The following is a 57,671-nucleotide window of genomic DNA, read 5'->3' as shown; positions in this document are numbered from 1 at the left end:
CAGTTTCCCCTTGCCATTGCTGAATGAAGGCTAACTGCTTAGTGACCTCTTGCTTAGAGATATCTCCCACAACCACAACCTGTGCGCCCTGTGGAGTATAGTGTTGACGGTAAAACTGCTTCACATCATCCAACGTTAGTGATTCTAGAGACGAAAGAGAGCCCTCACCGGAGCGCTGATAAATCGTATTACCAAACAACACCTGACGGGTAGCTTGTGACGCCAACCAACTTGGCTTTTGATGTTGATACATCATGCCTTCAAGCATCTGCTTTTTAATACGGTCGAAATCATCTTGCTTGAAGGCTGGTGCAAATAGTACTTCTTCAACAATGGCTAGCGTTTGAGGTAAGTTTTTCTCTAAGCTAGAAACCATAACCGACGTCGTGTAGTTACCGGCATTCACCGATACTTTACTACCTAGCTGATCCATCCTTGCATGCAGCTCTTCTAAGGTTGAATGCTCTGAACCTTCTTGTAACAACGCCGCGGTAAGGTTGGCTAAGCCTTCTTTCCCTGATTGCACATAACGCTCACCCGCAGGGAATCGAATATCAAGCTGCACCGTTGGTGTTTCGCTGCTCACCGTACCTAGCAACTCGACGCCATTATCGAAGAACATACGATACAACTCAGGCATATGAGCTTGAACGCCCTGAGCAATTTCAGGCATAACGGAACGGTCAAAACTGTCTACTGGGCGTCGGTATTCTAGATCTTGATCTGAGACTTTGCTGTAAACAGGCAGACGACGCGCTGGCGTAACAAAATCAGCGGTTGCCGCCGCTAATTGCGTTTGCCCGGTAGGCACAACGCTCAACGTCACTTTATGGTGTCCGTTAACATATTGCTTATAAGCTTGCATCACGGATTGCGGTGTTACAGCCTTAAGACGATCCAACTGTGATTGAAGACGATCTGGCTGAGCAAAAAAAGTTTCATTTGACGCCAATTGCGTCACTTTACCTTCAACACTTTGCAGTGCGAATACTGAATCCGCCTCGGCTACGCCGATGATTTGATCTAGACGCTGTTGGCTAATGCCATGTTGTTCAAACTCAGCCAGCGTCTTCATGATGTCATCATAGAGAGCCTTCAGACCGGCCTTGTCACCGGATGGTGCCATCGCATAAACGTAGAAAGCACAAGCCAGTTCTGAACAATCTTGAAATGCACCAACATCTAACGCTTTTTCAGTTTTCACTAGATTTTGATACAGCATTGAGTTTGCGCCGTCACCAAGCTGAGTGGCGAGCGCATTCAACGCAAGCTGCGACTCATGGCCGCGATATTCTGTTGGCCAGCCCAAAACCACCATAGGTTGGCGAATTCGGTCTTCAAGGGTGACAAATTTATCACGTTCAAGCGTGACAGGTTGTTTAGCTGCGCGTTCCACTTCCGGCCCACGCGGAATTGGAGCGAAGTATTTACTGATCCACTCCAAGGTTTGATCAACATCGATGTCACCACCAATGGTAAGCACAGCATTGTTTGGTCCGTACCAACGAAGGAAAAAGGCTTTTAGATCGTTCACGTCAACTCGATCAAGATCTTCTACATAACCGATGGTTTGCCACGAATAAGGGTGACCTTCTGGGTACATGGCTTCGCCCATTTTCTCCCAAATCAAACCATACGGACGGTTATCGTAATTTTGCGCACGTTCGTTCTTGACCGTGTCGCGCTGCACTTCGAATTTTCTCTGTGATACCGCATCAAGCAGATACCCCATACGATCTGACTCTAGCCACAACATTTTTTCTAGCTGATTAGCCGGCACAGTTTCAAAGTAGTTTGTGCGATCGCGGTTAGTCGTACCATTGAGTCGACCACCCGCTTCAGTGATCAAACGGAAGTGTTCTTGATCACCCACATGTTCACTGCCTTGGAACATCATATGTTCAAAGAAATGCGCAAAACCTGATTTACCAATTTCCTCTCGAGCCGAGCCTACGTGATAAGTGACATCAAGATGCACCAATGGATCAGAATGATCCGGTGATAATATGACGGTGAGTCCATTTTCTAATTGGTATTTACTGTAAGGAATCGTGGCCTTACCTGGCTGAGCTTCTACCTCCTCTACCAAGGTAACCCCTTGTGGTAGAGAAGAAAAAAACGGTACGTCGTAGTCGATATAGGCAGAACATCCACCCAAAATGGCAAGAGATAGTGCGCCAAACCAGATTTTTCTCATCACAATTCCTTAGAAAAAACCGTAAAACAGTGCAGTAAGTAGCAAGTAGCGAGCCAGTTTTCCTAGCAAAATTAGCCAAAAAGATGGCCAAAATGTCATCCTTAACCAGCCCGCTGCTAAACAAAGAGGGTCACCAATCACAGGTAACCAGCTCAATAACAGTGACCAATAACCGTATCGTTTTAACCACTGTATGGCTCTATGACCCTGTTTTTTATCATGAGTTCGATTTGGTAGCCAAAGTCCAATGGCATAGTTAGTCAAGCCACCGAGGGTATTTCCGATGGTGGCGGCAAGTATGATAGATGTGACAGAATATTGACTAAGGCTCAGAGTAGCAAGTAAACCCGCCTCTGAACCTCCGGGTAATAAGGTTGCACTGAGGAAACCACTAAGAAATAACACCCATAAAGCAGAATCAGAAAACCATAACGCGATAGATTGAAACGCAGTGTTAAACGTTTCTAGCATTGCATATCCAACAAAATCTTTCCTCTTGTGTGACCTGTTTCAATTTGAATATGTGCATCAACAACTTGCTCAAAAGGATACACTTTAAATATTTCAGTCTTTAGTAAGCCAATACTGACCATATACAGCAAGGCATCCATTTGCTCTTTGTTTGGATCGACCAGCATACCTGTCGCTTCAAACCCTAACAGTTTGGCTTTCTCACATATCAATTCAGCTGACAACGTCGGCACTGTCACCACTTTAGCGCCATCTTTTAAACATTTGAGGGCATCGAGAGCAACATCACCACCGACTAAATCAATAAGCACGTCCACCTCTTCAACCCTTTCTGAAGCAGGAGCAAAGTGGTAGTTAATTGCGTGAGCGCCTAGTGTCGCCATATAGTCCAAGTTGTCTTCACCGCAGGTAGTAAACACCTCAGCTTTAGCAGCAACAGCTAACTGAACGGCGATATGGCCTACACCGCCAGCCCCTGCAAGTATAAGCACACGCTGACCTTCGGCAATGAACACTTTATCTAGTGCTTGAATGGCCGTTTGCCCAGCTAAAGGAAGCGCAGCAGCGGCTTCTAGAGTAATTGAAGAGGGTACTAAGCTTAGCGCAGATTCAGGTACCGAGATATATTGACTGTAACCCCCACCAACAAGGGGGAACCCTACAAAGCCTGCCACTTTATCACCAGCTTCAAGTTTCTCTACACCAGCCCCAGTTGTCAGTACTTCACCAGCAATGTCATAACCGAGTGCCCAAGGTAGGTTATCTTTATTTTGAGCGGCGGCCCAGCCAAGGCCTGCTCGTGTTTTTACATCAATCGGGTTCACACCTGCAAACGCCACTTTTACCACGACTTCACCCTCTTTCGGCTCCGGTACGTGACTCGATTGAATGGCTAGCACATCTGGCTGACCAAATTGAGTGATGACGATTTGTTTGTTTTCCATGGCAATGATCCTTATTGATGAAAAAAGGGATGCCGAAGCATCCCTTTGAATATATACCATTTCTTTAACTCAAGTTAACCATTTGATCGCAATTTAACCATGTGAAAGGCTTAAGTTGTTACCGCCCGTTAACCAAATAAAGAAACCATATTGTTTAGCCAACCAGTGCCAGCAAGATACCCGCAGCAACCGCAGAGCCAAGCACACCAGCAACGTTTGGTCCCATGGCATGCATCAATAAGAAGTTTTGCGGGTTAGCCTCTAAGCCAACCTTATTCACGACACGTGCCGCCATAGGAACAGCAGAAACCCCTGCAGCGCCAATCAATGGGTTAATGTCTTCTTTAGAGAACTTATTAAGAAGCTTCGCCATTAATAGACCACCAGCAGTACCGATACTAAACGCTACAGCACCGAGTGATAGAATACCAAGCGTCTCAATATTTAAGAACTCTGCCGCTTGTAGCTTTGAACCGACACTCAGACCAAGGAAGATGGTCACAATGTTGATTAGCTCATTCTGCGCTGTCTTAGATAAACGATCCACAACGCCCGCTTCTCGCATTAAGTTACCTAAGCAGAACATCCCAACTAAAGGCGTTGCCGATGGTAAGAACAGAATCGCCATCATTAGTACCGCGAGTGGGAATAGGATCTTTTCAACTTTACCCACATGACGCAGCTGAGCCATTTTAATTTTGCGCTCTTCTGGCGTGGTTAACGCTTTCATAATTGGCGGCTGAATAATTGGTACCAATGCCATGTAGCTGTATGCTGCCACGGCGATAGCACCAAGCAAATCAGGTGATAACTTACTGGCTAAGAAAATTGCCGTTGGGCCATCCGCACCACCGATGATCGCAATAGAAGCGGCATCCTGAATGCTGAACTCCATCCCGGGTACAAAGTTGAGTAATATCGCTCCGAATAACGTGGCGAAAATACCAAACTGAGCCGCTGCACCTAACCATAAGGTTTTAGGGTTAGCGATAAGCGCACCGAAGTCCGTCATTGCACCTACACCCATGAAGATAAGTAGTGGAGCAACGCCCGAAGCAACAGCCACGTTATAGAAGGTATACAAAGTGCCATCAGTAAATTTCGCGTTGCTCGCTAATTGCTCAAGCATCACTAGCTGATCCGGCTCAGCGGCTTTGTATGCGACTTTGATGGCGTCAGCTGAGATATCAGTGACACCAAGAATCGAAGCAAACTCAGTTAGCAGGTTAATATCACCAGCATAAATGGCATTCAGTACTGCACTGTTCGCCAAACCAACCACAGGAATGTTCGCTAAAATAGCACCAAAGCCTATCGGTAAGAGCAGCAGCGGTTCAAACCCTTTTCGAATCGCCAGATAAAGCAGTGTACAACCGACAAGGATCATACAAATCTGACCAAACTCGAAATTGGCTAACCCGGTCTCTGACCATAGAGTTAATAGTCCGTCCATGGTACTCCCTTACGCCAAGCTCAATAGTGGAGCACCCACTGTAACGCTATCACCTTCTTTCACATGAAGATCTTGAACGATACCACTGCGTGCAGCACGTACTTCCGTTTCCATCTTCATCGCTTCAAGGATCAATAACACATCACCTTCCGCGACTTGCGAACCACTTTGTACATTCACTTTAAAGATGTTACCTGCAAGAGGTGCTGGCACGGCTTCGGAGTCTGCTGACGGTGCCGCTGGCGCCGCAGCTGCTGGTCGCGCCGCCGCAGATGGTGCTACCGAGGTCAATTGACCTTGGGGACCAACTTCAACATCGTAAACTTGACCATCAACTTTAACGCTGTAAGTTTCAATACCACCTTGCACAGGCTGTGCGACAGGCGCAGGAGCCGCGACTGGCTCTTTACCTGGTGCAGGCTCAAATGCTTCTGGGTTGTGACGGTTTTTAAGGAACTTCAAACCCACTTGTGGGAATAGCGCGTAAGTTAATACGTCATCAACGGTGTCTTCTGCTAACGAGATTCCGTCTTCTTTTGCTTTCGCTAAAAGTTCATCGGTTAATGTATGCAGTTCTGCTTCTAGAAGATCCGCAGGTCGACAAGTAATCGGCTCTGCGCCATCCAGTACTTTAGCTTGTAGTTCTGCATTTACGTCTGCAGGTGCTGCGCCGTATTCACCTTTTAGGACACCAGCCGTCTCCTTAGTGATGGTCTTGTAACGCTCACCAGTTAAAACGTTAATAACTGCCTGAGTACCTACGATTTGCGACGTAGGTGTTACTAATGGGATGTAGCCAAGATCTTGACGAACGCGCGGGATCTCTTCCAACACTTCATCAATGCGATCTGCTGCACCTTGCTCTTTGAGTTGGCCTTCCATGTTCGTCAACATACCACCTGGTACTTGAGCGATAAGGATACGAGAATCTACCCCTTTAAGTTGACCTTCCCATTTAGCGTACTTCTTACGAACTTCGCGGAAGTAAGCCGCAATTGGTTCCAGTTGGTCTAATTTAAGATTCGTGTCACGCTCAGTGCCTTGCAGCATCGCCACTACGGTTTCAGTAGGTGTATGACCGTAAGTACAACTCATTGAAGAAATTGCGGTATCTAGAATATCAATACCTGCTTCGACCGCTTTAACCGCAGTCGCCGTTGAAAGGCCGGTTGTTGCATGACAGTGAAGCGCTAACGGAACATCACAAGTGGCTTTAATACGGGTGATTAGCTCTTCTGCTTCATAAGGCTTAAGCAGACCAGACATGTCTTTAATACATAGTGAGTGACAGCCAAGATCTTCTAAACGTTTAGCCAGATCAACCCAAGTATCAGCATTGTGCACAGGGCTGGTCGTGTATGACAACGTACCTTGAGCGTGCGCGCCAACGTCAACGGCTGCTTTCACAGCTTTTTGGAAGTTACGAACATCGTTCATCGCATCAAAAATACGGAAAACGTCCATACCATTTGCGTGAGCACGTTCTACGAATTTTTCTACAACATCATCTGCATAATGACGGTAACCCAACAAGTTTTGGCCACGAAGTAGCATTTGCATTGGGGTATTTGGCATTGCTTTTTTCAGCTCACGCAGACGCTCCCATGGGTCTTCGCCAAGAAAACGAATACACGAGTCAAACGTAGCACCGCCCCATGTTTCTAGCGACCAATAGCCGATCTTATCCAACTCGGCGGCAATGGGTAACATATCTTCAATACGCATACGCGTAGCGAATAGAGATTGATGGGCGTCGCGAAGTACCACATCAGTTAAAGCTAGTGGTTTAGACATGCTCTTAAACTCCTTTTAATCCTTTAATGCTATTTTACGGCAGGTGTGCGGTATTGGTGCACAGCAGCAGAAATGGCTGCAACTACCTGAGGGCTTACAGCAGAAGATGATTGAACTTTGTTATTTTGTACTGGGCTAGCGATCGGCTCAGGCACCTCTTCAGGCACCAATTTCGACATTAACCGAACGAGGTATACAAGAATAGTTAGGAAAATAAATACCACCGACATCCCAGTTAACATGAGAGTGGCAGCATCTATAAGTTGGCTTCCGATAGTGTCCATTTTGCTTCCTTTCTTTGTCATCCTGACAATAGCAAACTGTTTGAATTGATCGTGCCCATCTATGGACTCACAGTCTGTCTATCTAAAGCACCGCTTGGTACTTCCTATTGTCTGAGATGCGCTCAGTGATCCCGACAAGAGGTCTAGGATTATCTCGATTGGTTAAACTTTGTCAATTTTGTTTAAAGCAGTCTTCACGATAAAGCACATTTCTAGGGGAATATTCGTCACACAAATCACATATCGTTGAAATATTCGCTTATAGAAGAATATTTAACTGCTAATTATCAGACGTTATTAAAAAAAGAAGATATTTGCTGCGATTGGCTTAAAACTTCTGCAATTAAGGCTTATAAAACAGATATTTGTATATGAGTGGTAAACAATTTGATAATAAAGTGTTAATAAAAAAGCCCTGCTATTTCTAGCAGGGCTTTAATGTAGTGGCGCGCTCTGGAGGATTCGAACCTCCGACCGCCTGGTTCGTAGCCAGGTACTCTATCCAGCTGAGCTAAGAGCGCGCGATGTTCGATATTGAATATTCAATATCAGGTCAGTGACCTTTCAAATTGTGGCGCGTCCTGGAGGATTCGAACCTCCGACCGCCTGGTTCGTAGCCAGGTACTCTATCCAGCTGAGCTAAGGACGCACAGGTTTTCGATAATGATAAAATCACCATCAGGCCAGTAGCCTAAATAATGGCGCGCTCTGGAGGATTCGAACCTCCGACCGCCTGGTTCGTAGCCAGGTACTCTATCCAGCTGAGCTAAGAGCGCGCAAGTGCGTGAACTATATCACATTTTCTTAGTTTTGAAACAAAAAAATTGACCATAGGCCAATCAATGGCGGTGAGGGAGGGATTCGAACCCTCGATACGGTATCAAGCCGTATACTCCCTTAGCAGGGGAGCGCCTTCAGCCTCTCGGCCACCTCACCGTTTTATTCCCTGGTAAGGAAATTATGGCGCGCTCGGGAGGATTCGAACCTCCGACCGCCTGGTTCGTAGCCAGGTACTCTATCCAGCTGAGCTACGAGCGCGCAATATGCTTTGTTTCAAAGCTATACTCCGAAGAGCAAATCTTCTAAAAAATAGAAGAAGCAAGAATGGCGGTGAGGGAGGGATTCGAACCCTCGATACGGTATCAAGCCGTATACTCCCTTAGCAGGGGAGCGCCTTCAGCCTCTCGGCCACCTCACCGTCTTGCGGAGGCACATATTACGATTTACCAAAAATATGTCAAACACTTTCTTGGCAAAAATAGTAAAAAGTCATTCAACCGTTGGGTATTTAATCAAAGCGGTGTTTATTCGTGCTTTCCCGCATAATTATTGCTTTTTTATCCACAAAAAAAGCTGACAAATTGCCAGCTTCTTTTCTGTAATTAGTAGTTGCCTGATGCAACGTTACCATTACCTTTTTCTGCCTGAATGCGCATGTAGATTTCTTCGCGGTGAACAGACACTTCTTTCGGAGCATTTACGCCGATACGTACTTGGTTACCTTTAACGCCTAGTACGGTTACAGTGACTTCATCACCAATCATAAGAGTTTCGCCAACGCGACGAGTTAAAATTAGCATTCTGTGCTCCTTGAGTAATCTCTGATTTATCTTGCTATGAAGCTATTATCCATCAAAAGTTATATTTTCGTAAACTATAAATCTAGCCTAGAAAGGCATGTTTTTGTGGGCAATCGAGCGCTTCTCTAGAAGTAACGTAGGCATGATGCAGGATGTTCGCCGCTTTGTCGACACATTCTGGTAACAACACTAAGGTTATTGATTGCCTATCGATCGCAACGGATCGTACCGCAATGCTTTGCTTTGAGAGCAATTCTTGGGAACGTTCCGCTAAATGTTCTGCTTGTATGCCAACAATGGTTAATAGGCTTACCTGTTCACTATTACTAATTTTGTCTTTGAAAACTAGCTCTAGCTTGGTGTAAGCGTCCTGTTTTATCGCAATACCTACCCATTCTGCATGGTCGATCACACTCCAAGTTTCGATTCCCAGCATCTGGCACTGTTTTTCCAAACTTGAATACGCCGTACGCTCCACTTGAATAAGAGACATATCTCGCTGGATCGCTAGACCACAAACATCTTGCTGACACACTTCACCTTTGACTAAGCTGCCCTCATTCAGGTCAAAACTTGATAGCACTCTCAAAGGCACATGATTACGCCATGCATATTGTACCGATGGCAAGTGAAGCACTTTCGCTCCCTTGTGCGCCATCAGTTCCATCGATGGAAAATCGATCACAGCCAATTTTTGTGCATTCTTTACCACGCGCGGGTCACAGGTATAGACCCCATCGACATCGGTAAATATCTGACATTCATTCGCGCTTAATGCGCCCGCTAACGTCACGGCACTGGTATCTGATCCACCACGACCTAACGTTGTGATATCCCCTTTTTCATTCACGCCTTGAAAGCCCGCAACTATCACTATTTGGTCTTGCTCTAAAAGCTCAACAATAGGTGCGGTATCAATGTGTTTAATCGTCGCGTCATTGTGCTGGTTATCCGTCACAATATTCGCTTGTGCTCCGGTCAGTGAACGAGAGGTATAACCCATCTTATTCAATGTCATCGACAATAATGCCATTGAAACTTGTTCACCCGCGGAGAGCAAAACATCAAGTTCACGTGCTGTTGGCACGCTATCAACTTGCTTCGCGAGATCCATCAATCGATTGGTTTCTCCTGACATCGCTGATACAACTACAACCACTTGATTGCCATCATTCTTCGCTCTAATGATGTGCTCAGCTACGTTTTGGATGCGTTCAATTGAACCTACCGACGTCCCGCCAAACTTTTGCACGATAAGGGGCTTTTTCACCAGTCTTCACCTTCCCGAGACCGTGGTCTCTCGTTTTCTCTGCGCTGTAGCAGAGCAGATAATTTTCTTTACCAATAGCAGATTACTAAACCTGTACGGCGTTTTGCTACTTGGAATATACAAAAAAATACGCCCAATCGCAGAAACAATTGAGCGTAATAGTTTTACTCTAGAGCGATTACAGGCGCTCTTCTAACCAAGGTTGAACCGTCTGCATTGCTTCAGGCAGAGCGTCAACATCAGTACCACCAGCTTGAGCCATGTCAGGACGACCGCCGCCTTTACCGCCAACTTGCTCAGCGACCATCTTAACTAGGTCACCCGCTTTCACTTTGCCGATAAGGTCTTTCGTCACACCTGCGATTAGACCAATCTTGTCGCCATTGACGTTTGCGATCATCACAACGCCACTACCCATTTGGTTTTTCGCGTTATCGACCATAGTACGAAGGTTCTTAGGATCCGCCCCTTCCATGCCAGCAATAAGTACTTTAACGCCATTGATTTCTTGAGCTTTGCCCATGATGTTTGCGCTTTCAGCCGCGGCCATTTTCTCTTTAAGCTTTTGAATCTCTTTCTCTAGAGATTTTGCTTTTTGAGCCGATTCCGCTAGCTTCTCTTCAAACTTAGCTTGTTGCTCTTCGATAGCGTCTAGAGCACCTTCACCAGTCACCGCTTCGATACGACGGATACCCGCTGCGATACCACCTTCAGATGTGATCTTAAATAGACCAATATCACCCGTGTTTGATGCGTGGATACCACCACAAAGTTCTGTCGAGAACTCACCCATCGATAGTACACGAACTTCATCATCATACTTCTCACCGAATAGAGCCATTGCGCCCTTCTGCTTCGCAGATTCGATGTCCATGATGTTGGTTTCGATTACGTGGTTACGACGAACTTGAGCGTTCACTAGGCGCTCTACTTCTTTCAGCTCAGCTGGCGTTACCGCCTCTAGGTGAGAGAAGTCAAAACGTAGGTTATCAGGCTTAACTAGCGAGCCCTTCTGAGCTACGTGCTCGCCCAGCACTTTACGTAGCGCTGCGTGTAATAGGTGCGTTGCTGAGTGGTTTAGCGAAATCGCTGCGCGACGCTCTGCATCAACAACGGCTTCGACTGCATCGCCTTTCGCTAGAACGCCTTCAACTAACACGCCGTGGTGCGCAATTGCGTTACCTAATTTCTGAGTGTCTTCTACTTTGAATACGCCCGATTCTGTTTTAAGTACGCCAGCATCACCACACTGACCGCCTGACTCAGCGTAGAATGGCGTTTCACCAAGAATGATGATCGCTTTGTCGCCAGCAGATAGAGAATCCGCGGCTTCACCTTCAACAAAGATTTCAGCTACGTTGCTCTTACCTTCTGTGCCTGTGTAGCCACAGAAGTCAGACTCTACCTCAGACTTGATAGTTGCGTTGTAGTCAGTACCAAATTGGCCTGCTTCACGAGCGCGTTGACGCTGCTCTTCCATAGCTTTCTCAAAACCAGCTTCATCGATGGTAAAGTCACGTTCACGTGCCACGTCATTCGTTAAGTCAGCTGGGAAACCGTATGTGTCGTACAGTTTGAATACTGTTTCACCGTCAAGCTCTTTGCCTTCAAGTGCATCTAGTGCTTCATTTAAGATAACCATGCCGCGCTCTAGTGTGCGACCAAAGTTTTCTTCTTCGATACGAAGTACTTTTTCAACAACAGCTTGTTGCTTCTTAAGCTCGTCTGCAGCTGAGCCCATAACCTCAGCGAGTACACCAACCAGTTTATGGAAGAATACGCCCTTCGCACCTAGCTTGTTACCGTGACGCACTGCACGACGAATAATACGACGTAGAACGTAGCCACGACCTTCGTTTGAAGGCATAACACCATCAGCGATTAGGAATGAACAAGAGCGGATGTGGTCTGCAATAACGCGTAGAGATTGGTTAGATAGATCGTCGTGACCTACTACCTCAGCCGTCGCTTTGATCAGCTTTTGGAATACATCGATTTCGTAATTTGAGTGAACGCCTTGCATGATTGCAGAGATACGCTCGATACCCATACCTGTATCAACAGCAGGCTTAGGTAGAGGCTCCATCGTGCCATCAGCATGACGGTTGAACTGCATGAATACGTTGTTCCAGATCTCGATGAAACGGTCACCGTCTTCTTCAGGAGTACCAGGACGACCACCCCAGATGTGCTCACCGTGATCGTAGAAGATTTCAGTACATGGACCACAAGGACCCGTGTCACCCATTGTCCAGAAGTTATCAGACTCGAACTTCTTACCGCCTTCTTTGTCGCCAATACGGACGATCTTATCAGCAGGCACACCTACTTTCTTATTCCAGATGTCGAATGCTTCGTCATCGGTTTCGTATACTGTAACCAACAGTTTTTCTTCTGGTAAACCCAGAGTCTTCGTCAGAAACTCCCAAGCAAACGCAATCGCGTCTTCTTTGAAGTAATCACCGAAACTGAAGTTACCTAGCATTTCAAAGAATGTGTGGTGACGAGCTGTGAAACCAACGTTTTCAAGATCGTTGTGTTTACCACCCGCACGTACACAACGCTGAGCCGTAGTTGCTCGAGTGTAGGCACGCTTTTCGGCGCCTAAGAAGCAATCTTTAAATTGGTTCATACCTGCGTTTGTGAATAGCAGGGTTGGATCGTTATGTGGAACCAACGATGAACTGTCTACGATTTGGTGTCCTTTGCTTTCAAAGAACTTAAGGAACGCGTTACGAACCTCATCTGTGCTCATGTACATGCAGCTCTTCCTGAAAATAGTCGAGATAGAATTTTGCTGTATTGTACACATAAGCCCGCATTAGATGCTAGCGCGGTTATTAGTCTAATTTGAGGGTTTTGGGTAAGAAGCGAGGGCAAATGGGTAAAAAGCTGACCATTTTTAGTCAAATCATACAATTAGTGTTTAATTAATCTTCGTCACTCGCAGTAAGCGCATAATTAATCTGGTCAAAGTCAAAGCCACGATATTGTAGAAACCGAACTTGCTTGGCGTACTCTTTGTGATCTTGCGCTTTTTGACCTTTAAATTTCTTGTGCGCCGTCTGTTTCGCCAGTTTATACCAATCTTGTGGCTCTTCAGCCAAAGCCGTCTCTATATCGTTTTCTGACACTCGCTTTTGTTGCAGTTCTTGGCGAATTCTTCGTTCTCCATGGCCCTTATATACATGCTGGCGAACTTGGCTTTTGGCATAGCGAACATCATTCAAATAATTATGCGAAGCACAAAAATCGAGCGCTTGCTCGACGTCTTGTTGCTCATATCCTTTTAACGAGAGTTTTTGTGCTAGCTCATATTGACCATGATCACGTCGGCTTAGCAACTGAATAGCCGCTTCTTTAACGGAGAGAGTTGGCGGGTTATTTCGGTAATACATTCAGATATAGATAGGTTAGTAATACGCAAAAAGCCCTGCATCGCAGGGCTTTAATGTTAGGCTTTGAGCAAGATTAGAACTCTTCTTCTTGCGGCATTTCACCCGTTTCTGGTTCTTCTGGTGTTGCTGGAGTAAGTAGCATTTCACGCAACTTAGCATCGATAGTTTTCGCCGCTTCTGGGTTTTCTTTCAGGTATTTACACGCGTTCGCTTTACCTTGACCGATCTTGTCACCATTGTAGCTGTACCAAGCACCTGCTTTTTCAACTAGCTTGTTCTTAACACCTAGATCGATAAGCTCACCTTCACGGTTAAAGCCTAAGCCGTATAGAATTTGAGTTTCAGCTTGTTTGAACGGCGCAGCAATCTTGTTCTTCACAACTTTAATGCGAGTTTCGTTACCAACCACTTCGTCGCCTTCTTTGATAGAACCAGTACGACGGATATCTAGACGAACAGAAGCGTAGAACTTAAGTGCGTTACCACCAGTGGTAGTTTCTGGGTTACCAAACATCACACCAATCTTCATACGAATTTGGTTGATGAAGATACACATACAGTTTGATTGCTTTAGGTTACCTGTAAGCTTGCGCATAGCTTGAGAAAGCATACGAGCTTGAAGACCCATGTGGCTATCGCCCATTTCACCTTCAATTTCTGCTTTAGGCGTTAACGCTGCAACAGAATCGACAACCATAACGTCAATCGCACCTGAACGTGCTAACGCATCACAAATTTCTAGTGCTTGTTCACCCGTATCTGGTTGAGAAACAAGCAGTGCGTCAATATCAACGCCTAGTTTCTTCGCATAGATTGGGTCTAGGGCGTGCTCTGCATCGATGAATGCACAAGTTTTACCTTGCTTCTGCGCAGCAGCGATACATTCTAGAGTTAGCGTTGTTTTACCTGATGATTCTGGACCGTAAATCTCAACGATACGACCCATTGGTAGGCCACCAGCGCCCAGTGCGATATCTAGAGAAAGTGAACCAGTAGAAATTGTCTCAACGTCCATAGTGCGGTTATCACCAAGGCGCATAATTGAGCCTTTACCAAATTGTTTTTCAATCTGACCTAGCGCAGCCGCGAGCGCTTTCTGTTTATTCTCGTCCATTACTTTCTCCAAGATACCCATCTCATCAGGTGAGTAGAAAATCGGTTTCATTCTGTTCAGTCGGTACTGAACATTTAATGACTGACATTATACTGTTGATTCATACAGTGTCTATACCTGTATGAATTTTTTTTAAGATTGCTCGATAAAATACGGATATCAGTACATTTTTAAATTTCGAACCATCAAACTATGATCTTTGGCTCAAATATTGGTGGATTGTGGTTAAAACAAACGCAACCGCCTGTTGACGCACAGATGCTCGATCACCATCAAAATGCTGTGTAGCAACATGTAACCAACCGCTTTTATCCGCAAAGGCAAAACAAACCGTACCCACTGGTTTTTCATCACTACCGCCACCCGGCCCTGCAATACCACTGATTGAAGCTGCAATCGTGGCATTAGAGTTTTCCAAAGCGCCATTCACCATCTCCACTACCGTCGCTTCACTGACTGCACCATGCTCTTCGAGCGTAGTAAATTTTACCCCAAGCATTTCCATCTTGGCTTCGTTGCTATAGGTAACAAAAGCACGGTCAAACCAAGCGGAACTGCCCGCGATGTCGGTCATTGCCGTCGCAACACCACCACCAGTGCAAGACTCAGCGGTAGTTAAGACTTGTCTATTTCTAAGTAACGACTCCCCGACCTGCTGACTTAGCAAATGTTGTGATTCCATGTTCAAAATCCTGATTGGTTCTTTTCGCTGGTAACTGATTCACGTATCCTAAGCCGCAATTGTCACCAACGTAAAGAAGTTAGCCGTGAAAGCCGAACAAAAACACACTCCAATGATGCAACAATACTTAAAATTAAAGGCCGAAAACCCTGAGATTTTATTGTTCTATCGTATGGGCGATTTTTATGAGCTGTTCTATGACGATGCCAAGCGCGCTTCTCAGTTACTCGATATCTCATTGACCAAACGCGGCTCTTCTGCCGGCGAACCAATCCCTATGGCTGGAGTACCATTCCACGCAGTAGAAGGTTACCTAGCAAAATTAGTACAGCTTGGTGAGTCAGTTGCGATTTGTGAACAAATTGGTGATCCAGCGACCAGTAAAGGCCCTGTAGAACGTAAAGTTGTGCGAATTGTGACGCCGGGAACAGTCACCGATGAAGCGCTGCTATCTGAACGCATCGACAACCTCATCGCCGCTATTTACTACCAAGGCGGTAAGTTCGGCTATGCCACACTTGATATTACTTCGGGCCGATTCCAACTGTGTGAACCAGAAACTGAGGAGGCGATGGCGGCAGAGCTGCAACGCACTTCTCCTCGTGAATTACTGTTTGCCGAGGATTTTGAACCGGTTCATTTAATGGCTTCACGCAACGGCAATCGTCGCCGACCTATTTGGGAATTTGAACTCGATACCGCTAAGCAGCAATTGAACCAGCAATTTGGTACACGTGATTTGGTTGGCTTTGGGGTAGAACATGCTGAACTCGGTCTATGCGCAGCTGGCTGTCTGATTCAATATGTAAAAGATACTCAACGTACAGCACTGCCACATATTCGTTCGTTAACTTACGATCGCCAAGATCATTCGGTGATCTTAGATGCCGCAACCCGTCGCAACTTGGAAATTACCCAGAACCTGTCAGGCGGTCATGACAATACTCTGGCAGAGGTGCTGGATCAAACAGCAACGCCTATGGGTAGTCGAATGCTAAAACGCTGGTTACATCAACCAATGCGCTGTGTCGATACACTTAATCAGCGTTTAGATGCGATCGGCAATATTAAAGATCTCGCCCTCTTTACTGAGCTACAACCTGTGCTTAAGCAAATTGGTGATATTGAGCGAATTTTGGCACGCTTAGCGCTTCGTTCCGCTAGACCTCGTGATCTCGCTCGTCTACGCAATGCCATGCAGCAACTGCCAGAATTGGCGAATGTTCTTACTCCTTTATCTCATCCATATTTAGGCAAGCTCACTCAATACGCAGCGCCAATTGACTACGTATCAGAGCTTTTAGAGCGCTCCATCAAAGAGAACCCGCCTGTTGTGATTCGTGATGGGGGCGTCATTGCCGAGGGTTACGATGCAGAGTTAGATGAATGGCGCAAGCTTGCTGATGGCGCAACCGAATACCTAGAACAACTCGAACGTGATGAGCGAGAGCGTCATGACATTGATACTCTTAAAGTAGGTTACAACAATGTTCATGGCTTCTATATCCAAGTGAGTCGTGGCCAAAGTCACCTTGTACCGCCTCACTACATTCGTCGTCAGACATTGAAGAATGCTGAGCGCTACATTATCCCTGAGCTCAAAGAGCATGAAGACAAGGTACTGAATTCTAAGTCCAAAGCCTTGGCACTTGAGAAAAAACTTTGGGATGAACTGTTCGATCTATTGATGCCTTACCTAGAGCAAATGCAAAACCTTGCTTCAGCGGTTTCTCAGCTCGATGTTCTACAAAATTTAGCAGAGCGAGCAGATAGTTTAGATTACTGTCGCCCAACGCTATCGCAAGAGCCAGGTATCACCATTCAAGCAGGGCGCCACCCAGTGGTTGAGCAAGTAATGGATGAACCATTTATTGCCAACCCAATTGATTTAAATGCTCAGCGCAAGATGCTCATCATTACGGGCCCAAATATGGGCGGTAAATCTACTTACATGCGCCAAACCGCTTTGATTGCACTGCTTGCGCACATTGGCTCTTATGTGCCGGCGGAATCCGCGCATATTGGATCCATCGACCGTATCTTTACCCGTATTGGTGCATCTGATGACCTAGCATCTGGCCGTTCTACGTTCATGGTTGAAATGACTGAAACTGCGAACATTTTACATAACGCTACTGAGCGCAGTTTAGTGCTCATGGATGAGATCGGCCGCGGTACAAGTACTTACGATGGTCTATCGCTCGCATGGGCAAGTGCGGAATGGTTAGCCAAACAATTAGGTTCAATGACGCTATTCGCAACCCACTACTTTGAGTTGACCGAGCTACCAAACCAACTGCCTAACTTAGCCAACGTTCACCTAGATGCAGTTGAGCACGGCGATAGCATCGCCTTTATGCACGCTGTTCAAGAAGGCGCAGCAAGCAAATCCTACGGCCTAGCTGTTGCTGGATTAGCTGGCGTACCCAAAGCGGTAATTAAGCAAGCGAGAGCAAAACTCAATCAACTAGAGCAACTCAGCAACAATACTGAAGGTGAAGCTCGCTCATCAAGCTCTGTTGATGTGGCAAACCAGTTGAGCTTAATTCCAGAGCCTAGTGAAGTTGAAGAGGCACTGGCCAATATTGACCCGGATAATCTTAGTCCTCGACAGGCACTAGAAGAGTTATATAGACTTAAATCTATTTTATAAAATATCAACTAACCAACCAAAGTCGCATTAAACTTTAATGCGGCTTTTTCCAGTATTAGTGGATCATCATATTTAGCGATGTGACTCTACTTTCCATTGAAACTAACAGTGGATGCAGTATTTATCTAATATCAACTCCTCGAAATAACTGCTCAGCAAACTTCTTGAGCGATTCGATAATCCCTACTCTGTGATCCAACAAACTTACTAGTGGTTGGAGAACAATATGAAACATCAAACCAATAAACGTCAACGAGGTTTCACCTTAATCGAGTTAATGATCGTAGTGGCTATCATCGGTATTCTTTCCATCTTTGCCGTACCGGCATACCAAAACTACACCCTTCGTGCACATGCAGCAGATATGCTTAATGCGACAGCGGCTATGAAAACTGCAACATCGATTTGTCTGGCCTCTAACACTTCTATAGATTGCGAGTCAAGTAAAAGTGGTATACCAGCTATTCAAACATTTAATGGTTTTTACGTAGAATCAAAAGTTAGTGGCGGTAAAAACAACGTTTGGGCCAAGATATCAGGAACAAAAGGAAGTTTACCTAGTAACACTACAATCAACTTACTAGCCACCTCTAGTGCAAGTGGCTTAACATGGACGCTATCTTGTGCCGGCACAGGAAGTAACGACTGGTGCCCTAACTAAGCATGACATCCGCACTGTCTAGAGCGCTCTCTCAGCATAACTACTTATCGGCTGAGAGCGTTCAGCTCGTTGAAGATAAAATCAATGCTTCTGGTGTTTCTGTACCAGAAGCATTGATCGATCTTAATATTCTCGATTCCAAACAACTTACTTTAGCCGTGTGCGAAATATTCGCGCTTGAATATGCGGCGCTGCTGCGCGAACAGTATCAACCACTCAATGAAACCCTAGGATTAAAAAACCTTGTTACCCGCTTTCAATCCTTGCCGATTAAGCAGAGTTCACAAGTTTTGACATTGGCCGTTAGCGACCCTACCCAAACTGAAGCAGAAGATGAATTTCGATTTGCAACCGGCCTTCAAGTTGAACTTGTCATCGCTGATCACAAAGAACTCAAAAATGCGATTCGCAATCTGTATGGTAAACAGATCAATACTGACTCTAAGCTACGTCGAGACATCAACACCTCTGAGCTAGAATCACTGGTTGATATTAGTGATGAAGAACGTGGTGTGATCGAAGATTTAAGCCAAGATGACGCACCTGTCAGTCGCTATATCCATCAAGTGCTGCTTGAGGCGGTTCGCAAAGAAGCCTCTGATATTCACTTTGAACCTTATGAACACAGTTATCGAATTCGATTTCGCTGCGATGGCATATTGATTGAAAGCCATCAGCCAGCGCAGCAACTTGGTAGACGCTTATCCACCCGAGTAAAAATTCTCGCTAACTTAGATATTTCCGAAAGGCGCTTACCTCAAGATGGCCGAACCAAACTTAAGCTAAACGAAGACATCTCCATCGACATGCGTGTCTCAACGCTCCCGACTCTATGGGGAGAAAAGGTAGTATTGAGGCTACTTGATAGCAGTAGTGCTCAACTCGATATTGATAAATTGGGTTACAGTGACACTCAAAAAAAAGCCTACCTATCCGCATTGAAAAAGCCACAAGGCTTAATATTGATGACCGGCCCGACCGGCAGCGGAAAAACCGTTTCTCTCTATACTGGCCTGCGGATTCTTAATACCGCGCAGGTAAACATTGCCACCGCAGAAGATCCTGTTGAGATAAACTTGCCGGGCATCAACCAAGTTCAAATTCAGCCTCAAATAGGATTCGACTTTGCTGTAGCACTGCGTTCTTTTTTACGCCAAGACCCTGATGTAGTGATGGTGGGTGAGATTCGAGATTTGGAGACCGCTGAAATCGCAATAAAAGCCTCGCAAACAGGTCACTTAGTTCTCTCTACATTACACACAAACTCTGCTGCAGAGACATTAGTACGACTATCGAATATGGGAGTGCAAGCCTTTAATATTGCCTCATCCCTTAGCTTGATCATCGCCCAACGCCTTACTCGTCGTTTGTGTAACCACTGCAAACAAATCGACCCAAGCAGTGACTCTATTGCGCAGCGATTCCAACTGACTTTGGCTACTCCAATCTATCAAGCCAACTATGACGGGTGTGAAAACTGTAATGGTGGATACTCAGGACGGTTAGGCATTTTTGAAGTGATGACCATCAATAGCGAACTCACCAAAGCCATATTACGCCAAGAAAGCGCACCTGAAATCGAAGCAATTGCACAACAGCAAGGAATGCTAACGCTTCAGCAATCCGGATTGCAGCTGCTACAAGATGGCGTGACCAGTTATCAAGAGCTGCAACGCGTGCTCTATTTGTAGTAACCGGAGCAAACTATGAAGAAAGCGAAACCCACGCCGCAACTTAAAAACTATCGTTGGAAAGGCACCAACAGCATAGGCCGCCCTGCCTCCGGTTATATCTTAGCCATCAGTGAGTCAGAAGTCCGCGATAAACTAAAACAGCAAAAAGTGAAAATCACTAAGCTCATTCCTAAAAAACTCTCGGTGACACGCCGAATAATGGAAAGAGCCAATGGTAAGGACATCACCATACTCACTCGGCAACTGGCCACCATGCTCTCAACCGGTATTTCTGTTATACAGTCGCTAAAGCTTGTGAGCGATAATCATACCAAGGCTGAGATGAAATCGATTTTAACTCATGTAACAAAAGACATTGAGTCCGGAATGCCGTTGTCTGCGGCGATGAAATCAGCCAGCCCACTCTTTGACTCTCTGTACATTGATCTCATAGCAACGGGGGAAACGGCAGGTAACTTACCGCAAGTATTTCAACGAATCGCCCAATATAGAGAAAAATCAGAGCGCCTCAAATCCAAAGTGATTAAAGCAATGATTTACCCCTGCATGGTAGTGCTTGTCGCTATCTTGGTCTGCTATATCATGCTCGCGTTCGTTATTCCTGAATTTGAATCCATGTTCAGCAGCTTCGGCGCCGACTTACCCGTATTCACTCAGAAGGTTTTGGACTTCTCTCATTTTGTGCGTAGCTATGGCTTAGAAGCCTTCGCTGTCATTTTAATCAGCATCATCGCAGTTAAGTTTATTCGCAAGCGTTCGTATCGCACTGAACTGTTTTTCAGCCGATTTAGTTTACGCATCCCTATTGTCGGGAAGATTTTATCTAAGGCGGCGATTGCCAAGTTTAGCCGCACTTTAGCGACCAGTTTTGGTGCGGGTATACCCATTCTGTCTTGTATCAAAACATCAGCCAAAACCGCCAACCAGACACACTACCAAAATGCGCTAGACAACGTATACCGCGATACCGCAGCAGGCATGCCACTCTATTTAGCCATGCGCCATGCCGACAGCTTTCCGGAAATGACATTGCAGATGGTCATGATAGGTGAAGAGTCAGGTAAGTTGGACGATATGTTGAACAAGATTGCGACCATCTATGAAATTGAAATTGACGATAGCGTCGACAACTTAGGTAAGGTGATCGAGCCGCTGATTATCGTTTTCTTAAGTGTGATTGTGGGCAGCCTTGTCTTTGCTATCTACCTACCAATATTTAATTTAATGAACGTTATAGGATAAGATAACCGCCTATTTTCACACTTTGGTCCGATGCGACATCCATCTTGAGTGCCCTATGGAATTATTTATCTACTACCCGTGGCTGTTTCCTTTGTTCGCCACAATATTTGGTTTGATTGTCGGAAGCTTTCTCAACGTCGTCATTCATAGGCTTCCAATCATGATGGAGCGAGAATGGCGCAAAGAATGTGCAGAGAGCTTTCCAGAAGCCAAATTAGATAACCCAACAGGTACTTATAACCTAAGTGTGCCTCGCTCTACCTGCCCTAAATGCGAAACTCAAATTCGTGCGATTGACAATATCCCTGTGATTAGCTGGTTAAAACTCGGCGGGAAGTGTCATAAATGCAGCAACAAAATCAGTGTGCGCTACCCCCTAGTCGAGCTGTTAACGGGTGTAATGTGCTTGCTGGTTGCGCTGCAATTTAGCTTTAGCTACTTTGCCGTAGCGCTGTTGTTTTTTACCTTTGTTCTGATAGCAGCAACCTTCATTGACCTCGATACCATGCTACTGCCAGATCAACTGACACTGCCATTAGTGTGGGCTGGTATTAGTTTAGCTTTATTCGGTATTAGCCCAGTGTCATTGCAAGACTCCGTGATTGGTGCGATGGCTGGCTATCTATGTTTATGGTCAGTCTACTGGGCCTTTAAGCTCCTCACCGGAAAGGAAGGTATGGGCTACGGTGACTTCAAACTGCTTGCGGCATTAGGCGCGTGGTTAGGTTGGCAATATCTACCTATGATCATCCTACTTTCATCTTTAGTGGGTTTGGTGTTTGGCATCATTCAATTGCGCTTGCAGAAGAAAGGAATTGATAAAGCATTCCCGTTTGGTCCTTATCTTGCGATTGCAGGTTGGGTGGCGATGATGTGGGGCGATCAAATTCTTAGCCGTTATTATCAGTTTGTATTGGGGGCTTAATGGCATATGTAGTAGGTCTGACCGGAGGCATTGCAAGTGGGAAAACCACCATTGCAAACCTATTCAATCAACATTTTTCAATCGAGATTGTTGATGCCGATATCGTGGCTAGAGATGTTGTCGCTAAAAGCAGTGAAGGTTTAGCACAAATCGTTCAACGATTTGGTCATGGCATTTTACTCGACAATGGCGAACTGAATCGCTCAAAGCTAAGAGAAATCATCTTTGCCGATCCTAGTCAAAAACAGTGGCTGGACCAACTTCTTCACCCGATGATTCGCCAAAACATGCAACAGCAACTCGCTAGCGTCAAATCTGACTATGCCTTATTGGTGATTCCTTTGATGGTAGAAAACCAATTGCAAACAATGGCTAACCGCGTTCTTGTCGTCGATGTAGATGAGCAAATTCAAATAGAACGGACTATGAAACGAGATGATGTTTCTGAGCAACAAGCTCGTTCTATATTAAAATCTCAAGCGACAAGGCAAGAGCGTCTTGCAATTGCCGACGATGTGATTAAAAATCACTCACAAAACGGACAACTTTTGTCTCAAATCACAGATTTACATCAAAAGTACCTAGCCATGAGCAGGGCAAATCGGTGAGAATAAAGCGAGATATTTTCAAGGCTGCACACCTCAATGACCACGCACTATTTTGAACATCCACTAAACGAAAAAACTCGTATTTATTTACGTGTTGAGGCTCTATTACATCAACTCGATGTTTCCGCTCGTTTTAATGATGACCTGCAGCACTTGAGCTTTTTCCGCGCCTTATTCGATCTTCTAGAGATCTTTGAGCAAATTCAGCTAAAAAGTGAACTGGCCAAAGATATCGAGAAACAACGTTTAACCTACCGAAACTGGCTCAATTTCGAAGGCGTAGATCAAGACATGCTTCAGTCGATTCTGCAAGAAGTCGACCAAGCCCATAGCCAACTCATGGCGGCTGAGCGTTTTGGTCAAAGCCTAAAAGAAGATCGTTTCTTAAGTGCTATACGCCAACGCTTTAATCTACCTGGTGGCGCATGTTGTTTCGACTTACCAGCTCTGCACCACTGGCTGCACCTGCCAAGCGAAGTAAAGCAACGTGATGCCAGTACTTGGACAGAGTCTTTACAATCGCTCTCTGATGCTCTGCACCTTTGGTTGAAGCTCACTAGAGAAACTGGTCATTTTCAATCTCAATTGGCCAAAGCAGGCTTTTACCAAAGCGATGCTGAAGAAGCGAATATTCTGCGCCTCAACATCCCTATGCATTTTGGCGTGTACCCAATGATCTCTGGTCATAAGAATCGCTTCGCCATCAAGTTTATTGATTTCAGTTCAGGTCAAGCGCATGTGGGCGACGTTGAATTCGAGCTCGCAGTGTGCTGCTAACTCAGCCATAATTAGTATTATTAAAATCTTCTTAGTTTAAGTTGTAACTCTCATGACTCAGTTAACCAAAGTTCCTTGCCCGCAATGTGGCACGCAAGTTATTTGGGGCGAACAAAGCCCTCATCGCCCTTTTTGTAGTAAGCAATGTCAGATGATTGATTTTGGTGAATGGGCAGATGAAGAAAACACCATCGCAGGTGCACCAGATATGTCAGATTCAGATGGTTGGTCAGAAGACCAATATTAAATCGTGAATAAATCAATTGTAAAAGCTGATGTGAAAACATCGGCTTTTTTATTATCTAATCCACCATTTTTCAGGTGGGGTTAACAAAAAATCAGAAATACCACATAAAAAAACGGGGTCGAAAATTCGACCCCGTTATTTACTATGAGAACGCTAGTTATAGCATTACTTCTTAGCAAGTTTCTCTTTAATACGAGCTGACTTACCAGAACGCTCACGTAGGTAGTACAACTTGGCACGACGTACTGCACCACGGCGTTTAACTTCGATGCTATCAACGATTGGAGAGTGTGTTTGGAACGTACGCTCAACACCTTCACCGTTAGAGATCTTACGTACAGTGAAAGCTGAGTGTAGACCACGGTTACGGATTGCGATTACAACGCCTTCAAAAGCCTGTAGACGCTCACGTTCACCTTCTTTTACCTTAACTTGAACTACAACAGTGTCACCTGGTGCAAATTTAGGTAGGTCTGATTTTAGTTGCTCTTCTTCAAGAGCCTTGATGATGTTACTCATTTTAATAAATTCCTAGAATAAACTGATACTAAATTTAATAGGTTACTGCTTACTTTTTATCTGAGCGGTGCTCTTTGATAAATTCGGCCAGTAATTGTTCCTGTTCGTCAGTCAGAGCTAGGTTTTCCAGGAGCTCTGGTCTTCTTAGCCAAGTTCGGCCTAACGACTGCTTGAGTCGCCAGTGACGAATGTCCTTATGGTTACCTGACATCAATACCGCTGGTACTTCTTTGTCATCTAACACTTCAGGGCGCGTATAGTGAGGACAATCTAACAAGCCATTTGCAAAAGAGTCTTCTTCTGCTGACGCGAAGTCTCCAAGTACTCCAGGTATAAACCTTGAGACCGAGTCAATCAGCGTCATGGCTGGGATTTCTCCCCCCGTCATCACAAAATCTCCAATTGACCATTCTTCGTCAACTTCAGATTGGATGATGCGCTCATCTACCCCTTCATAACGACCACAAATTAGAAGTAAATTCTCATTTGTTGCCAGTTCTTCAACCCCTTGTTGGTCGAGCTTACGACCTTGAGGCGATAGGTAAATCACTTTCGTCTTACCCGGTGAAGCCTGTTTTGCAGTATGAATGGCATCGCGCAAAGGCTGAACCATCATTAACATGCCAGGGCCACCACCGTAAGGTCTGTCATCAACTGTGCGATGTTTATCATGAGTGAAATCGCGAGGATTCCATGTCTCAATAGATAAAAGACCTTTTTTAACCGCTTGACCTGTTACCCCAAAATCAGTAACAGAACGGAACATTTCAGGAAATAGGCTAATTACGCCAACCCACATGTTTATCTCGCTCTGTAGCTTTGGAGATTAGAATCCAGGATCCCAGTCAACTTCGATCCGTTGAGCTTCGCGATCAACTTTGATGATCACTTGCTCTTCAAGGAACGGAATTAATCGTTCCTTTTGCCCGAAAGCATCTTTAAGATTTGCTTTAACAACCAGAACATCGTTTGAGCCAGTTTCTAGAATGTCAGATACGACACCTAGATCGTAACCTTTAGTGGTTACTACTTGCATCCAAAACAATTCACGCCAGTAGAATTCATCTTCTGACAATTCAGGAAGTACCGCAGGGTCAATAGCGATTTCAAAGTTTGTTAGAAGATGCGCGTCTTCGCGAACTTCTAAGCCTTCCAGCTTAGCCACCATACCTTTGTTATGGCGCTTCCAGCTTTCTACTTTGTACTCGACCCACTCGCCTTTTTGGTTAATATACCAAGGGCTGTAATCAAATAGGCTTTCTGCATTGTCTGTGTAGGAAAAAACCTTGAGCCAACCACGAATGCCGTAAGTAGCACCAAACTTGCCTACAACAATCTTGTCATTGCCCACTGTTTCTTTACCTTTCATCGACATAAGCTAATTTCTACTTCTATTGGAGTAAGAATTAAGCCGCTTTTTGAGCGTCTTTAACTAGCTTAGCTACGCGGTCAGATACTGTAGCGCCTTGACCAACCCAGTGGTTAACGCGATCTAGATCTAGACGTAGGCCTTCTTCTTGACCTTTAGCAGTTGGGTTGAAGAAACCAACTTTCTCGATGAAACGGCCAGTTGCAGCATTGCGGCTGTCCGCTACTACGATTTGATAAAATGGACGCTTCTTAGCGCCGTGACGTGCCAAACGAATGGTTACCATGTCGTCCTCTTTGTGCTTTCTCAAAAATAAAATTAACCCCAATAACCACTTATTAATAAGCAATCTGGGGTCTCGTGCCAAAATAAAGCTCCGGAATTTTACTCTTATTCCGGTGCAATGCAAGGTCTTTAGCTACTTTTTCACCAACATAAACTCAAATCTAAGTTTGTGATGTAGCTAACACCTTGAAACTAAAATAGGGAAATGCGATTAGCGACCAAACGGGTTAAAACCACCGCCCATGCCACCCATACCGCCGCCCATCATGCCTTGCATATTGCGCATCATGCCTTTCATGCCACCTTTCTGCATTTTCTTCATCATCTTCTGCATCTGGGTGAACTGTTTCAGCAAGCGGTTTACGTCTTGCACTTGGGTACCTGAACCCGCTGCAATACGCTTTTTACGTGAGCCTTTAATCAGCTCTGGGCGTTGACGTTCTTTCATGGTCATCGAGTTGATGATCGCTTCCATTTGCTTGAACATCTTGTCATCGACTTTATCTTTAACGTCTGATGGCAATTGCGACATACCCGGTAGCTTATCTAGCATACCCATCATGCCACCCATGTTCTGCATTTGACCAAGCTGTTCACGGAAGTCTTCTAAGTCGAAACCTTTCTTCTCTTTAAACTTCTTCGCTAATTTTTCTGCTTTCTCGGTATCAACATTACGTTGTAAGTCTTCGATCAGTGACAGTACGTCACCCATACCAAGAATACGCGATGCAACACGATCTGGATGGAAAGGTTCTAGCGCGTCAGTTTTCTCACCAACACCTAAGAATTTGATTGGCTTGCCTGTGATATGACGAACCGATAGCGCAGCACCACCACGTGCATCACCATCCACCTTAGTCAGAATCACACCAGTTAGAGGTAGAGCGTCACCAAACGCTTTCGCTGTGTTTGCCGCATCTTGACCCGTCATGGCATCAACAACAAACAAGGTCTCTACTGGGTCGATAGCATTATGAAGGTCTTTAATCTCAGCCATCATTTGCTCATCGACAGCTAGGCGACCAGCCGTATCGACAACCAAGACGTCATAGAATTTCTTCTTGGCGTGTTCAATTGCCGCATTGGCAATATCGATTGGCTTTTGATCTGCAGTTGATGGGAAGAAATCGACACCCACATCAGACGCTAAGGTTTCTAGCTGTTTAATTGCCGCAGGACGATAAACGTCGGCAGACACAACCAGAACTTTCTTCTTATCGCGCTCTGTTAGCAATTTAGACAGTTTACCTACCGAGGTGGTTTTACCCGCACCTTGTAGACCTGCCATTAAAATAACTGCTGGCGGCTGAGCGGCTAGGTTTAGAGCCTCGTTAGACTCTCCCATTACAGCTTCAAGTTCAGATTGAACAATCTTAATGAACTCTTGGCCCGGCGTCAGAGATTTAGAAACCTCAACACCGACCGCGCTCTCTTTCACACGCTTAATAAAATCACGAACAACTGGCAGCGCAACATCAGCTTCCAGCAAGGCCATGCGCACTTCGCGCAAAGTTTCTTTAATATTGTCTTCGGTCAGACGTCCTTTACCACTGATGTTTTTCAGGGTACGGGACAGGCGATCCGTTAAATTCTCAAACATCTTTGTCTCTTCGCTAAATTCGGCGATCAATTCCTTTGAGTATACCTTAGCCACACCTCGCTTTACACTAGTCGATTGAGAATTGATATCTCATCTCTCACAATTGACTGTATATAAGCCATAGCCCAAGCGGTTGATGCAGGGTATAATTTGTCAAAATTCCACCAGCTTAATAGAGAATAATGGATAACTTAATCGCTGTAGTGGCAGCAATATTATATCTATTAGCGATAGCAACCATCATCCCGGGTCTCGTTCACCAAACAGGCATTCGAGCGAAAACCGTGTTCATTAGTGCCATTCTGGCGCTGGTATTTCATGGGTGGTCGTTAAGTGATTTGATACTGGCAGGTAGCGGACAAAACCTTAGTATCCTTAACGTTGCATCGTTAATTAGCTTTATCATCGCACTCGTTATGAGTGTCGCGATGACGAAAACGCGTATCTGGTTTTTATTGCCTGTCGTGTATAGCTTCTCTGCGATTAACCTATGTGCGGCTACTTTCTTACCGACCTCCTTTATTACCCATTTAGAGCATGACCCAAAGCTGCTGATTCATATTTCATTCGCGCTATTTTCATACTCGACACTCAGTATCGGCGCACTATACGCCCTACAGCTGGCATGGTTGGACAACAAGCTTAAGAATAAGAAATCACTGGCCATCAATCCTAACGTGCCACCGCTTATGGCGATCGAGCGTCAGCTATTTAGAATCATCTTGATTGGTAACTTGCTACTAACTGCAACGCTGATTACTGGCTTTACCTTTGTGCATGACATGTTTGCTCAAGGAAAAGCGCACAAAGGATTCCTCTCTTTCATCGCATGGATTGTTTACTCAGTCTTGCTTTGGGGACATTACCAGAAAGGTTGGCGTGGCAAGAAAGTCACATGGTTCGCGGTTGCGGGTGCAACATTGCTGACTTTGGCCTACTTTGGTAGTCGATTCGTTCGCGAAATCATACTTAACTAAGTGAATTCCAATAGTTTAAACGCTATCAAAGGTGCATCTTATGCACCTTTCTTTTACAATACTCCACCCTATATTTACAATTGACTTACGAACTGAGTTAGTTCATAAATTAACCAGAAACTTCACAAGGAAAAGATAAGCTTTGGACGACATATCAACGGGTATCTTATTTGCGCTACTCGCGTGTCTAATCGTAATCTCAGGATATTTTTCTGGCTCAGAGACAGGGATGATGGCTCTGAACCGTTACCGCTTAAAGCACTTAGCAAACAGCGGCCATAAGGGTGCAAAACGTGTAGAAAAGCTACTCGACCGCCCAGATCGCCTGATCGGCTTGATCCTCATTGGCAATAACCTTGTTAACATTCTTGCTTCTGCTATCGCAACCATTCTTGGTATGCGTCTCTATGGCGATATCGGGGTAGCCATCGCCACTGGTGCGCTCACCATGGTGGTACTGGTATTTGCTGAAGTTACCCCTAAAACTCTTGCTGCGCTTTACCCAGAGCGCGTCTCTTACGCGAGCAGCATCGTTCTCTCTATTTTGATGAAGCTACTGTCACCATTAGTGATGTTTGTTAACTTCATTACTAATGGCTTTATTCGCTTACTCGGAATCAAAGCGAATCACGGTGATGATGACCATCTAAGCTCAGAAGAGCTGCGCACTGTCGTTAACGAAGCGGGTAGCCTAATTCCGCGTCGCCACCAAGATATGCTGATTTCCATCTTAGATTTGGAGCATGTCACGGTAAACGACATTATGGTGCCTCGTAACGAAATTACCGGTATCGATATTAATGATGATTGGAAGTCGATTTCTCGCCAGTTAACTCACTCGCCTCACGGTCGAATTGTGTTTTATCGTGACCAGATTGATGAAGTTGTCGGTATGCTACGACTACGCGAAGCCTATCGTTTGATGCTGGAAAAAAACGAGTTCAACAAAGAGACATTATTAAGAGCCGCTGACGAAGTGTATTTTATTCCCGAAGGTACACCGCTTAACGTCCAACTGCTTAAGTTCCAACGCAATAAACAGCGCATTGGTCTTATTGTCGATGAGTATGGCGACATTATTGGTTTGATTACCCTTGAAGACATCCTCGAAGAGATTGTTGGCGAGTTCACTACCTCGATAGCACCAAGCTTATCTGAAGAGATCACCCCACAAGGTGATGGCAGTTTCCTTATTGAGGGTAGCGCTAACATCCGTGATATCAACAAGGGCTTGAAGTGGAAGCTACCAACGGATGGGCCAAGAACTTTGAACGGCCTTATTTTGGAGCACTTAGAAGATATTCCTGAAAGCCACTTGAGTGTTCAAGTATCAGGGCACCCAATGGAAATCGTAGAGCTTGAAGAAAACCGCATCAAACTGGTGAAGGTTTTCCCGAAAATAAAGAAAGCATCTTAAGTGAACCACAAACAAAAACGCCTTGGCTAAGCCAAGGCGTTTCTTTATCTAAAGCGTTTCAATCTATACATCATCTTCAACGCTGAATAGGCTTTCCATGTTAAGGCCTTGTTTCACTAAGATTTCTCTTAGACGACGCAAGCCTTCCACTTGGATTTGACGTACACGTTCACGAGTCAGATTAATTTCACGACCGACTTCTTCCAATGTTGATGGCTCATAACCCAGCAGACCAAATCGACGCGCTAGCACCTCTTTTTGCTTAGGGTTAAGCTCATCTAACCAGTGGATCAAAGAGTTTTTAATATCATCATCTTGAGTCGACACTTCTGGATCAGAATGGTTAACATCAGGAATGATATCTAACAGCGCTTTCTCACCATCACCGCCAATCGGCGTATCCACAGAGCTTATACGCTCGTTCAAACGCAGCATTTTGCTGACATCTTCAACCGGCTTATCAAGCTGAGTTGCGATCTCTTCCGCGGTCGGTTCATGGTCGAGCTTTTGTGATAGTTCACGTGCAGTACGCAAGTAAATATTGAGCTCTTTCACTACGTGGATTGGTAGACGGATAGTACGAGTTTGGTTCATCAACGCACGTTCAATGGTCTGACGAATCCACCATGTTGCGTAGGTTGAAAAACGGAAGCCACGTTCAGGGTCAAACTTCTCTACAGCACGGATCAAACCAAGGTTACCCTCTTCGATCAGATCGAGTAGTGCAAGGCCACGATTGCTATAACGACGAGAAATCTTAACCACTAAGCGTAGATTACTTTCAATCATACGTTTACGAGCAGCTTCATCACCGCGCAAAGCGCGACGTGCGTATAGGACTTCTTCTTCGGCAGTTAAAAGTGGAGAAAAACCGATTTCTCCGAGGTAAAGCTGAGTTGCGTCGAGGCTTTTATTTGAAACCTCAAACTCTTCTTTTTGATTTGATGACGACTTTTTCGTTTCGAGTTGTTCTGTTTGCAATTCATCCATATTTCCATTTGCAAGATCAAACTCTTCAACTTTTGTTGCTGTATTGCTGATACCCATAGCGCCTCCCCCTGGCGAGTTAGCAAGACATTTAAAACATCCAATGCCGCTATTTGTTACTTGTAAAAAGTAATTTATGGTAAGTAGCGTTTCGGATTAACCGACTTACCTTGATAGCGAATTTCAAAGTGCAAACGGACGCTGCTCGTTCCTGAGCTACCCATTGTTGCAATCTTTTGGCCTGCTTTTACACTTTGTCCTTCGTGGACTAGCAACTTGTCGTTGTGCGCATAAGCACTGAGGTATTTGTCGTTATGTTTTATAATCACGAGATTACCGTAACCTCTGAGTGCATTACCCGAATAAACGACCGTGCCTGCTGCAGTAGATGAGATGGCTTGACCTCGCTGACCTGCGATATCAATACCTTTATTTCCTTGGTCTCCTGCAGAAAAGTTTTTAATCACCCTCCCCTTTGTTGGCCACAACCACTTGGAAACTTTAACGTTACCGGATGTCTGTTTATTGACATCATTGTTAACATTTTGTTTACCTTTAGAGCCAACATACTCCTTTGGTTTAGATTGTTCAACCTTTTTGGCAGCACTTTTTTGCGCCACCTGTTGCGTATCTTTTGGCTTGGAGGAACTAACTGTTTGATTCGAGCTTTTGCTCGGTTTTGGAGTCGTAACAGAGGAGACCGCTGCAGCGCCCGCTACAGCTACGGTTGCAGAAGAACCCGCGCCAGAGCCACCATACGCAGGCGGGTTATAGGCAGGCTGCCACAACTTTAGTTTTTGGCCTGGATAAATCGTATAGGGTGCCTTAAGTTGATTAAAACGTATAATATCATTTACATCTTTATCTGTGATGTAAGCAATAAAATATAGCGTATCTCCTTTATCAACTTGGTAATAACTACCGCGATAACTGCCACGCGGAATAGAGTCATAGTCCTTATTCAAACTGGACACTGGCGCAGGGGAATGAGCAGCACACCCAACTAGTGCGCTACTTAAAGCTACCAACAGTAATGAAATAGACTTAAATGACATGATTACGCGAGGTCACCTGCGATCAAAGGAACAAAACGCACCATCTCAATCACTTGAGAAAGATATTCATCGCCTTGGCGCGTAATTTTTAATAGCTGCTGTTCTTCAGAGCCAACCGGTATCATCATGATGCCTCCATCTGACAACTGCTCAAGTAATACCGACGGAATTGAGTCCGCAGCCGCCGTTACGATGATCGCATCAAATGGACCTTTTGACGCCCACCCTTGCCAACCATCACCATGCTTAGTCGATATATTGTAGATATCGAGCTGTTTAAGCCGACGTTTAGCATCCCATTGCAACGCTTTAATGCGCTCAATCGAATAAACATGATCAACTAATTGGGCAAGTACTGCTGTTTGATACCCCGACCCGGTACCGACTTCTAAGACTTTACTGGAACGGCTAAGTTCCAACATTTCCGTCATCTTTGCCACTATGTAGGGCTGAGAGATAGTTTGTCCATGACCGATAGGTAACGCATTATTATCATACGCCTGATGCATCATAGCTTGAGAAACAAAACTCTCACGCGGCAAACGATAGATAGCATCTAATACGACCTGGTTCTGAATGCCACTCGCGACAAGAAAATCATTCAATTTGTCGGCATGTGGGTTTGTCATACCTATTTCCCTTCCAACCAATGAGTCATACTTACTAAAGATTCATGTGCCGTTAAATCAACCTGTAATGGCGTAATAGACACATAGCCATGCTCAACAGCATAGAAATCCGTTCCTTCTCCTGCATCTTGTTCTTTGCCGGGAGGTCCGAGCCAATAGATATCATGCCCGCGCGGATCTTTCTGCTTTATCATCGCTTCAGCGTGATGACGCGCACCTAATCTTGTTACTTGAGTCCCTGTCAGCTCATCTAACGAACAATCTGGGATATTCACATTAATCAACCGATTAGTCGGGATTGGATGAGCAAGATGCTGCTTGACCAAATCAACCGCAATCGTCGCTGCGGTTTCAAAATGATCTTTTCCAGCCAGTGATAATGCAATCGACTGAACACCAAGGAAGTGCCCTTCCATCGCAGCCGCCACAGTTCCAGAGTAAAGCACATCATCACCAAGGTTTGCGCCATGATTGATTCCAGAAAGCAATAAATCAGGCATGTCCTCTTTCATCAACTCATTCAACGCAAAGTGCACACAATCGGTTGGTGTCCCTTGCACTGAATAGACTTGAGGAGATATTTCCTTAACTCTCAATGGCTGCTCTAAAGTTAAAGAATTAGAAGCGCCAGAGCGATTTCTGTCAGGCGCCACTATGGTGACATCTGCCATCGCTCCTAACGCTTTTGCGAGAGTATGAATTCCCTCTGCATGAACACCATCGTCGTTACTGAGAAGAATCTTTAAACGAGCGCTCATGAATATTGACGCTCCACAGCAATCTCTTCAATCAACTCTCGAACAATCGCGGTCGCAAAGCAACCTGAATCTAACGCAAAATTAAGCGTGATATTATCGCCCTCTACAGACCAAGTTAAGTTTTGTGGCAGTAGCGCAATCTCACGGCGTTCATGACGCATACGGTTACCGCGAATCAAAGCCATTAAGTCAGGCTCAGCATCAAGCAAAGGTTGCTCTATAGCTAAAGCGCCCGCTTGAGTTGGCAGAGCATTATCACCAGCCATTGCCGCCGTAAGTGAATACTCACCTGTAGCAAGCTTTTCATTCGCTAACTCGATATCTTGTTCACCAAGAAGGCGTGTTTCTTCTTGGCTTTTAACCATGTCGCCTTCAATGGCTTTATCAAACACACCTTGTTCAATACGAGCAGACACAATGTGGTTGAAGATCCAAGAGCGCGCAGCAGACAAGTATAAACTGCGTTTGTTTTGGTTACGGGTACGAACGTTATCTCGCCCCCAACGACGTGCTTCTTCGACGTTATTACCATTGTTACCAAAACGCTGGCTACCAAAGTAATTTGGCACACCCAACTTAACCACACGCTCTAAGCGTGCAATCACGTCTTCCACATCCGTTACTTCCGATAAAGTAACCACAAATTGGTTGCCAATTAAGTCGCCCGGACGGAGTTTTTTGTTATGACGATCGGTAGCCAGAATTTCAATACTCGGATATTGAGCTAAGAAAGCGCTAAAATCGGGCGTGTCACCTTTTGGCAGATGGACACTCAGCCATTGCTCGGTCACAGCATGGCGGTCTTTCAAACCAGCCCAGCTGACATCCTTAGACTTCACACCACACGCTTTTGCCAGTTCATTGGCCACAAAACTGGTGTTCTCACCAGTTTTACGAATGCGCACCATCAAGTGCTCGCCTTCGCCAGTGAATGCAAAGCCTAAATCTTCACTTACTTGGAAGTGTTCAGGTTGCGCTTTTAGTTTGCCTTTCGCAGTTGGTTTACCATTTAGGTAAGCCAATGAAGATAAAATATCCGACATATTTGATACCATCACGCCATTGCGTGATTTGAATTAATTCTGTTTAAACAATAGAACAACCGCTTCACTGGCAATCCCTTCTTTACGGCCAGTAAAGCCAAGACGTTCAGTGGTGGTTGCTTTAACATTGACGTTGCCAATGTCTGTTTCTAAATCTTCTGCAATCGCAGCACACATTGCTTCAATGTGCGGAGCCATTTTTGGAGCTTGAGCCATAATGGTGACATCAGCATTGCCAATCACATAACCTTGCTCTTTTACTCGGCGATATACATCGCGCAGTAACATGCGACTATCGGCACCTTTCCACTTATCATCTGTATCAGGGAAATGACGACCAATATCACCAGCCGCAATGGCACCTAACAACGCATCAGACAATGCATGTAGTGCAACATCGCCATCTGAATGAGCGACCAGCCCTTGTTCATATGGCACTGCTACGCCACCAATAATAACGGGGCCTTCGCCACCAAATTTGTGCACATCAAAGCCATGGCCAATACGCATCATAGGGTTATCCTTTATTTCGCTTGAGATAAAACTCTGCTAACGCCAAATCTTCCGGCTGAGTAATTTTAATATTATCTGAATAGCCTTTGACTAATGCTGGAGATAAACCTTGCCATTCAAGAGCAGAGGCTTCGTCAGTAATGACTGCATTAGCGGCTAGCGCCTCACTTAAGGCTTGAGTTAGCAGCTCAGTTTTAAACATTTGTGGTGTTAATGCATGCCACAGTGCTTCTCTATCAACGGTATGGTCAATATCTTGCCCACCGTTAGCTCGTTTCATGGTGTCACGCACCGGGCTAGCAAGAATACCGCCCACCGGGTGCTGCATAGAAACTTGGATCAGTGTCGTTAAATCGTGTTCACGCACACAAGGGCGCGCCGCATCATGCACCATGACCCATTCTGCCAACTGATTTTCAGCCACATAGTTGAGGCCAGAAAGCACTGAGTCAGCACGCTCTTTTCCACCACTCACGCGAATAACGTCAGGATGAGAACTGATCGACAGTTGAGGGAAATATGGGTCGCCATCAGTAATAGCCACAATCACTTTGCTCACTTGTGAGTGGGATAATAACTTTTCGACCGTATGCTCAAGTACGGTTTGATGGTCAATGGTGAGGTATTGTTTTGGGCGGTCAGCCTGCATTCGGCTACCAACACCCGCCGCAGGAACAATCGCGACAATCGATGCGGAAGAGGATGTTGTCATTATTTATGTTCCTCTCCGATAATTCGGTAGAAGGTTTCCCCCTCTTTAACCATACCTAGTTCGTGACGAGCGCGCTCTTCAATGGCATCAAGACCTTGGCGCAAGTCATCAATTTCCGCAAACATCTCGTTATTGCGGTTTACTAAGTTCGCATTCACTTGGTTTTGAACTTCAATATCAGCCGAGACAGTTTGAAAATCAGCAATGCCATTTTTCCCCAACCACAATGTGTATTGGAGCCAACCTAGCAATAACAATAAGATCAGTGCAAAAGCTCGCATAAAGTTCTGTTAAAGAAGAGAAATAGAAAGACCACATATATACCATAATGTCGCTGTTGGCGCGAGATTGGCTTATGTGGTCTTGCTAGAGAAAAGTGACCGTTACGTTAGTTTAATGCCAAAAAAGCAAATAAACCAAAGCCTAAGATAAGTCGATAGATGACGAATGGTGTCATACCCATACGTGAGATCGCCTTAAGGAAAAGATGGATACACAAGTAAGCACTAACAAACGATGTCACAATACCCGTGATTAAGAATCCGAAATGAACAGGCTCACCACTGGTGACCAACTTCAGTCCTAAGTAACTACCCGCTAATAAGATAATAGGAATAGACATTAAAAATGAGAAACGAGCGGCCGCTTCACGAGTAAAGCCAAGGTATAAAGCTGCGGTAATGGTTGCACCTGAACGAGACGTCCCTGGAATCATTGCCATAGCCTGAGCCAAGCCAATAAATAGTGCTTTTTTCCACGTTGCTTGGTATTCGTCATCAATCAGTGCTGAGTTTTTGTCTACCCACCATAGCAACAAACCAAACACTATCGTTGTCGTCGCAATCACATAAGCGCTGCGTAAATAAAGCTCGATGAAGTCTTTTAATAGCAAGCCACATAAACCCGCAGGAATCGTCGCAAGAACAATCATCCATGCTAGCTTGGCTTCTTTACTGCGATCACCTTTAAAGATGGAGGCAAAAAACGCGGATAGAAGAGATACGACTTCAGCGCGGAAATAAATCATGACCGCTAACAGCGTACCCACATGGACAGCCACATCAAACGCTAATCCTTGATCTTCCCAGCCTAAAACCGCTGAAGGTAGAATTAAGTGTGCCGAACTAGAAATTGGCAAAAACTCGGTTAGACCTTGAATTAAGGCCAAAATAAAGGCTTCAAAATAACTCATTTCAATCTCATTAACGACTAAAAGTAAACCACGGTTCTACCGCAGTAAGTGGCTGAGAATCACTCCCAGCCTTAAAAATTTGTTCTATCGTTCTGCCATCTTCAGGCACAACTAGGTTTGGACACAGCTCGCTAAGAGGTTGAATCACAAATCGATATTTATAAATATCACACCTAGGAACTTGAGGCGACTGCTCTGAGACCTGATCACCAAACAAAATTAAATCAAGGTCAACGGTGCGTGGCTCGTATTTACCTGCATCAAGCTTTCTACCCCATTTAAGCTCAATATCACGCAGTGCCCGTGAAAATTCCATTAAGCTTAAAGAGGTTCTCAATTCTGCAACAAGATTGTAAAACGGCTCACTATCGAAACCAACCGCATCACACTCGTAAATGGTTGAAATTCTGAGTTGTTCGCCTAAATGGTCTAACTCATTGAGCGCTGCTTCAACGTGCTTTTCTCGTTCGATATTTGAACCAATGCCAATATAGGCAGTGATCATAATTGGCCTCGTTCAATCACCACACCAACCCCTTTTGCTTGAGCGACAGCGCCAGGTTTGGTCAAACGAATTTTGATCCACGGCACGTTAAACTGAATCATGATGATTTCAGCAATCTCTTCAGCGACGCGTTCAACCAATAGAAAACGACCATTTTCAATATGGTTTAATACCGCTTCACTTACTTTGGAGTAATCCAAAGCATCAACCACATCATCACTTTTGCCGGCCGGACGATTGTCATGCGCCATTTCAATATCAAGCACTAGCTTCTGTTTAATCTCTTGTTCCCAATCGTAAACACCGATCGTAGTAATCACTTCAAGTTGCTCAATAAAAACTTTGTCCATGCTAATGCTTCCTAATGGCTAGCTCTTTATAGAGGTCGGATACCCAATAAAGAGAAAAAATCGTACTATTTGCAGCACAAACTGTTATCACTAAGTAGTTTGAGCGTAGCAAGCGCGATATGATATCAATAACTTGCTTTTTAGACACCCGTTTCCATTGAGTTAACTCTTTATGACGCCATTAGCACTCGCCATGATCATTTTCGCCTACCTCTTGGGCTCGATCTCAAGTGCGGTGTTGATCTGTCGGTTGCTTAGACTACCTGACCCGCGTGGAGTAGGCTCGAACAATCCGGGCGCAACCAATGTGATGAGAATCGGCGGTAAAAAAGCAGCGCTCTCAGTACTACTGTGTGACATGCTCAAAGGGACGATCCCCGTTTGGGGGGGCTACTTCTTAAATATTGATCCTATTATCTTGGGCGTAGTGGCGATAGCAGCCTGTCTCGGACATATGTATCCGCTATTTTTCCACTTTAAAGGGGGCAAGGGAGTTGCTACTGCACTGGGTGCTATCGCTCCGATCGGATTAGATCTAACTGCAATGATCATTGTAACTTGGCTGATCGTCGCTTTCGCTTTTCGTTACTCATCTCTTGCAGCAATTGTAACGGTACTACTAGCACCTCTATTTACTTGGATGATCAAACCGCATTACACCTTACCAGTCGCCATGCTTTGCTGCTTAATTGTATTTCGACATCATCAAAACATCCGCCGCTTACTGGATGGCTCCGAGCCCAAAATTGGTGAAAAGAATACTCAAAAGGCCTCAACGTGAGGCCTTTTTTCATTTAAATCATCTTTCCGAAAGCTCGTGCTAAACCACAAATACCTTCGCTAAGAAGTCGTCTAGCATTGACGTAACAAACTCAGGTTGCTCCAAGTTAGATATATGCCCCGCTTTCGGGATCTGAATCATTTCAGAACCGCTAATACAATCGTTCATTAAGAATGACTCAAGGACAGGGCGCGGAATGTCTTCCTGACCCACAGCAATAAGCGTCGGCAGTGCAAACTTCTCAAGATCTTCAATTTGATCGCGTCGGCCAAATACCATTCGACCAATACGAGCGATTTCTACCGCTTGATCTCCGTTTAAGTTAGACAGCTTATTTCTAAATTCTGACACCAACGCAGGGTTATCTTGCTCAGCGTCATTCGCAAAAAACAGAGGTACGACGGCATCAACAATCGCCTCAGGAACCGCTCGCGCAACACTGATTGCATCTAACATAGTAAAGTATTTTTTGTGTGCCACTTCTGGCTCTAAGCCAACAAAGGTGTCCATTAATACAATACCTTTGACACGCTGCGGAGCGAGCGTGACGAGCTCACTGCCCCACATCCCGCCGACAGATAAACCTACGACCGCAAATTCTTCAATGTCTAAATGATCCAGCAGTGCCAATACTTGTTGGGCATAATCTTTAAGCGAGCGAGTCGCATTCGGTGCGAAATCAGACTCACCATGAGCCCATAACTCAGGCACGATACAACGGTAAGATTGGCTTAACGCTTCAACTTGCGGTGCCCACATCTGTGCATCCCACAGATAACTATGGCCAAAAACCACGACAGGGCCTTGGCCTATGTCCTGATAAGCCATCTGCTGGCCTTCAATAGCAAACTTATTCATTCTTCTACTCGTGCTCATAATTGATTTATAAATTCTGAATGGACATAAGGATAATGTTATCAAGCAAATAAAAAAAGCCGCTCACGGCGAACCTTGCTGAGCGGCTTACAAATAAGACGTTTGATATAAAACGATCGCTAATTATTTAATTGGATCTAATTGATCAATTGGCCAGCGTGGCGTGGCTTGTACCGAAAGATCCGCCACTTCACCATTTTTTAAACGCTGCATACCAGCATAAGCGATCATTGCACCATTATCGGTACAAAACTCGGTGCGAGGGTAGTAGACCTCACCGCCCATTTTTTCAGCCAGTTTACCTAGCTCAGCTCGTAAACGCTTGTTCGCACTTACACCGCCCGCCATTACAATGCGCTTTAAGCCCGTTTGATCAAGTGCGCGTTTACACTTAATCGACAGTGTGGCACATACCGCTTCTTCAAATGCCAAGGCAATATCAGCGCGAGTTTGATCGTCATCGCCATTAGCAGCGATCGTATTAGCAGTAAAGGTTTTAAGACCAGAAAAGCTCATATCTAAGCCCGGACGATCTGTCATAGGACGTGGGAACTTAAAACGACCCGGCGTGCCTTTTTCTGCCAATTTAGATAGCAGCGGACCGCCTGGGTAATCTAAGCCCATTAGTTTCGCAGTTTTATCAAACGCTTCACCAGCCGCATCATCAATAGATTCACCAAGAATGGTGTATTCACCAATACCTTGCACTTCAACAATCATTGAATGACCACCAGAAACCAAAACCGCAACAAATGGGAATAGCGGAGGGTTGTCTTCTAGCATTGGCGCAAGCAAGTGCCCTTCCATATGGTGAACAGGTACCGCAGGAACACCCCATGCGTAAGCAAGGCTGCGACCAATGGTTGCACCAACCAGCAATGCTCCCACTAAACCAGGGCCAGCCGTATAAGCAATACCATCAATATCGTTGGGCGTAAGATTCGCATCTGCCATTGCCGCTTTAATCAAAGGAATGGTTTTCTTTACGTGGTCTCGTGATGCTAGCTCAGGAACTACACCACCATAGTCAGCATGCAGTTTTACCTGGCTGTACAGCTGGTGGGAAAGTAGCCCTTTTTCATCGTCATAAATAGCGATGCCCGTTTCATCACATGAGGTCTCGATACCGATAATACGCATGGTTAACTCAGATGCTTCTGTCTTCTATTTTAAAATTGGCGCAATCTTACCTTGCCTTGGCCTAGCAAACAAATGTTGACCATCTTGATTGACGCTCAAAAATCGTTACAAAAACTCATTGAGCCATCTTTGTTAACCCCAAATCTCACCTACTCTCAGTCGCTTATTTACTGCTAGAATAAGGAAAATTTTCCTTTCCTCGCTTTAATAAGCGCATCGGTTAACTTTCGACGAGTATATAATCGACAAAGTGCTTTACAAAGCCGTAGTGATCGGATTAAAATTCCGCACCATTTTTGATCAAGCTGGTTTGAGACCAAACAAAACTGTTTGGCTCACTAACGTTCCAGCATTAACGAATAACCCCTGAGGTGAAAGGCATATGCCAGTAGTTAAAGTACGTGAAAACGAACCGTTCGACGTTGCACTACGTCGTTTCAAACGCTCTTGCGAAAAAGCAGGTATCCTTTCTGAAGTGCGTCGTCGTGAGCACTACGAAAAACCAACTACAGTTCGCAAACGCGCTAAAGCAGCTGCTCAAAAGCGTCACGCTAAGAAGCTAGCTCGCGAAAACGCTCGTCGCGTTCGCCTGTACTAATCACTAAGTTTAAAAGGATTTAGTGATGGCTCTGATTGATAAACTCAAAGATGAGCAAAAATTAGCGATGAAAGCCAAGGACAAAGTTCGCCTTGGCACTATTCGTTTAGCTCTAGCAGCAATTAAGCAACGTGAAGTTGACGAACGGATTACTCTGAACGACGACGACATCCTTGCTGTGCTGACGAAGTTAGTTAAACAACGTCGCGACTCTGTCGCTCAATACGAATCAGCGGGTCGTCAAGATTTAGCTGACGTGGAAAAAGCAGAAATTACTGTGCTTGAGGACTTTATGCCTCGACCACTGACCGATGAAGAAGTTGCCGCTCTGGTTGACAGTGCAGTAGCAGAATCTGGTGCAGCGGGCATGCAAGACATGGGCAAGGTAATGGGCGTTCTTAAACCACAAATTCAAGGGCGTGCAGATATGGGTAAAGTAAGTGGTTTAGTTCGCGCTAAACTGGCTTAATTTCCCAGACCCATTTGCAACAAGCCGTGCAATCCGATGGAACGCACGGCTTGTTTGTATTCAGGATTTAAGGTCAATAGGCCTTCCTTCATTCACAGTTAGTGCATTTTTCTAAGGTTTTATGGCAGGACACATCCCTCGTAGTTTCATAGATGATCTGCTCGCTCGGCTTGATATCGTCGATATCATTGATGCACGCGTAAAACTTAAGAAAAAAGGCAAAAACTACAGCGCTTGCTGCCCTTTCCATAACGAAAAGACCCCTTCTTTTAGTGTTAGCCAAGAGAAACAGTTTTATCACTGCTTCGGTTGTGGCGTACACGGCAACGCCATCGACTTCTTGATGGAATACGAACGTTTAGAGTTTGTAGAAGCCATTGAAGAGTTGGCCTCATTCCTTGGATTGGAAGTACCGCGCGAACAACGCCAAGGCGGATCGTTTCGTAACGATCAGCCGCAAGCCAATAGCGAACAAAAGCGCAATCTTTACGATCTTTTAGGCAGTATTGCCCAGTTCTACCGTGATCAACTTAAGCAACCAAGCAGTAAGATCGCCATCGATTATTTAAAAGATCGTGGCTTATCCGGTGAGATCGTACAGAAATTTGGCGTTGGCTATGTAGCTGACGAGTGGGATCTTGTTCGTAAGAACTTTGGCCAGCAAAAGCAAACTCAAGACATGCTTGTCACTGGCGGTATGTTGATTGAGAACGATAAAGGCAACCGCTATGATCGCTTTCGCGGTCGTGTCATGTTCCCTATTCGTGATCGTCGTGGTCGAGTGATTGGTTTTGGTGGTCGTGTTCTAGGTGATGGTACACCTAAATACCTCAACTCACCTGAGACACCAATCTTCCATAAAGGCAAGGAACTTTATGGTTTATATGAAGTTCTTCAAGCATACCGTGAACCATCTCGAATCCTTGTCGTAGAAGGTTATATGGATGTAGTCGCGCTTGCTCAATATGGCGTAGATTACTCTGTTGCCTCGCTAGGTACGTCAACAACCGGTGATCATTTACAGATCCTATTTCGACAAACCAGTCATGTAGTTTGTTGTTATGACGGTGACCGAGCTGGCCGCGACGCGGCATGGCGCGCAATGGAAAATGCCTTGCCGTACTTAACCGACGGTCGGCAGTTAAAATTTATGTTTTTACCTGATGGCGAAGACCCAGATTCATACATTCGCCAACATGGTAAAGAAGCTTTTGAACAGCAAGTTGATAGTGCAATGTCATTATCTGACTTCATGTTCAATTCGTTGATGCAGCAAGTTGATGTGTCAACGAAAGAAGGGATGGCTAAGCTGACAAGTTTAGCTGTACCCCTCATTGATAAAGTACCTGGCGGAACTTTACGTCTCTACTTAAGAGACTTATTAGGTAAACGCTTAGGTCTTATGGATGAACGTCAGCTCCAACAATTGATAAGCAAACAAGGCAAGGAAGAAACCCGACCTCAGCCGCATAAAGAGATCAAACGCACGCCAATGCGTGAGGTGATCGCTTTGCTTATTCAGAATCCGAGCTATGCTGAAATGGTACCTGACCTCACAAGTGTGAGAGATACCGCGCTTCCTGGCTTAAGTTTATTCATTGAGGTGCTTGAATATTGTCAACAGCATCCCCATATCAAGACAGGCCAATTGCTAGAGCATTGGCGAAACAGTAACCAAGAACCGTTACTGGCTCGTCTCGCAGGATGGGAAATCCCTCTCGATGACGATAATGAACAAGATATATTTTTAGACTCATTGGATAACATTATTTGCCAGTGCGTCGAAAAACAAATTGAAAACCTGCAAGCCAAAGAAAGAAGCATCGGTTTATCAACCGACGAAAGAAGGGAGCTGCTAGCACTAATGCTAGATTTGAAAGCGTAACCCTGTTTAATTAGGCAGCAATCAATTAATTTGTTAATATGTATGGTTTGCATCTCGCATACTAATTCCTTCACCAGATACTAAGTTGGATACCGTCTATGGATCAAAATCCGCAGTCACAGCTAAAACAACTTGTCATTAAAGGCAAGGAACAAGGCTATCTGACCTACGCAGAAGTAAACGACCACCTGCCAGCAGAAATCGTAGATTCTGAGCAGGTTGAAGATATCATTCAGATGATTAATGACATGGGTATTCGAGTGGTGGAAACTGCTCCTGATGCCGATGATCTTGCATTGAATGATGATGACACCATTACCGATGAAGACGCTGCAGAAGCAGCCGCTGCTGCACTTTCAAGTGTAGAGAACGAGATTGGCCGTACCACTGACCCAGTGCGCATGTACATGCGAGAGATGGGTACTGTTGAGCTACTAACTCGTGAAGGCGAAATCGACATCGCTAAGCGTATTGAAGATGGTATTAACCAAGTTCAAAACGCGGTGGCTGAGTACCCAGGTACTATCCCATACATTCTTGAACAGTTTGATCGTATTCAAGCTGAAGAGCTTCGCCTAACTGACCTTATTACCGGTTTCGTTGATCCTGACGCTGATGAGACTGCAGCACCAACTGCAACGCACATCGGTTCAGAGCTTGCTGAGTCTGATCTAGAAGATGAAGACGAAGAAAAAGAAGAGGACGCTGAAGACGACGAGGATGAGGAAGAAGAAGATACAGGTATTGATCCAGAATTAGCTCTGGAAAAATTCACGGCTCTTCGCAATGCTCACCAAAACCACCAGCTAGCAGTGAACGAGTACGGCTCTGAAAGCCCGAAAGCGACAATTGCGCATGAAATGGTTATCGACGTTTTCAAAGAATTCCGTCTAACACCAAAACAGTTCGACTACCTAGTAGAAGAGCTGCGTACTTCAATGGAACGCGTTCGCACTCAAGAACGTCTTATCATGAAGACGACGGTTGAATACGGTAAGATGCCGAAGAAATCTTTCATTGCACTCTTTACAGGCAACGAGTCAAGCGAAGCATGGTTAGATGAAGTTCTTTCTTCTGATAAACCATACGCGGACAAAGTAAAAAAGAGCGAAGAAGACATCCGCCGCTCTATTACTAAGCTGAAAATCATTGAAGAAGAAACGTCACTGACGGTTCAGAACATCAAAGATATCAGCCGTCGTATGTCTATCGGTGAAGCAAAAGCTCGCCGTGCGAAGAAAGAGATGGTTGAAGCGAACTTACGTCTAGTAATCTCGATTGCTAAGAAGTACACCAACCGTGGTCTGCAATTCTTGGATCTTATCCAAGAAGGTAACATCGGCCTAATGAAAGCGGTTGATAAGTTCGAATACCGCCGTGGTTACAAGTTCTCGACTTACGCAACGTGGTGGATCCGTCAGGCAATCACTCGTTCAATCGCGGACCAAGCACGTACGATCCGTATTCCAGTACACATGATCGAAACGATCAACAAGCTAAACCGTATCTCTCGTCAAATGCTACAAGAGATGGGTCGTGAGCCATTACCGGAAGAACTGGCTGAACGCATGCAAATGCCTGAAGACAAGATCCGTAAAGTGCTGAAGATCGCTAAAGAGCCAATCTCAATGGAAACGCCAATCGGTGATGACGAAGATTCGCATCTAGGTGATTTCATCGAAGATACTACGCTTGAGTTGCCACTAGACTCAGCTACATCTGGTAGCCTAAAAGTCGCGACAAAAGACGTACTAGCGGGTCTAACGCCACGTGAAGCAAAAGTACTTCGTATGCGCTTTGGTATCGATATGAACACTGACCACACTCTAGAAGAAGTGGGTAAGCAGTTCGACGTTACTCGTGAACGTATCCGTCAGATTGAAGCAAAAGCACTGCGTAAACTTCGTCACCCTAGCCGCTCAGAAACTCTGCGCAGCTTCCTAGACGAGTAATACAGCAACGCGAATGATAAAAGGTGAGCAATAGCTCACCTTTTTTGTAGCTAGATCGCTTAAGTGACCAAAAACTAAACGGAATTGACCCTTGTAGCGGCTAGACACTCTAAGGCTCATCCCCTATAATCATTCACCTAATTTGGCCCCTTAGCTCAGTGGTTAGAGCAGTCGACTCATAATCGATTGGTCCCCAGTTCAAGTCTGGGAGGGGCCACCAAATTCAAGAAAGCCGGAATCGTTCATTACGACTCCGGCTTTTTTATTGCTTTGAATTTCTTCATCATCTTTACTTCAAATAGCATCCGATAATCATCCCGTCGGTTTCCTCTAAGTGAAAAGCAGCAAACTGATTCGACTTTGCCGTGACCATAACAACAGAATTCAAATTACGATTTTCTACTGCGTTTTTCTTCATATTCACAGTTGATGGCCTATTCAAGAGTTAATCGCCTACACACTTAACTATTCAAATAAGATTGATAAACGTTTTGTACTTATTAATTTAGTTCAGCTCCGTTTTACATGACTTGACGACTCAGCATTGAATGAGACTCTAGCCAAGCAAGTAAAGTCATAACAGGAAGTTATAACAATGAATAAGTGGATCAAACACACACTCGTTAGCCTTGCTGGGGTATCCCTAGCATTAGGTTCGTTCTCAGCCCTCGCCCAAGAGAAAGTTTACCGTCTAAAACTCGCTGAAACTTGGGGCCCAAACACACCAATACTTGGTGACGCTTCAAAGAACATGGCGAAGCTCGCCGAAGAGATGTCTAACGGCAGACTGCAAATTCGCATCGATTCTGCCAACAAGCATAAAGCGCCTTTAGGCATTTTCGATATGGTTAAATCCGGCCAATACGACCTTGGCCACTCTTCGTCTTACTACTGGAAAGGTAAAGTGCCAAACACACTTTACTTCTCTGCTATGCCTTTTGGCATGATGTCTACAGAGCAATACGCTTGGTTCTATCGTGGAGGTGGCTTAGAGCTGATGCAAGAGGTCTATGCACCACATAATTTGCTCTCGTTCCCCGGCGGCAACTCTGATATTCAGATGGGCGGTTGGTTTAAAAAAGAGATCAATACGATTGATGACCTAAAGGGCCTGAAAATGCGTATTCCAGGTTTCGCAGGTGAAGTAATGGCTCGCGTAGGCGCAAAGCCAACCAACATCGCACCGGGTGAACTATACACCTCATTAGAACGAGGCACGATTGATGCACTTGAATGGGCAGGCCCTGCCTTTGACCTACGTATGGGTTTTCACAAAATTGCCTCTTACTACTACACCGCTTGGCATGAACCAGGCTCGGAAACTCAGTTCTTAGTCAACAAGAAGACTTGGGACAAGTTACCTGCCGATCTACAAGTGATTTTGGAGACCGCCTTCCGAGTCGCAGCGTTTGATATGTACACCCAAGCCATTGATGCCAATGCAAACAGCTGGGCGTCAATGAGTGAACAATACCCAGACATCAAAGTTCTAGACTTCCCGCCAGAAGTATTGAATCACCTCAATAAAGAAAAGCAGCAGTTGTTAGAAGAGTTGGCAGCGTCAGACCCACTGGCACAACGTATTATCGACTCACAAGTGAAATACCTATCCAAAGTGCGTGCTTGGACAGACATTTCAACCAAGGCTTATTTGAACACCAACCCCTAAGCTCTCTGTAGCGAGCGGACAATAAAAAGGGCTGCGTTGGCAGCCCTTGCGTATTTATGATTGAGTTAAGTAATCAATCTGAACCAACCACTGTTTGGCTAGCTCTTTATATTGCGTCCCTTCTAAGCGCTTAAATGCTTGTCGAGCTTGTGGCCAGCGTTTCATCTCAAACTCACTGATCGCCACAAGTAAAAACCAGTAATGGTTACTCTTTTTCTTAGCATCAAGGTGACTAAACATCTCTATCGCTTGTTGCCATTGACCTTGCTGATAAGCAAGAAGACCACGAGTGGTATAGCTGTTCTTCTTGTTTGACTTCGCTAGCCACTGCGCCGCTTTCTGTTTATCCCTCGCTAACAAGTAGCTTTGAGTGAGTAATGGCGCATAATGATCATGCTTGGCTAACTCTGGGTGCGATTCCAGCACTTTTACTGCACGTATCGCCGCTTCATGGCGCAGTAATAACTGGCTATAAAGCAATATAGAGCGTTCAGGTAACCGCTTGGCTTTATAAGCACTACCTAGCACCGCCAACGCTTTTTTATCGTTATCCAATTTCAAAAAAGAGTAGGCGTATTTCTCCCAGTACTCTGATTTACCTGAATAACGCTCGACCATCTTACTCAACACCGAATTCACTTTGCGCCAGTTTTTTAGCTGTTGGTAGCAGCCTAACAAAAAACGATAACGCTGCTCTGTTGCTTGATAGCGAACTCCTTGCTCCATAGCGCTCGCCGCAGATTTAAACTGCTCACGATTATAAAGGCTGTATGCTTTTAGCGAATAAAGCTCGGCGTAATCCGCCGATTTCGGCTTATCTTTCGCTTCATACTTGTAGCTAAGCCATTGACCCGCTCGTTTAATTACGGTTGTGTAATCTTGAGTTTGGTAATGAAGCTGCGCTGACAAACGGGCTAGCTGCTGCTTTTTATCCGCCTGTTCAGTGAGGTTAAGCAAACGCTCGACTGAACGTGCTGCGCACTGATAACGGTTCAATGCGATACAAGCTTGCACATGCAGGTACGCCGCCATCTGCTGTGATGACTTATCAGCTGATGCGACTTGCTTTTCAAACAACTCAACGGCTTGCAATGTCGCTAGCGGATCTTTTTGTAACTGAGCTTGCAAGCGCTGATAAGTTTGATAGTAGCGAGCTTCGTTTGCTGATACTGCACTTGAAAACAAAACCAGCACGAGCAGCAGACTATTTTTCCAGTTCATAACGTATGGTTATCCTCTGCCATTGGGTAGTTCCAGGTGCAGCAAAACGCCAACGAATCACGGCACGTTTTGCAGAGCGAGCAAAAACACCTTTTGGCTGCTCATCCAGCACTTGAATATCCTCTGCTCGGCCATCTGTTGCGACTTTAATTTTTAAGGTGACATAACCTTCAATCGCATTCTGCTTCGCTTTTGTGGGGTATTGTGGCGGAACCTGAAACACTGGCTTAGCTTGTGCCAACGCACTGCTCATCACACTACCTTCCGCTTTGCCTTTCGGACTAAACGTCAAGCTCACTAGATTTAAATCTGGCTTTGATTTATCTATCGGCACCTTAATATCAGGAATAGCCACTGTGGTATCCATATTAAGTGTCGAAAGATTTAACACCGTCGGGGGCGGAGGCATTGACGTATTTTGCGGTGCTTGGCTTACCTCAAAAATCTGCTCAATTTCAGGTTCAGGCGCATCAGCTTGGCGTGGCTGAAAAACCGCAGCCAAGCTGACGGTCTTTCTTGTCTCTACTTTATGTTTGCCAATCGTTAGCCAATACATCAAGCTGATCAAGACTAGATTCACAACCAATGCAGACAACCAAAATAGGGCCTGCTTGGACAAGCCCAATCGTGCGTTAGGATTCGGTAGCAACAGCGACATTGTTCACTCCCGCAATTCTCACTTTATCGATCACTTGGATCAAACGACCACTGTCTACCGACTTATCGACATCAATCACGACTGAAACATTGTTTGCTTGAGAGGCTTTTTGCTTCACCCGTGCAGTTAACATCGACACTTCGACATTCTGATTGTCTAACCAGACTTGACCTTGATCATCAATCGTCACCATTACTGACACACTCGAAATAGCATCGGTCACTTGGCTATTTGGTCGCTCTACTTTGATTTGATTTTGCTGTTGGAAAGAAGCCGACAAAATAAAGAAGATCAATAAGATAAACACCACATCAATCAGCGGGGTCATATCAACATTGGCTTGTTCACCACCATCACCACTATGACGATAACGCATGGTTCACCTCCAATTGAGCACGCAGTTGAGCCAAATGACGCGACTTACGCTGATTCAGGTTATGCACGAAATATAGCCCTGATAAAGCAGTGACTAAGCCACATAAAGTTGTCAGCAATGCTTGAGAAATACCACCCGATAACTGACGCTGAATGTCTAGTTGATCTAACTGACGAAAGCTTTCAATCATGCCATCAACAGTACCTAGTAAGCCAAGCAACGGTAGAATTTTCACCATCACAGAGATCCAAGCTAGGCCTTGATTCAACTGCTGCTCAGCTTGGTTTAGCCATGTCGTGCAAACTTGCTGGTAAGCTTTATTGGATAAATTCGCAGCACATTGTTTGTACTGACTCAAAGCAATATCAAATTGCTGACGGCTATGATTTTGATTGGCGTAGGAACGTACGATAAGCCACCACATGATGGTAGACAGACCGATAATACCCCATACCAAAGGACCCGCTCGTAAAATAAAGTCGAACATTACGAGTCCTTTTGAGCCTGTTGTTGACGCAGTACAATAAGGCCAGCACTTTGCTGTTCAAGCACTTCAATCAACTGATTGCTTTGCGCTTTTAAACCGCAATGCAGCAATAGAAGCGGTACTGCAACCATCAGGCCGAGTTCGGTGGTCAATAGTGCCTGAGAAATACCACCGGATAGCAACTGGCTGTCAGCACTACCATGCTCGGTTATCACACGGAATGTTTCAATCATGCCGCCTACAGTACCCAGTAGACCAAGCAATGGAGGGATACTCGCAAATACTGCCAAGCTACCAACACCAAACTTAAACTTAGGCACTTCTTTGAGGACAGCTTCATCAATCACCGCATCAAGCTGCTCTAAAGAGCTCTTTTCAGTTGCAAGAATCACTCGACCTAAAGCGTTATCATCACGAGCTTCACTCTGATTCATTTGCTGCTTAATGGCTTGTTTTTCTTTACGCAATACAAGGCCACGCCCTAGCGCAATCACAACACCAGTTAAGCCAACTAAACCAATAAGAATACCAACAACACCTGCCGGTGCTAGACGTTCAAACCAAGTGGGAGCAACCGCTTCTTGTGCCAATAAAGCGCCAAAGCTTGGGTCAATGACACTCTGCTGTGAAGAAATATCACGATTTGGCTGCGGGGTCATTTGCGCCCACATTTGCTCGCCCGCTAAATACGTTAGCCATTGACGTTGATCCGCAGTAGAGGCATAGGCAGTAAAAGGACCAAATTGAGTAACGTTTGACTGCTGTGGTAAACCATCAGGTAATACAACCGTTTGTTCACTTTGCAGTACCTTACCCGACAGGACGATTTGCTCAGTTAATGCCAGCCAAAGCGACTTGATTTGGGCAATATCCACGGATTGTTCTTCGACGGTTTTAAATCCAGACTGGTCATGTTGCCAAAGGCCGTGGGGCATAGTGCGCTGCAACATCAAATCGCTATGTTCCACTACATGTTTAAATACGCTGGCCATCGCATCACGCTGAGTTTGATACTGGCTACGGCGCTGTTTGAGCTTTTCCTGCAAGGCCAAGATCTGATCTTCCAAGGCAATGTTGGCTTGGTTAGTGGCTGCCAATTTTTGCGTGGCTTGGTTGAGGTTTTTTTCTACTTGCTTAAGTTCAACGCGAGCATGATTAACAGACTGCTGCGCCTGTTGCTTTTCAATCACACTGCCCTGTCGAACTTGCTGAAGCACTTGATCCATCGACGAATTTGCCATAGCAAATTGACTGCTCACTAAAGTAAGAGCTAATACTGTAATGCGCTTCATTATTTCGCCTCCACAATAGGTTGAGACGACATTGGAGGAAGGATAAGAACTTGAGGAAGAACGTTACCCATCGCCATTGAACTCGCTTGTTCTAGGTGTGGAATCCAATCCGATGATAGCGCTTCCCAATGTCCTTGCAGCCCTTCTCGACTCGCTTGCCATTGAGCAGCTTGTTGACCATCTGTCGTGACATAGTAAAAACCCAAACGTCCAATACGAACATAATTAACCAGTCGCTGGTCTAACTTGCCTTGCCAACTTTCGGTGGTGTAACCATAGCTAAGCTCAACTTGGTAAGCGTCTAAAATAGCGAGCATTTTGTCGCCTTCACTCAAACTTGAATCCGCTACCAAATGATGAAGGTTATCCAAGCGAGCTTGGCGCTCATCAACCAAAAATGGCGCGTCGGCGGAGATAATGTTGTCTAGTGCGGCAACCATATCCTCCATTAAAGGAGCAAGTGTCATACGAGTATTACGCAGCTGTGCTTGCTTCGATTCGATATCAAGCAACGCACTTTCTAATGAAGCCACTTGCTTCATCAGTAACTGATTATATTTATCTGCTAACTGCTGCTCTCGCAGAGTTTGACGATATTGACCAATTAATGCCTGAGTTTTGTCATCCAATGACTCAATTTTAATTTGTGCCGACTGACTCGCATTTACGCCCTTTGTATCTTCACTTAATACTGAATTTAATTTCTGCGCAAACGTTTCACTAGAAAATATGAGTAAAACAGACAGGCTTAATAACAGAGCAGAATATCCAGCCCTGTTTCTATAGGTTGAAAACAAAATGTAATCTCCGACATCACTATTATTCAATACATACAATTAACAACTAAAGCCGATTATTTTTAACCGATTCAACCAGTCTATTGTTCTGTATATTTAATTCTATGAATTTTATCACTTAGCCGAAATGATAACAATTGCCATTAAGATTTACATTATGATATCGTGCCGCGAAATAGTGGATAGACCTATAAAAAGCCACCAAGACAGAACATAAATCAACTATCACAAACATAGACAGAATGATATGAAACAAGCAACAGCTCTCCTGTTAGGCTTGTTCAGCGCCGTAAACAGTTACGCTGAACAACCTAATGAACAAGAAGTGGTGGTGAAAGATAAAGTTGAAGCCCCTCTCACAAATAAACAAACGCTTAACTCAGAGGATATAAATAAACGTCCGACGGGTGACGGTAATATTACCGACTTATTAAAAACCAATCCCGGTGTACAATTTTCTAATAGCGCGAACAATGGCATGACTCAAGGCGAAATTAAGCCCGGTGATATTTCCATTCATGGTTCTACTTCGTACCAAAACTCTTTTACCTTGGATGGTATGAGCATCAATAACGATATTGATCCAGCTGATAATAAATTAGGCGTCACTAACAGCAACCTATCATCTGATGAACAAGGTTTTTATTTAGATAGTCGCTTGATCGATAGCGTGACGGTTTATGACGCAAACATCCCAGCTGAATTTGGCGGCTTTACTGGCGGTGTTGTCGAAACGAAAAGCCGCAGTTGGCAAGGCGGTACATCAGCGAACGTTTACTACCGACAAACAGATTCTGATTGGAATAAAACTCACGTAGACGACAAGCTTGAGTTTGATACTAAAAACAATGACATGAGCAACCCTGCTCGCTTCCAACCGGACTATATAAAACGCAGCTATGGCGTAAGCTTTGAAACGGGCATTACTGATGATCTTGGCTTGGTCGCATCTATCTCCCGCAGAACATCTTCTATACCTATGGCGCGAATAGGTGGTAAGAGCATTGTGTTGGAAGGAAGCAAACTCACCGGGTTTGAGTATCAAGATTCGGTAGAAGATCAAACTCGCGTCTCTGATAACTTCTTCACTAAACTGACTTGGTACGCGACGCCAAGAACAACAGCAAACCTAAGTGTTGCCATTTCTCAGTATGAGTCAGAACTATTTATGAATGGCGTCGCAAATTCAGATTACATAGACGAACACGATGGCATTTCGACTACCTGCAAATCGAACATATGTTTGATTCCGGTACTTTAGACATTAATCTTGGCCATCAAGATATGCGTGACAAACGTACCAGCGAACAAAACTACTTCGTACAGCTAGAAGATTTCACTGATTGGCAAAATCCAGTCACTTACGCTTCTGGCGGTCCTGGTAACTTGCTTACAGAACAGGCGAACTCTACCTTTAAAGGCAAATTTTCATTCAACCCTATCGCTTTAGGTGAAGTGACAAATCAAATCAATATCGGCGGAGAAGTAACCCATACAAAAGCGAGTTTCATTCGAGATGAGACGTACTTCCGCAATGGTTATCGTGGTATGTGGGATATGATGGATCTCCTCAGTAATGCTAACCAAGTCGACGCTTTCTTCGCAGGTACTTACACCACTAAATACACCAATACCTCGCTATTTGCTGAAGACATCATTAAGTACCAGAACCTAACGTTACGCCCAGGTATCCGTATCGATCGCGACGACTTTGTTCGAAATACCAATATCGCTCCTCGAATGACGGCAAGCTTAGATGTTAACAGCGATGGCGCAACGGTTGTGACTGCAGGCATGAACCGCTACTACGGCCGTTCGATGCTGACTTACGCTTTGTATGAAGGACAAAACGCAGGCCTAAAACACTGTTACGTGACATGTAACCCTAACAGTGAAGAGCAGGATGCTTGGATTGCTACGCAAGACTACGAAGGCATGGATCAACTTGATACACCATACAATGACGAATTCACCATCGGTCTTCAACAAATGTGGCGCAATAGTATTTGGTCGTTGAATTACGTATACCGTGAAGGTCACGATGAAGTGCGCAGCCGTCCTAAATATCCAGGTACTACTGATGGTGATCTAGCACGAATCAAAACGTTTGATAACGGCGGCGAAACCGTTCACAACAGCGTATCTCTGACTGTACGCAACCGTCTACCAGTCGAAATCATCCAAACTCAGAATACACTAAGTGCCTCTTTAGTTTGGCAAGATACGCAAAGTAATACACCAAGTGATATGGGTTATGCCGCTTATGATCCAAACATTAACCTTGATTACGACAAAGTAATGTATGACGGCAATATTATCAGTGCTGCCGATCTGCCAAGTACCGATTTCAATGCCCCTTGGCGTGCAAACTTCGAGTTGATTACTCAACTTCCTCAATATGGCATGACCGTTTACAACCTTTGGCAATGGCAAGAAGGTCGAGACCAGGCCACACGTCACGACAATGACTACGCGATTGATCCTTCAACGGGTAAGCAGGTTCGCGAATACCAAAAAGTTGAGTTCTCAGACACCTTCCGTTGGGACTTAAAAGCCGAATGGAAACCTAGCTTTGCCAAGGGAGCCGCTGTCTCTGCTGAGATCACTAACTTACTCAATAATAAGAACGCGACTGACTCATTCGTTTCCGGTGGTGAAGTTTACCGTACCTACGAAGCAGGTCGTCAGTTCTGGTTACAAGCAAGCTACGACTACTAAATAAAACAATCCTTATATGGGCAGGATCTCCTGCCCTTTCCTGATCGTGGTGTTGGCATAACTCACTACGTTCAAACAACACTGAAGCAATAATAACTATGAAGCAACTCTCCCAATACTGGCGACTCGTAAAGCCATTTTGGCTTTCAAAGCAACGCTTGTCCTCACTCGGATTACTTATCGTCATTATCAGTATGACTTTCGGCTCAGTTTGGTTAAGCGTACAGTTCAACCAATGGAATGGTGATTTCTATAATGCCTTACAGCAATTAGACGGCAGCAAGATTTACGCTCTACTGGGGCAATTTGCCATATTGATCAGTGCCATGATCCTCGTTTCGGTATACAGCAGCTTTTTACAGAAAAAGTTATTAATTGACTGGCGCACATGGATGACCGAGCAACTTGCAAGTCGCTGGCTATCGGATCAACAGCACCACTACCACCTAAAGCTTGCTCAACAAGAGCCAGACAACCCAGATCAGCGTATTGCCGAAGATATCTATCTACTGATCGATCTCTCTTTGGACCTATTGCTGTCATTCTTACGTTCCGTTCTGACTCTTGGCTCATTCATTGCCATTCTATGGAACTTGTCTGGTGAAATGACGTTCAATATTGGCGGGGAAGAATGGCATATTCCGGGCTACATGGTTTGGACTTGTATTGGCTACACCATTCTTGGTACGGCAATTACACACTGGATCGGTAAGCCACTACAGCGACTCAACTTTAATCAACAAAAACGCGAAGCTGATTTCCGCTCCGCATTGATTGAACGACGTGAACACAGTGAAATGATCGCTGGTCAAAAAGGCGAATCCGTAGAACGAGCAGAGTTAAGCAACAGCTTCACCCATGTTGCTCACAACTGGTACAAGCTAATGGTCAAAGAGAGAAACCTAGGTTTCTTCACCGTTGGTTATTCACAAATTTCAGGAATTGCGCCGATCTTCTTTGCCTTGCCTCAGTTCCTGTCCGGAGCGATTCAACTTGGCGGTTTAATGCAAATCAGAATGGCCTTCAGGCAAGTCGCGGGATCGCTAAGTTGGTTTATTTACTCATACCGTGATCTGGCCAAGCTCAGTGCTACTGTCGAACGTTTGACAACCTTTATCGATAAGCTTGAGCAAATTTCTCCTTCTAACGCTCCTCAAAAGCCAACGGAAAATCTGGCGATAAACGCCAACTTAAGTTTGCTAAAGCGTAATCTAGAACCACTGTTTACTCTGGGTAATTTTCAGGTAAGCCAAGGCGAATTTACGATGATTAAAGGACGCTCTGGGTTAGGTAAATCGACATTATTAAGAACACTTAGTGGCTTTTGGCCTCACTACCAAGGCGAATATCAGCGTATCGACCATTTATGGATTCCGCAGAAACTGTACCTGACTACAACAAGCCTAAAATCACTTCTTTGCTACCCACAATCAGCAGACAAGTTCAGTGATGAACAGTGCCTAAACGTACTTGAACAAGTCGGCTTAGGCCAATTACGTTCCCAGCTTGATGTTAGCGAACCATGGTCAACTCGCCTTTCAGGTGGTGAACAGCAACGCCTGATGATCGCACGAGTGATCTTAAATCACCCGAGCTTAGTAATGCTTGATGAGACTACCTCATCACTTGATAAAGATGCCTCAATTTCTTTAGTGCAGACACTGCGCCAAACATTACCTAACACAGCCATCGTGATGGTAAGCCACCAAAGTGAACTTTGGCCGCTTGCAGATCAATTGATCGACCTTGATAAGCCCAGTCATGCCCTAACGCCAAGTTCTATGGAAGCCTAATTATGAAGATTCTAAAACCGACTTTAATCACTATTGCTATCGCAGCAACTATCGGCTTAGTTGGCTGCCAAACCACATCAGCCCCCACTACTAACGCTTTACAAACAACCCAATATCAGCCACTACCAGTGCGACAAGACATCTTCCAATATTGGTTAGACAATGGCATGCAAGTCATCCTGCAACCGAGGAAAATTCCAGGCGTAGAAATGCGTCTATTGGTGCACTCTGGCTCTCTTCAAGAAACCGACCAGCAGCGTGGCCTCGCCCACTTTGTTGAGCATATGGCATTCAAAGGCACGACCAACTTCCCAAATAGCCAAAGCTTTAAAACGCTAGAAGCACAAGGGATTAACCTAGGTTCGCATGTGAATGCAGTAACAAGCTACAACAGTACGACCTACAAATTATCTCTGCCCCATTCAAACCCAAAAACCACCCACCTTGGATTGAACATTTTGTCTGATTGGGCCAGTGAGATTAGCTTCAACCCAGAAGATTTCAACCGCGAGCGTGAAGTCATCGTTGAAGAGTGGCGCTTGAGGCAAGGTGTTGGTGCTCGTATTAACGAACAATTGGAATCACTACGTTATGAAGGCAGTCGACTGGCTGAGCGTAACGCCATCGGTACGATAGACGTAATTCGCAATGCACCTGTTGAAGAAGCCGTTGCTTACTACAAAAAATGGTACCAGCCGCAACGAATGACTTTAGTTGTATCTGGCATGTTCGACAACTTCGAAGTTCGTCGTTCAATTGAAACTCTATTTGCGAATAAGGCTAAAGGAGATACGCCTGCGGATCCGCTGCAATGGCAAGAGTTCACCTCACACTCAGAGCTAAAAACGGCAACCGTATTTGACCCAGAAAATAGCCGTCGTTTCATGCAGTTACTCCTGCAAAGGGATATAGACGTACCACTGAACACGGTTGAAGGACAATGGCAAGAAACCCTTGATACGCTTTGGTTATCAGTACTAAACCAACGCTTAGCGATTCTGGTCGCCAACGGGAAATTAAAGTCAGCGCAAGCAATTAATCAAAGCCATCTATT

56 protein-coding genes and 7 tRNA genes (2 of these 63 cut by a window edge) are annotated in these 57,671 nt (G+C 45.0%); 21 read left to right on the top strand and 42 right to left on the bottom strand.

The window, feature by feature from the left end:
* From OH461_RS16565 to pncC, 18 genes are all read right to left on the bottom strand, one after another.
* Positions 1-2,197, bottom strand: partial view of a M16 family metallopeptidase gene (locus OH461_RS16565; protein ID WP_270021671.1) — the 5' portion only. 662 nt of this gene lie to the left of the window's left edge; the window shows 2,197 of its 2,859 coding nt (coding positions 1-2,197); it begins with the start codon at positions 2,195-2,197; its stop codon lies off the left edge, out of view.
* 9 nt (positions 2,198-2,206) lie between these two features.
* Complete coding sequence (locus OH461_RS16560; RefSeq protein WP_270021670.1) at positions 2,207-2,668, bottom strand: YqaA family protein; 462 nt, start codon at positions 2,666-2,668, stop codon at positions 2,207-2,209.
* Positions 2,662-3,612 (bottom strand): NADP-dependent oxidoreductase, encoded by a 951-nt coding sequence (locus OH461_RS16555; RefSeq protein WP_270021669.1) that lies wholly within the window; start codon positions 3,610-3,612, stop codon positions 2,662-2,664. Before OH461_RS16555 ends, OH461_RS16560 begins: the two co-directional genes overlap by 7 nt.
* A gap of 154 nt (positions 3,613-3,766) precedes the next feature.
* Entirely contained in the window at positions 3,767-5,065 is a 1,299-nt protein-coding gene (locus OH461_RS16550) for a sodium ion-translocating decarboxylase subunit beta (protein ID WP_270021668.1), read from the bottom strand.
* Positions 5,066-5,074: 9 nt separating this feature from the next.
* Positions 5,075-6,859, bottom strand: coding sequence for a sodium-extruding oxaloacetate decarboxylase subunit alpha (gene oadA / locus OH461_RS16545; protein ID WP_270021667.1), 1,785 nt, complete (start codon positions 6,857-6,859; stop codon positions 5,075-5,077).
* A 29-nt stretch (positions 6,860-6,888) separates the two neighbouring features.
* Positions 6,889-7,143, bottom strand: a complete 255-nt coding sequence (locus OH461_RS16540) for an oxaloacetate decarboxylase subunit gamma (RefSeq protein ID WP_270021666.1) — start codon at positions 7,141-7,143, stop codon at positions 6,889-6,891.
* 444 nt (positions 7,144-7,587) lie between these two features.
* Positions 7,588-7,664 (bottom strand) — tRNA-Arg (locus tag OH461_RS16535).
* 51 nt (positions 7,665-7,715) lie between these two features.
* Positions 7,716-7,792, bottom strand: a tRNA-Arg gene (locus OH461_RS16530).
* Between the two features lie 50 nt (positions 7,793-7,842).
* Positions 7,843-7,919, bottom strand: a tRNA-Arg gene (locus OH461_RS16525).
* Positions 7,920-7,986: 67 nt separating this feature from the next.
* A tRNA-Ser gene (locus OH461_RS16520) sits at positions 7,987-8,079 on the bottom strand.
* Between the two features lie 25 nt (positions 8,080-8,104).
* A tRNA-Arg gene (locus tag OH461_RS16515) sits at positions 8,105-8,181 on the bottom strand.
* 67 nt (positions 8,182-8,248) lie between these two features.
* A tRNA-Ser gene (locus OH461_RS16510) sits at positions 8,249-8,341 on the bottom strand.
* A gap of 184 nt (positions 8,342-8,525) precedes the next feature.
* Positions 8,526-8,723, bottom strand: a complete 198-nt coding sequence (csrA, locus tag OH461_RS16505) for a carbon storage regulator CsrA (protein ID WP_004415691.1) — start codon at positions 8,721-8,723, stop codon at positions 8,526-8,528.
* 82 nt (positions 8,724-8,805) lie between these two features.
* Entirely contained in the window at positions 8,806-9,993 is a 1,188-nt protein-coding gene (locus OH461_RS16500; RefSeq protein ID WP_270021665.1) for an aspartate kinase, read from the bottom strand.
* Positions 9,994-10,171: 178 nt separating this feature from the next.
* Complete coding sequence (gene alaS, locus OH461_RS16495; RefSeq protein ID WP_270021664.1) at positions 10,172-12,754, bottom strand: alanine--tRNA ligase; 2,583 nt, start codon at positions 12,752-12,754, stop codon at positions 10,172-10,174.
* Positions 12,755-12,923: 169 nt separating this feature from the next.
* On the bottom strand, positions 12,924-13,391 hold the full coding sequence (gene recX / locus OH461_RS16490; protein ID WP_270021663.1) for a recombination regulator RecX: 468 nt from the start codon (positions 13,389-13,391) through the stop codon (positions 12,924-12,926).
* Positions 13,392-13,464: 73 nt separating this feature from the next.
* The gene (recA, locus tag OH461_RS16485) at positions 13,465-14,505 is read right to left on the bottom strand and encodes a recombinase RecA (protein ID WP_270021684.1); all 1,041 of its coding nucleotides are present in this window, start codon (positions 14,503-14,505) and stop codon (positions 13,465-13,467) included.
* A 190-nt stretch (positions 14,506-14,695) separates the two neighbouring features.
* On the bottom strand, positions 14,696-15,187 hold the full coding sequence (gene pncC, locus OH461_RS16480) for a nicotinamide-nucleotide amidase (RefSeq protein ID WP_270021662.1): 492 nt from the start codon (positions 15,185-15,187) through the stop codon (positions 14,696-14,698).
* 85 nt (positions 15,188-15,272) lie between these two features.
* Between pncC and mutS the strand changes: the two genes are divergently transcribed.
* The 8 genes from mutS (at position 15,273) to yacG (ending at position 23,994) form a co-directional block, all read left to right on the top strand.
* Positions 15,273-17,840: a DNA mismatch repair protein MutS gene (gene mutS / locus OH461_RS16475; RefSeq protein ID WP_270021661.1), complete on the top strand. Its 2,568-nt coding sequence runs from the start codon at positions 15,273-15,275 to the stop codon at positions 17,838-17,840.
* A gap of 226 nt (positions 17,841-18,066) precedes the next feature.
* A complete protein-coding gene (locus tag OH461_RS16470; protein WP_270021660.1) occupies positions 18,067-18,501 on the top strand; it encodes a pilin in 435 nt (144 codons plus the stop codon).
* A 2-nt stretch (positions 18,502-18,503) separates the two neighbouring features.
* Positions 18,504-20,192, top strand: a complete 1,689-nt coding sequence (gene pilB, locus OH461_RS16465) for a type IV-A pilus assembly ATPase PilB (protein WP_270021659.1) — start codon at positions 18,504-18,506, stop codon at positions 20,190-20,192.
* A 15-nt stretch (positions 20,193-20,207) separates the two neighbouring features.
* Complete coding sequence (locus tag OH461_RS16460) at positions 20,208-21,437, top strand: type II secretion system F family protein (RefSeq protein ID WP_270021658.1); 1,230 nt, start codon at positions 20,208-20,210, stop codon at positions 21,435-21,437.
* Positions 21,438-21,492: 55 nt separating this feature from the next.
* Positions 21,493-22,362, top strand: coding sequence for a prepilin peptidase (locus OH461_RS16455; protein ID WP_270021657.1), 870 nt, complete (start codon positions 21,493-21,495; stop codon positions 22,360-22,362).
* On the top strand, positions 22,362-22,970 hold the full coding sequence (gene coaE, locus OH461_RS16450) for a dephospho-CoA kinase (protein ID WP_270021656.1): 609 nt from the start codon (positions 22,362-22,364) through the stop codon (positions 22,968-22,970). Before OH461_RS16455 ends, coaE begins: the two co-directional genes overlap by 1 nt.
* A gap of 36 nt (positions 22,971-23,006) precedes the next feature.
* On the top strand, positions 23,007-23,747 hold the full coding sequence (gene zapD / locus OH461_RS16445) for a cell division protein ZapD (RefSeq protein WP_270021655.1): 741 nt from the start codon (positions 23,007-23,009) through the stop codon (positions 23,745-23,747).
* Positions 23,748-23,799: 52 nt separating this feature from the next.
* Complete coding sequence (gene yacG / locus OH461_RS16440; RefSeq protein ID WP_270021654.1) at positions 23,800-23,994, top strand: DNA gyrase inhibitor YacG; 195 nt, start codon at positions 23,800-23,802, stop codon at positions 23,992-23,994.
* Positions 23,995-24,159: 165 nt separating this feature from the next.
* On the opposite strand, the gene rplS is transcribed toward yacG, so the two are convergent.
* From rplS to ffh, 5 genes are all read right to left on the bottom strand, one after another.
* The gene (gene rplS, locus OH461_RS16435) at positions 24,160-24,513 is read right to left on the bottom strand and encodes a 50S ribosomal protein L19 (RefSeq protein WP_049845612.1); all 354 of its coding nucleotides are present in this window, start codon (positions 24,511-24,513) and stop codon (positions 24,160-24,162) included.
* A 49-nt stretch (positions 24,514-24,562) separates the two neighbouring features.
* Positions 24,563-25,312: a tRNA (guanosine(37)-N1)-methyltransferase TrmD gene (gene trmD, locus OH461_RS16430; RefSeq protein WP_270021653.1), complete on the bottom strand. Its 750-nt coding sequence runs from the start codon at positions 25,310-25,312 to the stop codon at positions 24,563-24,565.
* Between the two features lie 27 nt (positions 25,313-25,339).
* Entirely contained in the window at positions 25,340-25,888 is a 549-nt protein-coding gene (rimM, locus tag OH461_RS16425; protein ID WP_270021652.1) for a ribosome maturation factor RimM, read from the bottom strand.
* A 31-nt stretch (positions 25,889-25,919) separates the two neighbouring features.
* Positions 25,920-26,168 carry a 30S ribosomal protein S16 gene (gene rpsP, locus OH461_RS16420; RefSeq protein WP_176286878.1) on the bottom strand — a complete coding sequence of 83 codons (249 nt, stop codon included), beginning with the start codon at positions 26,166-26,168 and terminating at the stop codon, positions 25,920-25,922.
* A 210-nt stretch (positions 26,169-26,378) separates the two neighbouring features.
* Positions 26,379-27,767, bottom strand: coding sequence for a signal recognition particle protein (gene ffh / locus OH461_RS16415; RefSeq protein ID WP_270021651.1), 1,389 nt, complete (start codon positions 27,765-27,767; stop codon positions 26,379-26,381).
* Positions 27,768-27,949: 182 nt separating this feature from the next.
* Between ffh and OH461_RS16410 the strand changes: the two genes are divergently transcribed.
* Both OH461_RS16410 and OH461_RS16405 read left to right on the top strand, forming a co-directional pair.
* The gene (locus tag OH461_RS16410; protein WP_270021650.1) at positions 27,950-28,744 is read left to right on the top strand and encodes a cytochrome C assembly family protein; all 795 of its coding nucleotides are present in this window, start codon (positions 27,950-27,952) and stop codon (positions 28,742-28,744) included.
* Positions 28,745-28,886: 142 nt separating this feature from the next.
* Entirely contained in the window at positions 28,887-30,161 is a 1,275-nt protein-coding gene (locus OH461_RS16405; RefSeq protein WP_270021649.1) for an HlyC/CorC family transporter, read from the top strand.
* Positions 30,162-30,224: 63 nt separating this feature from the next.
* Here OH461_RS16405 and rpoS read toward each other — a convergent pair whose 3' ends face one another.
* From rpoS to folB, 11 genes are all read right to left on the bottom strand, one after another.
* The gene (gene rpoS / locus OH461_RS16400; protein WP_270021648.1) at positions 30,225-31,208 is read right to left on the bottom strand and encodes an RNA polymerase sigma factor RpoS; all 984 of its coding nucleotides are present in this window, start codon (positions 31,206-31,208) and stop codon (positions 30,225-30,227) included.
* Positions 31,209-31,282: 74 nt separating this feature from the next.
* On the bottom strand, positions 31,283-32,203 hold the full coding sequence (nlpD, locus tag OH461_RS16395) for a murein hydrolase activator NlpD (protein WP_270021647.1): 921 nt from the start codon (positions 32,201-32,203) through the stop codon (positions 31,283-31,285).
* 2 nt (positions 32,204-32,205) lie between these two features.
* Positions 32,206-32,832 (bottom strand): protein-L-isoaspartate(D-aspartate) O-methyltransferase, encoded by a 627-nt coding sequence (locus OH461_RS16390; RefSeq protein WP_270021646.1) that lies wholly within the window; start codon positions 32,830-32,832, stop codon positions 32,206-32,208.
* A 2-nt stretch (positions 32,833-32,834) separates the two neighbouring features.
* Complete coding sequence (surE, locus tag OH461_RS16385; RefSeq protein WP_270021645.1) at positions 32,835-33,590, bottom strand: 5'/3'-nucleotidase SurE; 756 nt, start codon at positions 33,588-33,590, stop codon at positions 32,835-32,837.
* Positions 33,587-34,633 carry a tRNA pseudouridine(13) synthase TruD gene (gene truD, locus OH461_RS16380; protein WP_270021644.1) on the bottom strand — a complete coding sequence of 349 codons (1,047 nt, stop codon included), beginning with the start codon at positions 34,631-34,633 and terminating at the stop codon, positions 33,587-33,589. The genes surE and truD overlap by 4 nt, the downstream gene beginning before the upstream one ends.
* Before the next feature lie 33 nt (positions 34,634-34,666).
* A complete protein-coding gene (gene ispF / locus OH461_RS16375) occupies positions 34,667-35,146 on the bottom strand; it encodes a 2-C-methyl-D-erythritol 2,4-cyclodiphosphate synthase (RefSeq protein ID WP_270021643.1) in 480 nt (159 codons plus the stop codon).
* Positions 35,147-35,150: 4 nt separating this feature from the next.
* Complete coding sequence (gene ispD, locus OH461_RS16370; protein ID WP_270021642.1) at positions 35,151-35,858, bottom strand: 2-C-methyl-D-erythritol 4-phosphate cytidylyltransferase; 708 nt, start codon at positions 35,856-35,858, stop codon at positions 35,151-35,153.
* The gene (gene ftsB, locus OH461_RS16365) at positions 35,858-36,139 is read right to left on the bottom strand and encodes a cell division protein FtsB (protein ID WP_260260946.1); all 282 of its coding nucleotides are present in this window, start codon (positions 36,137-36,139) and stop codon (positions 35,858-35,860) included. The genes ispD and ftsB overlap by 1 nt, the downstream gene beginning before the upstream one ends.
* A 107-nt stretch (positions 36,140-36,246) precedes the next feature.
* Positions 36,247-37,050: an undecaprenyl-diphosphate phosphatase gene (locus OH461_RS16360; protein WP_270021641.1), complete on the bottom strand. Its 804-nt coding sequence runs from the start codon at positions 37,048-37,050 to the stop codon at positions 36,247-36,249.
* Positions 37,051-37,060: 10 nt separating this feature from the next.
* Positions 37,061-37,555 carry a 2-amino-4-hydroxy-6-hydroxymethyldihydropteridine diphosphokinase gene (gene folK, locus OH461_RS16355; protein WP_270021640.1) on the bottom strand — a complete coding sequence of 165 codons (495 nt, stop codon included), beginning with the start codon at positions 37,553-37,555 and terminating at the stop codon, positions 37,061-37,063.
* Entirely contained in the window at positions 37,552-37,911 is a 360-nt protein-coding gene (gene folB / locus OH461_RS16350; RefSeq protein WP_270021683.1) for a bifunctional dihydroneopterin aldolase/7,8-dihydroneopterin epimerase, read from the bottom strand. Before folB ends, folK begins: the two co-directional genes overlap by 4 nt.
* Before the next feature lie 166 nt (positions 37,912-38,077).
* Between folB and plsY the strand changes: the two genes are divergently transcribed.
* The gene (plsY, locus tag OH461_RS16345; protein WP_270021639.1) at positions 38,078-38,686 is read left to right on the top strand and encodes a glycerol-3-phosphate 1-O-acyltransferase PlsY; all 609 of its coding nucleotides are present in this window, start codon (positions 38,078-38,080) and stop codon (positions 38,684-38,686) included.
* Positions 38,687-38,725: 39 nt separating this feature from the next.
* Here the strand turns inward: plsY and OH461_RS16340 are convergent, their stop codons facing one another.
* Together OH461_RS16340 and tsaD are read right to left on the bottom strand one after the other, a co-directional pair.
* Positions 38,726-39,544 carry an alpha/beta fold hydrolase gene (locus tag OH461_RS16340; protein ID WP_270021638.1) on the bottom strand — a complete coding sequence of 273 codons (819 nt, stop codon included), beginning with the start codon at positions 39,542-39,544 and terminating at the stop codon, positions 38,726-38,728.
* 141 nt (positions 39,545-39,685) lie between these two features.
* Positions 39,686-40,702, bottom strand: a complete 1,017-nt coding sequence (gene tsaD / locus OH461_RS16335; protein WP_270021637.1) for a tRNA (adenosine(37)-N6)-threonylcarbamoyltransferase complex transferase subunit TsaD — start codon at positions 40,700-40,702, stop codon at positions 39,686-39,688.
* A gap of 382 nt (positions 40,703-41,084) precedes the next feature.
* On the opposite strand from tsaD, the gene rpsU reads away from it, so the two are divergent.
* The 6 genes from rpsU (at position 41,085) to OH461_RS16305 (ending at position 47,275) form a co-directional block, all read left to right on the top strand.
* Positions 41,085-41,300, top strand: a complete 216-nt coding sequence (gene rpsU / locus OH461_RS16330; protein WP_001145625.1) for a 30S ribosomal protein S21 — start codon at positions 41,085-41,087, stop codon at positions 41,298-41,300.
* A 25-nt stretch (positions 41,301-41,325) separates the two neighbouring features.
* Positions 41,326-41,769, top strand: a complete 444-nt coding sequence (locus OH461_RS16325) for a GatB/YqeY domain-containing protein (protein ID WP_270021636.1) — start codon at positions 41,326-41,328, stop codon at positions 41,767-41,769.
* Between the two features lie 121 nt (positions 41,770-41,890).
* Positions 41,891-43,654: a DNA primase gene (dnaG, locus tag OH461_RS16320; RefSeq protein WP_270021635.1), complete on the top strand. Its 1,764-nt coding sequence runs from the start codon at positions 41,891-41,893 to the stop codon at positions 43,652-43,654.
* A 98-nt stretch (positions 43,655-43,752) separates the two neighbouring features.
* Positions 43,753-45,606, top strand: a complete 1,854-nt coding sequence (rpoD, locus tag OH461_RS16315; protein ID WP_270021634.1) for an RNA polymerase sigma factor RpoD — start codon at positions 43,753-43,755, stop codon at positions 45,604-45,606.
* A gap of 144 nt (positions 45,607-45,750) precedes the next feature.
* Positions 45,751-45,826 (top strand) — tRNA-Ile (locus OH461_RS16310).
* 375 nt (positions 45,827-46,201) lie between these two features.
* Positions 46,202-47,275 carry a TRAP transporter substrate-binding protein gene (locus OH461_RS16305; RefSeq protein ID WP_270021633.1) on the top strand — a complete coding sequence of 358 codons (1,074 nt, stop codon included), beginning with the start codon at positions 46,202-46,204 and terminating at the stop codon, positions 47,273-47,275.
* Positions 47,276-47,329: 54 nt separating this feature from the next.
* On the opposite strand, the gene OH461_RS16300 is transcribed toward OH461_RS16305, so the two are convergent.
* Genes OH461_RS16300 through OH461_RS16275 form a run of 6 tightly spaced genes read right to left on the bottom strand, consistent with a single transcriptional unit; the run spans position 47,330 to position 52,106 of the window.
* Complete coding sequence (locus tag OH461_RS16300) at positions 47,330-48,496, bottom strand: tetratricopeptide repeat protein (RefSeq protein WP_270021632.1); 1,167 nt, start codon at positions 48,494-48,496, stop codon at positions 47,330-47,332.
* The gene (locus OH461_RS16295) at positions 48,480-49,154 is read right to left on the bottom strand and encodes an energy transducer TonB (protein ID WP_270021631.1); all 675 of its coding nucleotides are present in this window, start codon (positions 49,152-49,154) and stop codon (positions 48,480-48,482) included. Before OH461_RS16295 ends, OH461_RS16300 begins: the two co-directional genes overlap by 17 nt.
* Complete coding sequence (locus OH461_RS16290; protein WP_260260959.1) at positions 49,129-49,530, bottom strand: ExbD/TolR family protein; 402 nt, start codon at positions 49,528-49,530, stop codon at positions 49,129-49,131. The genes OH461_RS16295 and OH461_RS16290 overlap by 26 nt, the downstream gene beginning before the upstream one ends.
* Complete coding sequence (locus OH461_RS16285) at positions 49,514-50,017, bottom strand: MotA/TolQ/ExbB proton channel family protein (protein ID WP_270021630.1); 504 nt, start codon at positions 50,015-50,017, stop codon at positions 49,514-49,516. The genes OH461_RS16290 and OH461_RS16285 overlap by 17 nt, the downstream gene beginning before the upstream one ends.
* Complete coding sequence (locus tag OH461_RS16280; RefSeq protein WP_270021629.1) at positions 50,017-51,309, bottom strand: MotA/TolQ/ExbB proton channel family protein; 1,293 nt, start codon at positions 51,307-51,309, stop codon at positions 50,017-50,019. The genes OH461_RS16285 and OH461_RS16280 overlap by 1 nt, the downstream gene beginning before the upstream one ends.
* A complete protein-coding gene (locus OH461_RS16275) occupies positions 51,309-52,106 on the bottom strand; it encodes a DUF3450 domain-containing protein (protein ID WP_270021628.1) in 798 nt (265 codons plus the stop codon). The genes OH461_RS16280 and OH461_RS16275 overlap by 1 nt, the downstream gene beginning before the upstream one ends.
* Positions 52,107-52,353: 247 nt before the next feature.
* Between OH461_RS16275 and OH461_RS16270 the strand changes: the two genes are divergently transcribed.
* The 4 genes from OH461_RS16270 to OH461_RS16255 form a co-directional block, all read left to right on the top strand.
* Positions 52,354-53,367, top strand: a complete 1,014-nt coding sequence (locus tag OH461_RS16270; protein ID WP_270021627.1) for a Plug domain-containing protein — start codon at positions 52,354-52,356, stop codon at positions 53,365-53,367.
* A complete protein-coding gene (locus tag OH461_RS16265; RefSeq protein WP_270021626.1) occupies positions 53,346-54,824 on the top strand; it encodes a hypothetical protein in 1,479 nt (492 codons plus the stop codon). Before OH461_RS16270 ends, OH461_RS16265 begins: the two co-directional genes overlap by 22 nt.
* A 98-nt stretch (positions 54,825-54,922) precedes the next feature.
* Complete coding sequence (locus tag OH461_RS16260; RefSeq protein ID WP_270021625.1) at positions 54,923-56,617, top strand: ABC transporter ATP-binding protein/permease; 1,695 nt, start codon at positions 54,923-54,925, stop codon at positions 56,615-56,617.
* 2 nt (positions 56,618-56,619) lie between these two features.
* Positions 56,620-57,671 carry the start of a M16 family metallopeptidase gene (locus OH461_RS16255; protein WP_270021624.1) on the top strand. The gene runs 1,783 nt beyond the window's last position, so only the first 1,052 of its 2,835 coding nucleotides appear in the window; the start codon lies at positions 56,620-56,622; the stop codon falls past the right edge of the window.

The organism is Vibrio sp. LaRot3, from assembly GCF_027587025.1.
Taxonomy (GTDB): Bacteria; Pseudomonadota; Gammaproteobacteria; order Enterobacterales; family Vibrionaceae; genus Vibrio.
Note: the sequence above shows the minus strand (reverse complement) of the source record. Positions and strands in the feature narration are given on the sequence as shown.

Excerpts from the sequence above, each read along its gene's own strand:
- OH461_RS16560 (WP_270021670.1), bottom strand. The coding sequence starts at position 2,668 with ATGCTAGAAACGTTTAACACTGCGTTTCAATCTATCGCGTTATGGTTT.
- OH461_RS16555 (WP_270021669.1), bottom strand. The coding sequence starts at position 3,612 with ATGGAAAACAAACAAATCGTCATCACTCAATTTGGTCAGCCAGATGTG.
- OH461_RS16550 (WP_270021668.1), bottom strand. The coding sequence starts at position 5,065 with ATGGACGGACTATTAACTCTATGGTCAGAGACCGGGTTAGCCAATTTC.
- oadA (WP_270021667.1), bottom strand. The coding sequence starts at position 6,859 with ATGTCTAAACCACTAGCTTTAACTGATGTGGTACTTCGCGACGCCCAT.
- OH461_RS16540 (WP_270021666.1), bottom strand. The coding sequence starts at position 7,143 with ATGGACACTATCGGAAGCCAACTTATAGATGCTGCCACTCTCATGTTA.
- csrA (WP_004415691.1), bottom strand. The coding sequence starts at position 8,723 with ATGCTAATTTTAACTCGTCGCGTTGGCGAAACTCTTATGATTGGTGAT.
- alaS (WP_270021664.1), bottom strand. The coding sequence starts at position 12,754 with ATGTACATGAGCACAGATGAGGTTCGTAACGCGTTCCTTAAGTTCTTT.
- recX (WP_270021663.1), bottom strand. The coding sequence starts at position 13,391 with ATGTATTACCGAAATAACCCGCCAACTCTCTCCGTTAAAGAAGCGGCT.
- recA (WP_270021684.1), bottom strand. The coding sequence starts at position 14,505 with ATGGACGAGAATAAACAGAAAGCGCTCGCGGCTGCGCTAGGTCAGATT.
- pncC (WP_270021662.1), bottom strand. The coding sequence starts at position 15,187 with ATGGAATCACAACATTTGCTAAGTCAGCAGGTCGGGGAGTCGTTACTT.
- OH461_RS16470 (WP_270021660.1), top strand. The coding sequence starts at position 18,067 with ATGAAACATCAAACCAATAAACGTCAACGAGGTTTCACCTTAATCGAG.
- pilB (WP_270021659.1), top strand. The coding sequence starts at position 18,504 with ATGACATCCGCACTGTCTAGAGCGCTCTCTCAGCATAACTACTTATCG.
- OH461_RS16460 (WP_270021658.1), top strand. The coding sequence starts at position 20,208 with ATGAAGAAAGCGAAACCCACGCCGCAACTTAAAAACTATCGTTGGAAA.
- OH461_RS16455 (WP_270021657.1), top strand. The coding sequence starts at position 21,493 with ATGGAATTATTTATCTACTACCCGTGGCTGTTTCCTTTGTTCGCCACA.
- coaE (WP_270021656.1), top strand. The coding sequence starts at position 22,362 with ATGGCATATGTAGTAGGTCTGACCGGAGGCATTGCAAGTGGGAAAACC.
- zapD (WP_270021655.1), top strand. The coding sequence starts at position 23,007 with ATGACCACGCACTATTTTGAACATCCACTAAACGAAAAAACTCGTATT.
- yacG (WP_270021654.1), top strand. The coding sequence starts at position 23,800 with ATGACTCAGTTAACCAAAGTTCCTTGCCCGCAATGTGGCACGCAAGTT.
- rplS (WP_049845612.1), bottom strand. The coding sequence starts at position 24,513 with ATGAGTAACATCATCAAGGCTCTTGAAGAAGAGCAACTAAAATCAGAC.
- trmD (WP_270021653.1), bottom strand. The coding sequence starts at position 25,312 with ATGTGGGTTGGCGTAATTAGCCTATTTCCTGAAATGTTCCGTTCTGTT.
- rimM (WP_270021652.1), bottom strand. The coding sequence starts at position 25,888 with ATGTCGATGAAAGGTAAAGAAACAGTGGGCAATGACAAGATTGTTGTA.
- rpsP (WP_176286878.1), bottom strand. The coding sequence starts at position 26,168 with ATGGTAACCATTCGTTTGGCACGTCACGGCGCTAAGAAGCGTCCATTT.
- ffh (WP_270021651.1), bottom strand. The coding sequence starts at position 27,767 with ATGTTTGAGAATTTAACGGATCGCCTGTCCCGTACCCTGAAAAACATC.
- OH461_RS16410 (WP_270021650.1), top strand. The coding sequence starts at position 27,950 with ATGGATAACTTAATCGCTGTAGTGGCAGCAATATTATATCTATTAGCG.
- rpoS (WP_270021648.1), bottom strand. The coding sequence starts at position 31,208 with ATGGGTATCAGCAATACAGCAACAAAAGTTGAAGAGTTTGATCTTGCA.
- nlpD (WP_270021647.1), bottom strand. The coding sequence starts at position 32,203 with ATGTCATTTAAGTCTATTTCATTACTGTTGGTAGCTTTAAGTAGCGCA.
- OH461_RS16390 (WP_270021646.1), bottom strand. The coding sequence starts at position 32,832 with ATGACAAACCCACATGCCGACAAATTGAATGATTTTCTTGTCGCGAGT.
- surE (WP_270021645.1), bottom strand. The coding sequence starts at position 33,590 with ATGAGCGCTCGTTTAAAGATTCTTCTCAGTAACGACGATGGTGTTCAT.
- truD (WP_270021644.1), bottom strand. The coding sequence starts at position 34,633 with ATGTCGGATATTTTATCTTCATTGGCTTACCTAAATGGTAAACCAACT.
- ispF (WP_270021643.1), bottom strand. The coding sequence starts at position 35,146 with ATGATGCGTATTGGCCATGGCTTTGATGTGCACAAATTTGGTGGCGAA.
- ispD (WP_270021642.1), bottom strand. The coding sequence starts at position 35,858 with ATGACAACATCCTCTTCCGCATCGATTGTCGCGATTGTTCCTGCGGCG.
- ftsB (WP_260260946.1), bottom strand. The coding sequence starts at position 36,139 with ATGCGAGCTTTTGCACTGATCTTATTGTTATTGCTAGGTTGGCTCCAA.
- OH461_RS16360 (WP_270021641.1), bottom strand. The coding sequence starts at position 37,050 with ATGAGTTATTTTGAAGCCTTTATTTTGGCCTTAATTCAAGGTCTAACC.
- folK (WP_270021640.1), bottom strand. The coding sequence starts at position 37,555 with ATGATCACTGCCTATATTGGCATTGGTTCAAATATCGAACGAGAAAAG.
- plsY (WP_270021639.1), top strand. The coding sequence starts at position 38,078 with ATGACGCCATTAGCACTCGCCATGATCATTTTCGCCTACCTCTTGGGC.
- OH461_RS16340 (WP_270021638.1), bottom strand. The coding sequence starts at position 39,544 with ATGAATAAGTTTGCTATTGAAGGCCAGCAGATGGCTTATCAGGACATA.
- tsaD (WP_270021637.1), bottom strand. The coding sequence starts at position 40,702 with ATGCGTATTATCGGTATCGAGACCTCATGTGATGAAACGGGCATCGCT.
- rpsU (WP_001145625.1), top strand. The coding sequence starts at position 41,085 with ATGCCAGTAGTTAAAGTACGTGAAAACGAACCGTTCGACGTTGCACTA.
- OH461_RS16325 (WP_270021636.1), top strand. The coding sequence starts at position 41,326 with ATGGCTCTGATTGATAAACTCAAAGATGAGCAAAAATTAGCGATGAAA.
- dnaG (WP_270021635.1), top strand. The coding sequence starts at position 41,891 with ATGGCAGGACACATCCCTCGTAGTTTCATAGATGATCTGCTCGCTCGG.
- rpoD (WP_270021634.1), top strand. The coding sequence starts at position 43,753 with ATGGATCAAAATCCGCAGTCACAGCTAAAACAACTTGTCATTAAAGGC.
- OH461_RS16305 (WP_270021633.1), top strand. The coding sequence starts at position 46,202 with ATGAATAAGTGGATCAAACACACACTCGTTAGCCTTGCTGGGGTATCC.
- OH461_RS16300 (WP_270021632.1), bottom strand. The coding sequence starts at position 48,496 with ATGAACTGGAAAAATAGTCTGCTGCTCGTGCTGGTTTTGTTTTCAAGT.
- OH461_RS16295 (WP_270021631.1), bottom strand. The coding sequence starts at position 49,154 with ATGTCGCTGTTGCTACCGAATCCTAACGCACGATTGGGCTTGTCCAAG.
- OH461_RS16290 (WP_260260959.1), bottom strand. The coding sequence starts at position 49,530 with ATGCGTTATCGTCATAGTGGTGATGGTGGTGAACAAGCCAATGTTGAT.
- OH461_RS16285 (WP_270021630.1), bottom strand. The coding sequence starts at position 50,017 with ATGTTCGACTTTATTTTACGAGCGGGTCCTTTGGTATGGGGTATTATC.
- OH461_RS16280 (WP_270021629.1), bottom strand. The coding sequence starts at position 51,309 with ATGAAGCGCATTACAGTATTAGCTCTTACTTTAGTGAGCAGTCAATTT.
- OH461_RS16270 (WP_270021627.1), top strand. The coding sequence starts at position 52,354 with ATGAAACAAGCAACAGCTCTCCTGTTAGGCTTGTTCAGCGCCGTAAAC.
- OH461_RS16265 (WP_270021626.1), top strand. The coding sequence starts at position 53,346 with ATGTTTGATTCCGGTACTTTAGACATTAATCTTGGCCATCAAGATATG.
- OH461_RS16260 (WP_270021625.1), top strand. The coding sequence starts at position 54,923 with ATGAAGCAACTCTCCCAATACTGGCGACTCGTAAAGCCATTTTGGCTT.